At 72.9% G+C, this 55,654-nt stretch carries 48 protein-coding genes, 2 pseudogenes and 1 riboswitch (1 of these 51 only partly in view); of the genes and pseudogenes, 30 read left to right on the top strand and 20 right to left on the bottom strand.

Annotated elements, in window-relative coordinates; translation table 11 throughout:
• The 4 genes from IF28_RS38285 to IF28_RS0131105 form a co-directional block, all read left to right on the top strand.
• Positions 1 to 109, top strand: a 109-nt coding sequence (locus IF28_RS38285) for an RICIN domain-containing protein (protein WP_158713730.1), incomplete at its 5' end; no start/stop codon positions are given.
• A 206-nt stretch (positions 110 to 315) separates the two neighbouring features.
• Positions 316 to 870 carry a tellurite resistance TerB family protein gene (locus IF28_RS0131115; RefSeq protein ID WP_030227312.1) on the top strand — a complete coding sequence of 185 codons (555 nt, stop codon included), beginning with the start codon at positions 316 to 318 and terminating at the stop codon, positions 868 to 870.
• A gap of 110 nt (positions 871 to 980) precedes the next feature.
• Positions 981 to 2,432 (top strand): WGR domain-containing protein, encoded by a 1,452-nt coding sequence (locus IF28_RS0131110; protein WP_030227309.1) that lies wholly within the window; start codon positions 981 to 983, stop codon positions 2,430 to 2,432.
• 138 nt (positions 2,433 to 2,570) lie between these two features.
• Positions 2,571 to 3,293, top strand: coding sequence for an FAD binding domain-containing protein (locus IF28_RS0131105; protein WP_030227307.1), 723 nt, complete (start codon positions 2,571 to 2,573; stop codon positions 3,291 to 3,293).
• 63 nt (positions 3,294 to 3,356) lie between these two features.
• On the opposite strand, the gene IF28_RS0131100 is transcribed toward IF28_RS0131105, so the two are convergent.
• Together IF28_RS0131100 and IF28_RS0131095 are read right to left on the bottom strand one after the other, a co-directional pair.
• Positions 3,357 to 4,835, bottom strand: coding sequence for a glutamate-cysteine ligase family protein (locus IF28_RS0131100; protein WP_030227306.1), 1,479 nt, complete (start codon positions 4,833 to 4,835; stop codon positions 3,357 to 3,359).
• Between the two features lie 83 nt (positions 4,836 to 4,918).
• Positions 4,919 to 5,353 (bottom strand): SRPBCC family protein, encoded by a 435-nt coding sequence (locus IF28_RS0131095; protein ID WP_030227301.1) that lies wholly within the window; start codon positions 5,351 to 5,353, stop codon positions 4,919 to 4,921.
• 129 nt (positions 5,354 to 5,482) lie between these two features.
• Here IF28_RS0131095 and IF28_RS0131090 point away from each other — a divergent pair, with 129 nt between their 5' ends.
• Positions 5,483 to 5,920: a hypothetical protein gene (locus IF28_RS0131090; RefSeq protein WP_030227300.1), complete on the top strand. Its 438-nt coding sequence runs from the start codon at positions 5,483 to 5,485 to the stop codon at positions 5,918 to 5,920.
• 7 nt (positions 5,921 to 5,927) lie between these two features.
• Here the strand turns inward: IF28_RS0131090 and IF28_RS0131085 are convergent, their stop codons facing one another.
• The gene (locus tag IF28_RS0131085) at positions 5,928 to 6,587 is read right to left on the bottom strand and encodes a lysophospholipid acyltransferase family protein (protein WP_030227299.1); all 660 of its coding nucleotides are present in this window, start codon (positions 6,585 to 6,587) and stop codon (positions 5,928 to 5,930) included.
• Positions 6,588 to 6,896: 309 nt separating this feature from the next.
• Here IF28_RS0131085 and IF28_RS0131080 point away from each other — a divergent pair, with 309 nt between their 5' ends.
• The 4 genes from IF28_RS0131080 to IF28_RS0131065 are packed head-to-tail and all read left to right on the top strand — an operon-like array spanning position 6,897 to position 10,960.
• A complete protein-coding gene (locus tag IF28_RS0131080; protein WP_030227296.1) occupies positions 6,897 to 7,310 on the top strand; it encodes an SRPBCC family protein in 414 nt (137 codons plus the stop codon).
• A 24-nt stretch (positions 7,311 to 7,334) separates the two neighbouring features.
• On the top strand, positions 7,335 to 7,850 hold the full coding sequence (locus tag IF28_RS0131075; RefSeq protein ID WP_234325386.1) for a (2Fe-2S)-binding protein: 516 nt from the start codon (positions 7,335 to 7,337) through the stop codon (positions 7,848 to 7,850).
• Positions 7,851 to 8,858, top strand: a complete 1,008-nt coding sequence (locus IF28_RS0131070) for an FAD binding domain-containing protein (protein WP_030227294.1) — start codon at positions 7,851 to 7,853, stop codon at positions 8,856 to 8,858.
• Positions 8,855 to 10,960 carry a xanthine dehydrogenase family protein molybdopterin-binding subunit gene (locus tag IF28_RS0131065; RefSeq protein ID WP_030227293.1) on the top strand — a complete coding sequence of 702 codons (2,106 nt, stop codon included), beginning with the start codon at positions 8,855 to 8,857 and terminating at the stop codon, positions 10,958 to 10,960. The genes IF28_RS0131070 and IF28_RS0131065 overlap by 4 nt, the downstream gene beginning before the upstream one ends.
• On the opposite strand, the gene IF28_RS0131060 is transcribed toward IF28_RS0131065, so the two are convergent.
• Entirely contained in the window at positions 10,938 to 11,771 is an 834-nt protein-coding gene (locus IF28_RS0131060; protein WP_030227292.1) for a pentapeptide repeat-containing protein, read from the bottom strand. The two genes, IF28_RS0131065 and IF28_RS0131060, sit on opposite strands and share 23 nt — an antisense overlap.
• A gap of 164 nt (positions 11,772 to 11,935) precedes the next feature.
• On the opposite strand from IF28_RS0131060, the gene IF28_RS0131055 reads away from it, so the two are divergent.
• Positions 11,936 to 12,907: a pirin family protein gene (locus tag IF28_RS0131055; RefSeq protein ID WP_030227291.1), complete on the top strand. Its 972-nt coding sequence runs from the start codon at positions 11,936 to 11,938 to the stop codon at positions 12,905 to 12,907.
• A gap of 303 nt (positions 12,908 to 13,210) precedes the next feature.
• A complete protein-coding gene (locus IF28_RS0131050; protein WP_030227285.1) occupies positions 13,211 to 13,819 on the top strand; it encodes a hypothetical protein in 609 nt (202 codons plus the stop codon).
• A gap of 299 nt (positions 13,820 to 14,118) precedes the next feature.
• Here the strand turns inward: IF28_RS0131050 and metE are convergent, their stop codons facing one another.
• Positions 14,119 to 16,437, bottom strand: coding sequence for a 5-methyltetrahydropteroyltriglutamate--homocysteine S-methyltransferase (metE, locus tag IF28_RS0131045; RefSeq protein WP_030227284.1), 2,319 nt, complete (start codon positions 16,435 to 16,437; stop codon positions 14,119 to 14,121).
• Positions 16,438 to 16,626: 189 nt separating this feature from the next.
• Positions 16,627 to 16,779: riboswitch (cobalamin riboswitch) on the bottom strand.
• A gap of 173 nt (positions 16,780 to 16,952) precedes the next feature.
• Here metE and IF28_RS0131040 point away from each other — a divergent pair.
• The 3 genes and pseudogenes from IF28_RS0131040 to IF28_RS0131025 form a co-directional block, all read left to right on the top strand.
• A pseudogene (locus IF28_RS0131040) lies at positions 16,953 to 17,255 on the top strand (Fe-Mn family superoxide dismutase); the annotation flags it as partial.
• A 367-nt stretch (positions 17,256 to 17,622) separates the two neighbouring features.
• Entirely contained in the window at positions 17,623 to 18,234 is a 612-nt protein-coding gene (locus IF28_RS0131030; protein ID WP_030227279.1) for a dihydrofolate reductase family protein, read from the top strand.
• 68 nt (positions 18,235 to 18,302) lie between these two features.
• Positions 18,303 to 18,896, top strand: a complete 594-nt coding sequence (locus IF28_RS0131025; protein ID WP_030227276.1) for a helix-turn-helix domain-containing protein — start codon at positions 18,303 to 18,305, stop codon at positions 18,894 to 18,896.
• 15 nt (positions 18,897 to 18,911) lie between these two features.
• Here IF28_RS0131025 and IF28_RS0131020 read toward each other — a convergent pair whose 3' ends face one another.
• Positions 18,912 to 19,940 (bottom strand): SMP-30/gluconolactonase/LRE family protein, encoded by a 1,029-nt coding sequence (locus tag IF28_RS0131020; RefSeq protein ID WP_030227273.1) that lies wholly within the window; start codon positions 19,938 to 19,940, stop codon positions 18,912 to 18,914.
• Positions 19,941 to 20,122: 182 nt separating this feature from the next.
• Between IF28_RS0131020 and IF28_RS0131015 the strand changes: the two genes are divergently transcribed.
• Positions 20,123 to 21,949, top strand: coding sequence for a flavin-containing monooxygenase (locus IF28_RS0131015; RefSeq protein ID WP_030227272.1), 1,827 nt, complete (start codon positions 20,123 to 20,125; stop codon positions 21,947 to 21,949).
• Between the two features lie 228 nt (positions 21,950 to 22,177).
• Here IF28_RS0131015 and ppdK read toward each other — a convergent pair whose 3' ends face one another.
• The gene (ppdK, locus tag IF28_RS0131010; protein ID WP_030227271.1) at positions 22,178 to 24,862 is read right to left on the bottom strand and encodes a pyruvate, phosphate dikinase; all 2,685 of its coding nucleotides are present in this window, start codon (positions 24,860 to 24,862) and stop codon (positions 22,178 to 22,180) included.
• A gap of 794 nt (positions 24,863 to 25,656) precedes the next feature.
• Between ppdK and IF28_RS0131005 the strand changes: the two genes are divergently transcribed.
• The gene (locus tag IF28_RS0131005; protein WP_030227270.1) at positions 25,657 to 27,357 is read left to right on the top strand and encodes an NAD(P)H-dependent oxidoreductase subunit E; all 1,701 of its coding nucleotides are present in this window, start codon (positions 25,657 to 25,659) and stop codon (positions 27,355 to 27,357) included.
• Positions 27,354 to 30,035, top strand: coding sequence for a formate dehydrogenase subunit alpha (gene fdhF / locus IF28_RS0131000; protein WP_037894374.1), 2,682 nt, complete (start codon positions 27,354 to 27,356; stop codon positions 30,033 to 30,035). Before IF28_RS0131005 ends, fdhF begins: the two co-directional genes overlap by 4 nt.
• A gap of 141 nt (positions 30,036 to 30,176) precedes the next feature.
• On the opposite strand, the gene IF28_RS0130990 is transcribed toward fdhF, so the two are convergent.
• The 5 genes from IF28_RS0130990 to IF28_RS0130970 all read right to left on the bottom strand — a co-directional run bounded on the left by IF28_RS0130990 (position 30,177) and on the right by IF28_RS0130970 (position 34,494).
• Positions 30,177 to 31,172: an Acg family FMN-binding oxidoreductase gene (locus IF28_RS0130990; RefSeq protein ID WP_420713799.1), complete on the bottom strand. Its 996-nt coding sequence runs from the start codon at positions 31,170 to 31,172 to the stop codon at positions 30,177 to 30,179.
• A gap of 15 nt (positions 31,173 to 31,187) precedes the next feature.
• Positions 31,188 to 32,063, bottom strand: a complete 876-nt coding sequence (locus tag IF28_RS0130985) for a pyridoxamine 5'-phosphate oxidase family protein (RefSeq protein WP_030227266.1) — start codon at positions 32,061 to 32,063, stop codon at positions 31,188 to 31,190.
• 100 nt (positions 32,064 to 32,163) lie between these two features.
• Positions 32,164 to 32,448: a DUF1876 domain-containing protein gene (locus IF28_RS0130980; RefSeq protein ID WP_030227263.1), complete on the bottom strand. Its 285-nt coding sequence runs from the start codon at positions 32,446 to 32,448 to the stop codon at positions 32,164 to 32,166.
• Positions 32,449 to 32,459: 11 nt separating this feature from the next.
• On the bottom strand, positions 32,460 to 33,851 hold the full coding sequence (locus tag IF28_RS0130975; protein WP_030227259.1) for a nicotinate phosphoribosyltransferase: 1,392 nt from the start codon (positions 33,849 to 33,851) through the stop codon (positions 32,460 to 32,462).
• A 37-nt stretch (positions 33,852 to 33,888) separates the two neighbouring features.
• Positions 33,889 to 34,494, bottom strand: coding sequence for a hypothetical protein (locus tag IF28_RS0130970; RefSeq protein ID WP_030227256.1), 606 nt, complete (start codon positions 34,492 to 34,494; stop codon positions 33,889 to 33,891).
• A gap of 322 nt (positions 34,495 to 34,816) precedes the next feature.
• Between IF28_RS0130970 and IF28_RS0130965 the strand changes: the two genes are divergently transcribed.
• The 3 genes from IF28_RS0130965 (at position 34,817) to IF28_RS0130955 (ending at position 38,390) form a co-directional block, all read left to right on the top strand.
• Positions 34,817 to 35,680 (top strand): universal stress protein, encoded by an 864-nt coding sequence (locus IF28_RS0130965; RefSeq protein ID WP_030227253.1) that lies wholly within the window; start codon positions 34,817 to 34,819, stop codon positions 35,678 to 35,680.
• Positions 35,681 to 35,783: 103 nt separating this feature from the next.
• The gene (locus tag IF28_RS0130960) at positions 35,784 to 37,256 is read left to right on the top strand and encodes an AAA family ATPase (RefSeq protein WP_030227250.1); all 1,473 of its coding nucleotides are present in this window, start codon (positions 35,784 to 35,786) and stop codon (positions 37,254 to 37,256) included.
• 87 nt (positions 37,257 to 37,343) lie between these two features.
• Positions 37,344 to 38,390 carry an alcohol dehydrogenase catalytic domain-containing protein gene (locus IF28_RS0130955; protein WP_030227247.1) on the top strand — a complete coding sequence of 349 codons (1,047 nt, stop codon included), beginning with the start codon at positions 37,344 to 37,346 and terminating at the stop codon, positions 38,388 to 38,390.
• A gap of 597 nt (positions 38,391 to 38,987) precedes the next feature.
• On the opposite strand, the gene IF28_RS0130950 is transcribed toward IF28_RS0130955, so the two are convergent.
• From IF28_RS0130950 to IF28_RS39555, 3 genes are read right to left on the bottom strand one after another with little or no spacing between them, the layout of a single operon-like run.
• Positions 38,988 to 39,866 carry a universal stress protein gene (locus tag IF28_RS0130950; RefSeq protein ID WP_030227244.1) on the bottom strand — a complete coding sequence of 293 codons (879 nt, stop codon included), beginning with the start codon at positions 39,864 to 39,866 and terminating at the stop codon, positions 38,988 to 38,990.
• Positions 39,867 to 39,889: 23 nt separating this feature from the next.
• The gene (locus IF28_RS38275) at positions 39,890 to 39,973 is read right to left on the bottom strand and encodes a universal stress protein (RefSeq protein ID WP_420713800.1); all 84 of its coding nucleotides are present in this window, start codon (positions 39,971 to 39,973) and stop codon (positions 39,890 to 39,892) included.
• The gene (locus tag IF28_RS39555; RefSeq protein ID WP_199809062.1) at positions 39,955 to 40,329 is read right to left on the bottom strand and encodes a hypothetical protein; all 375 of its coding nucleotides are present in this window, start codon (positions 40,327 to 40,329) and stop codon (positions 39,955 to 39,957) included. Before IF28_RS39555 ends, IF28_RS38275 begins: the two co-directional genes overlap by 19 nt.
• Before the next feature lie 349 nt (positions 40,330 to 40,678).
• On the opposite strand from IF28_RS39555, the gene IF28_RS0130940 reads away from it, so the two are divergent.
• The 3 genes from IF28_RS0130940 to IF28_RS0130930 all read left to right on the top strand — a co-directional run bounded on the left by IF28_RS0130940 (position 40,679) and on the right by IF28_RS0130930 (position 44,952).
• Positions 40,679 to 41,500: a universal stress protein gene (locus tag IF28_RS0130940; protein WP_030227237.1), complete on the top strand. Its 822-nt coding sequence runs from the start codon at positions 40,679 to 40,681 to the stop codon at positions 41,498 to 41,500.
• Between the two features lie 130 nt (positions 41,501 to 41,630).
• Entirely contained in the window at positions 41,631 to 42,503 is an 873-nt protein-coding gene (locus tag IF28_RS0130935; protein WP_030227234.1) for a universal stress protein, read from the top strand.
• Positions 42,504 to 42,552: 49 nt separating this feature from the next.
• Complete coding sequence (locus tag IF28_RS0130930) at positions 42,553 to 44,952, top strand: glycoside hydrolase family 65 protein (protein ID WP_030227232.1); 2,400 nt, start codon at positions 42,553 to 42,555, stop codon at positions 44,950 to 44,952.
• Between the two features lie 99 nt (positions 44,953 to 45,051).
• On the opposite strand, the pseudogene IF28_RS36635 reads toward IF28_RS0130930, so the two are convergent.
• Together IF28_RS36635 and IF28_RS0130920 are read right to left on the bottom strand one after the other, a co-directional pair.
• Positions 45,052 to 47,184: pseudogene (locus IF28_RS36635) on the bottom strand (heavy metal translocating P-type ATPase).
• Between the two features lie 331 nt (positions 47,185 to 47,515).
• Positions 47,516 to 48,403 (bottom strand): universal stress protein, encoded by an 888-nt coding sequence (locus tag IF28_RS0130920; RefSeq protein WP_030227228.1) that lies wholly within the window; start codon positions 48,401 to 48,403, stop codon positions 47,516 to 47,518.
• 168 nt (positions 48,404 to 48,571) lie between these two features.
• Here IF28_RS0130920 and IF28_RS0130915 point away from each other — a divergent pair, with 168 nt between their 5' ends.
• The 3 genes from IF28_RS0130915 (at position 48,572) to IF28_RS0130905 (ending at position 50,137) form a co-directional block, all read left to right on the top strand.
• Positions 48,572 to 48,841, top strand: coding sequence for a YgaP family membrane protein (locus IF28_RS0130915; RefSeq protein ID WP_234325385.1), 270 nt, complete (start codon positions 48,572 to 48,574; stop codon positions 48,839 to 48,841).
• Positions 48,842 to 48,846: 5 nt separating this feature from the next.
• The gene (locus tag IF28_RS0130910; RefSeq protein ID WP_030227225.1) at positions 48,847 to 49,707 is read left to right on the top strand and encodes a sulfite exporter TauE/SafE family protein; all 861 of its coding nucleotides are present in this window, start codon (positions 48,847 to 48,849) and stop codon (positions 49,705 to 49,707) included.
• Positions 49,708 to 49,870: 163 nt separating this feature from the next.
• Positions 49,871 to 50,137, top strand: a complete 267-nt coding sequence (locus IF28_RS0130905) for a metal-sensitive transcriptional regulator (RefSeq protein ID WP_030227224.1) — start codon at positions 49,871 to 49,873, stop codon at positions 50,135 to 50,137.
• Between the two features lie 39 nt (positions 50,138 to 50,176).
• Here IF28_RS0130905 and IF28_RS0130900 read toward each other — a convergent pair whose 3' ends face one another.
• Positions 50,177 to 50,455, bottom strand: a complete 279-nt coding sequence (locus IF28_RS0130900; protein ID WP_030227223.1) for a metal-sensitive transcriptional regulator — start codon at positions 50,453 to 50,455, stop codon at positions 50,177 to 50,179.
• A 234-nt stretch (positions 50,456 to 50,689) separates the two neighbouring features.
• Between IF28_RS0130900 and IF28_RS0130895 the strand changes: the two genes are divergently transcribed.
• Positions 50,690 to 51,307: a DoxX family membrane protein gene (locus tag IF28_RS0130895; RefSeq protein ID WP_030227220.1), complete on the top strand. Its 618-nt coding sequence runs from the start codon at positions 50,690 to 50,692 to the stop codon at positions 51,305 to 51,307.
• Between the two features lie 63 nt (positions 51,308 to 51,370).
• Here the strand turns inward: IF28_RS0130895 and IF28_RS38270 are convergent, their stop codons facing one another.
• Positions 51,371 to 53,323: a PAS domain S-box protein gene (locus IF28_RS38270; protein ID WP_199809058.1), complete on the bottom strand. Its 1,953-nt coding sequence runs from the start codon at positions 53,321 to 53,323 to the stop codon at positions 51,371 to 51,373.
• Positions 53,324 to 53,599: 276 nt separating this feature from the next.
• On the opposite strand from IF28_RS38270, the gene IF28_RS38265 reads away from it, so the two are divergent.
• Positions 53,600 to 53,770: a hypothetical protein gene (locus IF28_RS38265; RefSeq protein WP_199809057.1), complete on the top strand. Its 171-nt coding sequence runs from the start codon at positions 53,600 to 53,602 to the stop codon at positions 53,768 to 53,770.
• 6 nt (positions 53,771 to 53,776) lie between these two features.
• On the opposite strand, the gene IF28_RS0130880 is transcribed toward IF28_RS38265, so the two are convergent.
• Entirely contained in the window at positions 53,777 to 54,031 is a 255-nt protein-coding gene (locus tag IF28_RS0130880) for a lipopolysaccharide assembly protein LapA domain-containing protein (RefSeq protein ID WP_030227214.1), read from the bottom strand.
• 148 nt (positions 54,032 to 54,179) lie between these two features.
• On the opposite strand from IF28_RS0130880, the gene IF28_RS0130875 reads away from it, so the two are divergent.
• A complete protein-coding gene (locus tag IF28_RS0130875; protein ID WP_030227210.1) occupies positions 54,180 to 54,980 on the top strand; it encodes a MerR family transcriptional regulator in 801 nt (266 codons plus the stop codon).
• On the top strand, positions 54,977 to 55,654 hold the 5' portion of the coding sequence (locus IF28_RS0130870) for a glycosyltransferase (RefSeq protein ID WP_030227208.1). The gene runs 537 nt beyond the window's last position; the window shows 678 of its 1,215 coding nt (coding positions 1–678); the start codon lies at positions 54,977 to 54,979; its stop codon lies beyond the right edge, outside the window. Before IF28_RS0130875 ends, IF28_RS0130870 begins: the two co-directional genes overlap by 4 nt.

Raw genomic sequence — 55,654 nt, 5'->3', positions numbered from 1 at the left:
GCAGGCCGACAAGTGCCTGGACGTGACCGGCAACAGCTCCGCCAACGCCACCCGCCTGCAGATCTGGACCTGCACCGGCGCCGCCAACCAGAAGTGGACGGTCGGCTGACCGCTGACCGCGGTGACCGCGCACACGGCGGCCCCGGACCGGACGGTCCGGGGCCGCCGCACGTTCCGGCCGTTCACCGTCACGCCCCGGCTCCCGCGGCGCGGTCCCCGGAGGGACTTTGCATTTCTTTTGCCGTCCGGGAACATGCGCGTGGCCGCGTCCGTTTGACCGGACGACCGAGACAGCGACAGACGAGGTGGCACCCAGTGGCGATGTTCGACCGGCTCAAGGAACAGGCCAAGGCTCTCCAGCAGTCCCAGGGCGGACGGACGGGGAGCGGCGCACACCAGCAGGGACACGGCTCCTCCTCGCGCGGCGGCTCCAAGGCCCAGCTGATGGGGCTGTTCAAGACCCAGCTCGCGTCGGCCAAGGCGGAGCTCAAGAGCGGCGCCTACCGCGACGCCAGCATGGCGATGTGCGCCCTGGTCGCCGCGGCGGACGGGCGCGTCGACCCGTCCGAGCGGCAGCGCGTGGAGGAACTCATCGTCTCCAACGAGGTGCTGCAGAACTTCCCCCCGGACCAGCTCCGCAAGCGGTTCAACGAGCACGTGGACCGGCTCACCGCCAACTTCGAACTCGGCAAGGCCAGGGCGCTGGAGGACATCGCCAAGGCGGCGAAGAAGCCCGTCGAGGCCCGCGCCGTCGTCCAGACCGGCATGGTCGTCGCCGGAGCCGACGGCAGCTTCGAGGCGTCCGAGCAGTACGCCATCCGTGACGCCTGCGCCGCCCTCAACCTCTCCCCGGCGGAGTTCGGCGTCTGACGGCGGCCCGGCACGACCCGCGCCCGCCCCCGTTGTCAGTGACGGGGCCTACGGTGTGATCAGTGGAACCGGCGGATCGGCCGCGGGTTCCGTCCGGGGAGGGTTTTGCCATGTCTGCGGGTTCCGCGGTGTCGACGACGTATCTGGAGCTGTCGCAGGAGGACGGCGCCGCGCACAAGTTCTACGAGGTCACGGTCGACGGCACGACCGTGACGGTGCGCTACGGCCGGATCGGCGCCGCGGGACAGACCCAGATCACGACGTTCCCCACGGCGGCCAAGGCACAGGCCGCCGCCGCCAAGAAGGTGGGGGAGAAGGTCCGCAAGGGGTACGAGCCGGCGGTGCGGGGGCAGCGCGCCCCGCGCGCGGTGACCCGCCGTCAGGTGACCTCCGCCCCGTCCACCGCGCGTGCCGTCGCCCCGGTGCTGTGGCGGTTCGGCACCGGCTCCTCGGCGTTCGGCATCCACGTCGACGACGAGCACTGCTGGGTCGGCAATCAGTCCGGCGACGTCTTCACCCTGGACCACGAGGGCAACACACTGGCCCGGTTCAGCCTGCCCGACGGGGTGAAGTGCCTGGTCGCCGACGACTTCTGGATCTACGCGGGCTGCGACGACGGCCGGGTCTACGACCTCTCCTCGAAACTGCCGTTCGCCGCCTACGACATCTCCGCGGACGTCGACATCTTCTGGCTGGACATCCACGAGGGCGTGCTGAACGTGTCGGACCGCTCCGGCGGCCTCACCGTCATCGACCACGAGGACGAGCACCAGTGGTCCCGCCGCAGCCGGGGCGCCCACGCCTGGATGGTCCGTGCCGACGACCGGGCCGTCTACCACGGCCACTTCGAGGGCGTCACCGCCTACGCGCCCGACGGCGGCGGCGAACTGTGGCACACCCCCACCCGCGGCGGAGTGCTGTTCGGCTGGCAGGAGGACGACACCGTCTACGCCGGCACGGCCCACCGTGTGGTGCAGCGGCTGTCGAAGGCGACCGGCACCATCGAGGCCACCTACGCCTGCGACAGCGCCGTCTACTCCTGCGCCGCCTCCCCCGGCGGGCGGTACGTGTTCGCCGGGGACTCCTCGTCGTCCGTCTACTGCTTCGACCGGGACGGCACCCGGCTGTGGAAGCTCGGCACGGGAGGCGGCTCGGCCCTGTCCATGCAGTACCGCGACGAGCGGCTGTACCTGGTGACCACCGACGGCTCCCTGGTGTGCGTGGACGCGAGCGAGACCGCCGTCGCCGCGGCACAGCAGGGCACGGTGCCGGTCGCGCGGGACGTCAAGCTCGCCGCGGCCCTGCCGACCTACGCTCCGGCCACGACCGCCACCGCGGTGACGACCGTCGCCCAGGCCCCCTCCGGCTCCGTCGTCGTCGAATGCGTCCAGCAGAACGGGCGGCTGCGCGTCCACGTCCTCTCCGACGGCTACGACGACTCCTGGAACGTGCAGTTCCCGCGCGCGATACGCGTGCCCGGCGCACGCTACGTCGTGGACGCGCTGCACCCGGCGGCGGGCGGCTTCTACCGGGTGCGCGGGGAGATCCGCCGGCTCCAGTGACCGCGGGCGCGCGCACCCGGCGAGACCGTGAGCCCTGGATGCGCCCCCGCGTGGGTATGGACAATGCAGTGCCCGTGATCATCGGCTGCGTGAAGTGCCGTGCTCCCCGCTCCTGTTCAGGAAAGCAGGTCGACCGTCGTGCTGCTGCGTCTGCCCACCACCCTGTCCGAAGCTCAGCGGTATCTGGCCGACGGAGCGGTGCCCGTCGGCGGAGCCACCCTCGTGTGGGCCCTGTGGCAACGCGACGGCTTTCCCGAGCAGGCCATGTCCCTGCGCAGGCTCCCCGAGGCCAACCACATAGCACGCGAGGCGCTGGGCGCCGCCGTGCTGCTGCACCAGGTGGACGACCGGGTGCCGGACGTCCTGCGCCGGGCCGCCTCCACCGTGGGCACCGGCGCCGTACGCCGGACGGCGACCGTCGGCGGGAACATCGTGGGCAGCACCCTGCGCTGTCTGCTGCCCGCCGCGCTGGTCCTGGACGCACGGGCGACCGTACTGGACCCGGACGGCGCCTACGAGACCGATCTGTCCGAGGCGGTGGCCAAGCGCCCGCTGCTGCTCGGCATCCGCTGGCGCGACCCCGTGGCCAGCGGCTACTACAAGGCGGCCGGTGAGGCGGGCGGCCCGCCGCCCTTCGTCGTCGCCACCGCCGTACACACCGGTGACGACGGCGGCCACCGCCTCTTCATAGCCGTCCGGGACGGCTACGAGGTGATCAGCGAGACCACGCCCCGCGGCACCGGGACCGACGAGGTGCTCGCGGCCCTGGAGGGCACGGACCTCGGATCGCTGCCCGCCGAGGCCCGGGAGGAGGTACGCCGCGAGGTGACGGCGATCCTGGACCGCACCGCCGCCCACTGACACCGGCGCCCACCGACACCGGCGCGGACGCCACCGGCGCCCCGGTCCGGGCACCCGCCCCGATCAGTCGACGGGCCAGGTGTGGACCGGGGCGTTGAGGTGCATGTAGTCGATGTACTGCCGTGTCATGAGCCGCAGCGCCTCGTGACGGCCGCAGTGCGCGGACGCCTCGATGTGATGGAACATCTCCTTCTGCCACACCGCCCCGTTGCGGCCGGTGACGCAGCGCTGCTCGATGACACCGAGCAGCGGCTCCCGCCAGGCGTCGTCCATACCGGACCGCTCCAGCCCCCGGTGGGCGAGCGGCAGCAGCCGCCGCAGCACCAGTTCGGACGCCGGCACCTCGCCCATTCCCGGCCAGTACAGCCGGGCGTCGATGCCGTACCGGGCCGCCGTCCGCAGATTGTCCTCGGCGGCCGAGAACGACATCCGCGACCACACCGGACGGTCCTCCTCCACCAGGGCGCGGGTGAGCCCGTAGTAGAAGGCGCCGTTGGCGAGCGTGTCGGCGACGGTCGGCCCGGCGGGCAGCACCCGGTTCTCCACCCGCACATGCGGTCTGTCCTGGGCGACGGCGTAGACCGGGCGGTTCCAGCGGTAGATGGTGCCGTTGTGCAGGGTCAGCTCCCCGAGTTCGGGGATGTCGCCGCGCTCCAGGGTCTGCGCGGGGTTCTGCTCGTCGCACAGGGGGAGCAGGGCGGGGAAGTAGCGCAGGTTCTCCTCGAAGAGGTCGAAGACGCTGGTGATCCAGCGCTCCCCGAACCACACCCGGGGCCGTACGCCCTGCACCTTGATCTCCTCCGGGCGGGTGTCGGTGGCCTGCTCGAACAGCGGGATCCGGGTCTCGTGCCACAGCTCCTTGCCGAACAGGAAGGGGGAGTTGGCGGCGAGCGCGACCTGGACCCCGGCGATCGCCTGCGCCGCGTTCCAGTAGCCGGCGAACTGCTCCGGTGACACCTGGAGGTGGAACTGCGTGCTGGTGCAGGCGGCCTCCGGAGTGATCGAGTCCGCGTAGGTCCGCAGCCGGTCGATGCCGGTGACCTCGATGCGCAGATCCTCCCCGCGGGCGGCGAAGATCTGGTCGTTGAGCAGCCGGTAGCGGGGGTTCTCCGACAGCGCCCCCGCGCCCACGTCCTCCTGCCGCAGGGTGGGCAGGATGCCCGTCATGATCAGCCGGGCGCCGATCGGCCGGGCACGCTCCTCCGCGTGGTTCAGCGCCGCGCGGATCTCGGACTCCCAGGAGTCGGGACCGCCCGCGGTGAGCCGGCGCGCCGGGACGTTGATCTCGAGGTTGAACCGGCCCAGCTCGGTGTCCCAGGCCGGGTCCGCGATCGCCTCCAGCACATCGGTGTTGCGCATCGCGGGCTCGGCCCGGTCGTCCACCAGGTTCAGTTCGATCTCCAGCCCCACCTGGGGCCGCTCGGCCTCGAACCGTGACTCGCGCAGCATCTGCGCGAACGTGTCGAGGCATTCCTGCATCTTGATCCGGTAGCGGCGGCGGTCCTCGCGGGTGAAGGTGAGCGCCGGGACGTCACGTCCCATCGGTCTCCCTCCAGGGCTCTGATCCTCGGAACCTCTCCACCCCAGCGTCGCACCGGCGGCCGACTCCGACCACGCGAGCCCGGTCAGGCGCCGGCGCCCTCGGCGAGGAAGGCGGTCAGGCTGTCGAGGAGCATGGTGCTGCCCTGCTCGGCCATGTCCCGCTCCTCCACCGTGTCGCAGGTCTGGTGGAGCGCGATGCGCGTCCGCGGGCCGTCCTCGTCGAGTTCCACGGTCATCGCCGTCTGCGCGTCCTTGCCGGGCACGTCCATGCCCACCACCAGCCGGCGGTTCTCCTCGACCTCGAGGTAGGACCCGGTCAGCGGGAACTGCCCGCCGTCCGGCGTGACCATGGTGGCCTTCCAGGCGCCGCCCGGCCGTACGTCCTGCTCGACGGAGCCGGGGGCGGCGTAGGACCAGCGGGCGTACCGGTCGGGGGTGGTCCACGCCTGCCACACCCTGCTCACGGGGGCGTCCAGCGTGCGGGTCAGGTGGTAGGAGAAGGCGGTCTCGGTGCTCATGGTGTCGTCCCTCTGTCCGGGTGGGTGAGTCTGTCGCACAGGTAGACGTGCCGCCGTGGGCGAAGTCATCGGTCATCCCGAGACAATTTTCCGTTGACAACAAAATGTTTCCCCTGGGAGGCTCGGCGCATGACTCCGACCACTCCCGCACAGCCCGACGACCCCTTCACCCCGCCGAGTTCCGACGCGGCGCGCGTGCAGCGGGTGTACACCTCGCTGTTCCGCATCGCCGAACGGCACGCGGCCACGGACGCACAGCGCCGCCGGCAGATCCACCCCGGCGTGCTCGGCCCGCACGAGGCGGTCCGGCTCGTGGCGTTCCTGCTCAGCGGCGCCGCGCTGCCCGAGGACGGCGAGCCCGAGGTGGACCACGCGGACATCACCGCCGCGCTGACCCTCGTACCGCGTGCCCGCGCGGAGATGGACGAACTGGAGCTGGGCCTCCTGCAGATGGCGCGCGGACGCGGCATGACCTGGCCGGAGATCGCCTTCGGCCTCGGACTGCGCAGCCCGCAGGCCGCCCGTCAGCGCTACGCACGCCTGACCGACCGCACCGACGACCAGTAGCGCCCGGTCAGCCGCCCCGGACCGGCTCGCCCGCGGCCCGGGCGGCCCGCCGCCAGGCGGCGTCCACCATGCGGTGCGCCGTCTTGGTGCCGCTCTCCGTACCGGGCGGAAGGCGCACGGGGCTGCCGATGTGCACATGGAGACGGGGCCGGCGCAGCGGGGCGGTGAGCACACCGGCCACCTGCTTCGCGGCCGTACCGGAGGCCAGCCGCCGCGCCCCCGCCTGCCCCACGGGCACGACCGCCGCCCCGGTGGCCGCCGAGAGCCGGGCCAGCCCGGTACGGAACGGCAGGGGCGCGGCGCACCCCGCGTCCCGGCGCGACGGCAGCCCCCCTTCCGCGTAGATGAGCACATGCCGCCCCGACCGCACCGCCCGCGCCGCCGCCTCCAGCGCGTCCGCGGCCCGGGCCGACCCCCGGTGCACCGGGACATGCCCGCCCCGCGCCAGGGCACGCCCCAGCACGGGTACGCGCCACAGCCCCGCCGTCGCCAGCACGGCCGGTGTCACGCCCACCCGGCGCAGGGCGGCCAGCACGAGCGCCGGATCGGCCATCGAGTCATGGTTGGCGACGAAGACACTGCCCGTGGGGAACGGCCCGTCGGTCTCACGGGTCACGGTGAGCCGCCCGAACAGCGGCAGCAGGACGGCGGCGGTACGGCTGAGCAAGGGACGTCCTTCCGGCAGACGGATTTCCTGCCGGTCAGCCTCGTACGCGCCCGCCCTGCCGCGCCTGAGTACGCGTACTCGGTACGGCCGTACCGCCTACTCGATCCGGCCGCATCACCCGGGTCCGCGCGGGGTACCCGTAGCCGCCACACCCCGCCGGCCGTGGCGAGCCCGTCTCGGTGGCGGACAGCGACGGCGCGGACGACACTCGCGTCAGGAAGCCGGCGCACACCCGAACGAGGTGCACCGGGCGGTCTTCGGCAAGCCACCCCGTACCGCCGGGCACCCGAACCCACGGACGGTACCGCGATGACCGAGTACGAGCGTTCCCACACGATGCCCGCCGACCCCGAGCACGTCTTCGACCAGGCGGCGAACGTCGACCAGATGGGCGACTGGCTGCCCGAAGCCCTGCACGTGCACGCGGAGGAGCTCCCCGCCGTCACCGTGCACGAGGACCGCCTGGACGAGGACACCTCCGCCCTGTTCCGCGCCCGGCCGGACCAGATGCGGCTCGAATGGGGCACGCGCGAGCAGGGCGGCTACGCCGGCTGGCTCCAGGTCGCCGGCATCGACAGCGGGGCCAGCCAGGTCACCGTGCACCTCTCCTTCTTCGACGCCGGCCACGACCCGGGCGAGAAGGCCGTCACCGACGCCCTGGACAGCAGCCTCCGGCGCCTGGAGGAACAGATCCGGCTGCGCGTCGACAACGCCGCCGGCTGACACCCCTTCGGAAAGGCGATCCCCGTGCACCGCTCGGAAACGACCCTCACGGTCAACGGCAAGCCGCACACCCTCCACCTCGACCACCGGCGGGTCCTGCTGGACCTCCTGCGCGAGGACCTCGGCCTCACCGGCGCCAAGAAGGGCTGCGACCACGGCCAGTGCGGGGCCTGCACCGCCCTCGTCGACGGCCGCCGCGTCAACACCTGTCTGCTCCTCGCCGTCACCCTCGACGGCCGCGAGGTCACCACGGTCGAGGGCCTCACCGACGGCGGCGAGACCCCGCACCCCCTGCAGCGGGCCTTCCTCGACCGGGACGCCTTCCAGTGCGGCTACTGCACACCGGGCCAGATCTGTTCCGCCGTCGGCGCCCTCGCCGAGGCCGCGGCGGGACACCCGTCCCACGTGACCGACCCGGCCGCCCCCTCGGGACGGCCCGTCCCGCTGGACGCCGCCGAGATCCGCGAGCGGCTCAGCGGCAACCTCTGCCGCTGCGGCGCCTACCCGCACATCGTCGAGGCCGTCGAGGACGTGAGCTGAGTGAAACCCTTCGCATACGTGCGGGCCGGCACCGTCGAGGAGGCCACCGGGGCGCTCGCCGCGCATCCGGGCGCCCGCTGCCTCGGCGGCGGCACCAACCTCGTCGACCTGATGAAACTCGGCGTGGAACGCCCCGACGTCCTCGTCGACGTCACCCGGCTGCCCCTGGACACCGTCGAGGAACTCCCCGACGGCTCGCTGCGCGTCGGCGCCACCGTCCGCAACAGCGACCTCGCGGCCCACCCCCTGGTGCGCGACCGCTACCCCGCCCTGTCCCAGGCCCTCCTCGCGGGCGCCTCCGGACAGCTGCGCAACGCCGCCACCACCGGCGGCAACCTGCTCCAGCGCACCCGCTGCCCCTACTTCCAGGACCTGTCCAAACCGTGCAACAAACGCGAGCCCGGCAGCGGCTGCGGCGCCCGCGAGGGCACCCACCGCGACCACGCGGTGCTCGGCCACTCCGCACACTGCGTCGCCACCCACCCCTCGGACATGTCCGTCGCCCTCGCCGCCCTGGGCGCCCGCGTGGAACTCCTCGGCGACGACGGCGCCCGGGAGATCCCGGCGGACCGCTTCCACCGGCTGCCCGGCGACCACCCGGAGCGGGACACCGAGATCCGCCCCGGTGAACTGATCACCGGCGTGCTGCTCCCCGCCGCCACCGCGTCACTGCCGTCCGCCTACCGCAAGGCCCGCGACCGCGCCTCGTACGCGTTCGCCCTGGCCTCCGTCGCCGCGGTCCTCGGCACGGCGGACGACGGCACCGTCACGCACGTCGGACTCGCCTTCGGCGCGCTCGCCCACAAGCCGTGGCGGGCCGAACGCGCCGAGGCCGCCCTGCGCGGCGCCCCGGCCACCGCCGACGCCTTCGCCCACGCCGTCGGCCTGGAACTCGAGGCCGCCCGGCCGCTGCGGGACAACGGCTACAAGGTCCCCCTCGCCCGCAATCTCGCCGTCGACGTCCTGACCCGGCTCGCGCGGACCGCCCGTACCCAGGAGGACCGATGACCGGCACCGCACTCGGCGCCGCCGCCGAACGCCGCGAAGGACACCTGAAGGTCACCGGGGGAGCCCGCTACGCCGCCGAGCACCCCCTCCCCGGCCGCGCCCACGCCTGGCCCGTACCGGCCACCGTCGCCCGCGGCCGGGTCACGGCCGTCGACACCACGGCCGCCCTGGACCTGCCCGGCGTCCTCACCGTCCTCACCCACGAGAACGCCCCCCGGCTCACCGAACCCGGCGACCCCACCCTCGCCGTGCTCCAGGACCCGGGGGTGCCGCACCGGGGATGGTTCGTCGCCCTCGTCGTCGCCCGGACCCTCGAGGAGGCCCGCGCCGCCGCCGGGGCCGTACGGGTCGAGTACGCCGTGGAGGACCACGACGTGACCCTCACCGCCGATCACCCCGAGGCGTACGAACCGGAGACCGCCAACGCCGGCCACCCCGCCCGCCGCGAGTACGGCGACCCCGACGGGGCCGTCGACTCCGCGCCCGTCCGCGTCGACGTCTCCTACCGGGTGCCGCCGCTGCACAACCACCCCATGGAGCCCCACACGAGCACGGCGCACTGGGAGGGGGACCGGCTCGTCGTGCACACCTCCAGCCAGGGCGGCAACGCCGTACGCGCCACACTCGCCGCCCTGTTCGAACTGCCCGAGGACCGGATCACCGTCGACACCCGCCATGTGGGCGGCGGCTTCGGTTCCAAGGGCACCCCGCGACCCGACGTCGTCCTCGCCGCCATGGCCGCCCGCGAGACCGGCCGCCCCGTGACCGTGGCCCTGCCCCGCCGGCAGCTGGCCGCCGTCGTCGGCCACCGGGCCCCCACCCTGCACCGGCTCCGCCTCGGCGCGGGCCCCGACGGCCGGCTGACCGGTCTGACCCACGACATCGTCACCCACAGCTCCCGTATCAAGGAGTTCGTGGAACAGGCCGCGGTCCCCGCACGCGTCATGTACGCCACCCCGAGCAGCCGTACGCTCCACCGCGTGGTCCGGCTCGACGTACCGAGCCCCTCGTGGATGCGCGCCCCCGGCGAAAGCCCCGGCATGTACGCCCTGGAGTCCGCGATGGACGAACTCGCCACCGCCCTCGGCATGGACCCCGTACAACTGCGTCTGCGCAACGAACCCGACCGGGAACCGGACAGCGGGAAACCCTTCAGCAGCAGGAACCTCGCCGCATGCCTGCGCGAGGGCGCCCGCCGCTTCGGCTGGGACCGCAGGGACCCCCGCCCCGGTGCGCGGACGGAGGGCCCGCTGCTCGTCGGCACCGGCGTCGCCGCGGCCACCTACCCCGTCCTCGTCCAGCCGTCCACCGCCGAGGCACGGGCACTGCCGGACGGCACCTTCACCGTACGGATCAACGCCACCGACATCGGCACGGGAGCCCGTACCGTCCTCGCCCAGGTCGCGGCCGACACCCTCGGCGTGCCCCTGGAGCGGGTACGGACCGAGATCGGGGACAGCGAGCTGCCGTCGGCCTCCCTCGCCGGAGGATCCTCCGGCACCGCCTCCTGGGGCTGGGCCGTGCACGACGCCTGCACCAGGCTCGGCGGCCTGCTCGGCGGACTCACCGGCAGGCTGCCCGCCGAGGGCGTCACCGCCCGCGCCGACACCGACGGCCGGGCGAACGCCGAGAGCCCCTACGCCCGGCACGCCTTCGGGGCGCACTTCGCCGAGGTCACCGTCGACACCGTCACCGGCGAGGTACGGGTGCGCCGGATGCTCGGGGTCTTCGCCGCCGGACGCGTCCTCAACGCCCGCACCGCACGCTCCCAGTTCATCGGCGGCATGGTGATGGGGCTGGGCATGGCGCTGACCGAGGGCAGCACCATGGACGCCGCGTTCGGTGACTTCACCGAGTCCGACCTCGCGTCGTACCACGTGCCCGCCCACGCCGACGTACCCGCCGTGGAAGCGCACTGGATCGACGAGGACGACGCCCACCTCAACCCCATGGGCAGCAAGGGGATCGGCGAGATCGGCAACGTGGGCAGCGCGGCCGCCGTCGGCAACGCCGTCCACCACGCCACGGGCGTCCGCTACCGAGAACTCCCGCTCACCCCGGACAAGGTGCTCGCCGGACTCACCAGTGCGCGGGGCGGCTGAGCCCGGCGGGCAGCACGGTGGCCGCGTCGCCCCGGGCCGCGTTCAGCTGCGCCTGGGTGAGGAACAGGGCGCCGGTGAGGTCGGCGCCCCGCACGTCCGCGTCGCGCAGGTCGGCCCCGATCAAATCGGCCTCGCGCAGATCCGCCCCGCCGAGGTCGGCGGCCACGAGCAGCGCGCCGCGCAGGCTCGCGCCCCTGAGATCGGCGCCGGACAGCCTCGCGCCCATCAGATCGGCCCCGCGGTGATTCCTGCGGCGGCCCGGGACCCGCGCCCGGGTGAGTTCGCTCGCCCGCAGCAGCAGCGGGTTGACCTCACCCCGCAGCGCGTTCACGTCCAGCCCGGTGACCGACTCGGCACTGCCCCGGGTCAGACCGTCGATCCGGGCCCGTGCCCGCCCCAGCTCCTCGTGGACGGGCCGGGCCGCCGCGAGACCGAGCGCCTCGGTGACGTAGTAGAGCAGCTCGTGCAGCTGCCGCATCACCGGGAAGACCTCGAACATGGCGCGCGCCGACCCCGGCGCCCGGCGCCAGTCGGTGCCGCCGAAGGTCACCTGCGACACCTTCTGCCCGGCGCCGAAGCAGTCGAAGACGGTACAGCCGGAGTAGCCCTCGTCGCGCAGCCGCTCATGGATGCCGCAGCCGAAATCCGTCCGGAGGTTGCCGCAGGCCCGCCCGGCGGCCTTGTCGGCGGCGAAGTCCGCGGAGCGGGCGAACGGCAGGGCCACACAGCACAGCCCGAAGCAGTCGGCGCAGTCGGCCCGCAGTTCCTCGCGGGACCCGGCGGGGGCGGGGGTTTCGTGCTGTGGCGACACCGTGCGTGCTCCAGTCGTACGACGAGCGATCGGCCCATTCTCGCAGACGTGCCCCGCGTGCCGCCGGTGTCTCCCGGCCGCCGGCGCGCGATCCTGGGGCACCGGTCCTATGATCGACCATGAAGTTGAATTCCGGACTTTGCAGGGTGGCGGAGGGGCAGGGCATGAGCAACACGGAGACGCACCCGGTGGAGAAGGTCTGCGGCGCGGACGTCGACGGACCGCCCCCGCCCGGCATCGAGATCCTCACCCCCAGGGACGTACCCCTCGGCGGGCCCCGGGCCATGCGGGTACGGCGGACCCTGCCCCAGCGGGCCCGGAGCCTGATCGGCGCCTGGTGCTTCGCCGACCACTACGGCCCCGACGACGTCACCGACTCCGGCGGCATGGTCGTACCACCGCATCCGCACACCGGACTGCAGACGGTGAGCTGGCTGTTCAGCGGCGAGATCGAACACCGCGACAGCCTCGGCAGCCATGCCTTCGTCCGCCCCGGCGAACTCAACCTCATGACGGGCGGACACGGCATCAGCCACTCCGAGGTCTCCACCCGGAACACCACGGTCCTGCACGGCGCGCAGCTGTGGGTGGCACTGCCCGGCGAACACCGCGACGCCCCCAGGGACTTCCAGCACCACGTCCCCGCCCCGGTGCCGCTCGACGGCGGCGAGGCACGCGTCTTCCTGGGCACCCTGGCCGGTGACACCTCACCGGTGCCCACCTTCACCCCGCTGCTCGGCGCCGAGATCACCCTGGACCCGGGCGCCACCGTGACCCTGGCCGCGGACCCCGCCTTCGAACACGGAGTCCTGGTCGACACCGGCGACATCCTCCTCGCCGGCACACCCCTGCAACCGGCGGAGCTCGGCTACACACCCCCCGGCCGCACCACCCTCACCCTGGCCAACCGCGCGACGGGCCCGTCCCGCCTGCTCCTCCTGGGCGGCCCGCCGTTCGCGGAGGAGATCGTCATGTGGTGGAACTTCATCGGCCGCACCCACGACGACATCGTCCAGGCCCGCGAGGACTGGACGAACGGAACCCGCTTCGGCGAGGTCCATGGCTACGACGGTGCCCCGCTGCCCGCGCCCGAGCTGCCGAACGTTCCTCTGAAACCGCGGAGAAGGATGCGCTGACCGCGAGTGGGGTGCCCCTTTACCCTGCCGCCCCCGAAGGGGCTATGGGTGATATCTGCCGTAAACTCTCTTTGGTTCCCCGGTGTTACTCAATGCGCCGAAATGCAACCGCCAGTTGATCTCCGGCGTCATGACGAGAGACACTACCCGGCGGATGCGTGCTAACGCCGACCGGCACTCGCTTCGATATCCTCCTGTGCAGGTCATCGGAGGCCATTTACCCAAGGATTACTGGGCAGTTGACCTCACGGTTTCGTGATAGCGTCCTCGCTCGGAGGGATAGTGCAACCTGAGAGGGAAATCGTGAACAAGGAGAAGATTGCCGCTCGCCGCCTCTCGCTGGAGGAGGTGACGAAACTCGGCGTGAAAGACAGGATATTCGTTTCCGCCGACACGGCAGAACTCAAACTTCCCGACTGCTATGTCCCTGCTTTTCTGACCGCGTCCGGCGGGGATTTCGAAGGCGGCTCGATCACGGCGAGGACCGTATTCCAGGAAGAGGTGTCCTGTCTTCCCGACGACGAGAATGATGCCGGAATCTACCTGGCCGACGAGAACGGCCCGGTGACCATCGAGGTTCTCCAGTCCGCCGGTGTCGTGCTGGACCTGGCACTGTTCGTCCCCGGTGGGGACAAGGGTGCCCTCACGGCCCTCTACGCCGCGGCCCGGCAGGCGTTCGGCGCCGACGTCGTGCAGATCTGGCGCCAGGGCCTCAAGGAGGTTCCCGACGTGAAGGTCGACATCTTCGAGGAGCAGATTCCCCGGGGCCGCAAGGGGGGCGACAGCCCCAAGCGTGACCGGCGCGCGATCGACACCTACCCCACCCGTGCGGACTTCATCGAGTTCTCCGCGGGATGGAAGCCGGTCGTCGAGGTTCACAGGCCGGTCGTCGACGACACCCCGACCATCTGAGACGGCGTCATTTCGCGTCCCGGCCCGGGAGAACGCCGGGAACGCATACGGCGGACCCGGTCGGCCCCTGAGCGGGTCGGGGAGCCGTCGGGCGACAACTCGCGGACGGCGAAAAGCCGTTCCGCTCGATGACCTCGCGAGACAGCCCGCCCGGCCGAGATGAATTCCCGAGGTTGTTCCGCGGCGGTCCCGCGACGGCCGGGGGCGGTGTCCTCGCGCCGTTCGCGGCCGGCCGCGGGGACTTTGGCGCCGGATGGGGCCGGGACGCGTGTGGCGTCCCGGCCCACTGCCTTCTTCGGTCAGGAGACGGGCAGTTCGCCCCGGACGGTGCGGGCGGCGGCGACCAGGTTCTCCAGGGAGGCCCGGGTCTCCGGCCAGGCGCGGGTCTTCAGACCGCAGTCGGGGTTGACCCAGAGCCGCTCGGCGGGGATCGCCTCGAGGCCGGTCCGCAGCAGGCCCGCGGTCTCGCCGGCGCTGGGGACGCGGGGGGAGTGGATGTCGTACACGCCCGGTCCGGCCTCACGCGGGTAGCCGTGGGCGGCGAGTTCGCGGGCGACCTGCATGTGCGAGCGGGCGGCCTCCAGGCTGATGACGTCGGCGTCGAGGTCGTCGATGGCCCGGACGATGTCGCCGAACTCGGCGTAGCACATGTGGGTGTGGATCTGTGTGTCCGGGCGGATGCCGGCGGTGGTGAGCCGGAACGCCTCGGTCGCCCACAGCAGGTATCCCGCCCGGTCGGCGGCGCGCAGCGGCAGGGCCTCCCGGAGGGCGGGTTCGTCCACCTGGATGACCGAAGTGCCCGCGGCCTCCAGGTCGTTCACCTCGTCGCGCAGGGCGAGCGCGACCTGCCGGGCGGTGTCGCCGAGCGGCTGGTCGTCGCGGACGAAGGACCAGGCGAGCATGGTGACCGGCCCGGTGAGCATGCCCTTGACCGGGCGGCCGGTGAGGGACTGCGCGTACGTGGTCCAGCGCACGGTCATCGGCCCGGGGCGGGAGATGTCGCCGGCCAGGATCGGCGGGCGGACGTAGCGGGTGCCGTAGGACTGGACCCAGCCGTGCTGCGTGGCGAGGTAACCGGTGAGCTGCTCGGCGAAGTACTGCACCATGTCGTTGCGTTCGGGCTCGCCGTGCACCAGGACGTCGATTCCGGTCTTCTCCTGGAAGGAGATCACCTCCTGGATCTCCACCTCGATGCGCTCCTCGTAGCCGGCGGTGCCGATACGGCCGGCGCGCAGGTCGGCGCGGGCGGCGCGCAGTTCGCCGGTCTGCGGGAACGAGCCGATGGTCGTGGTCGGCAGCAGGGGCAGTCGGAGGTGGGCCCGTTGGGCCGCGGAGCGTTCGGCGTACGGCTGGGAGCGGCGGGTGTCCGCGTCCGTCACGGCTTCGGTGCGGGCGCGTACGGCGCGGTCACGCGTGATCGGTGATCCAGCCCTGGACGCCAGGTCGGCGCGGTTGGCGGCGAGTTCACCGGAGACGGTGTGGATTCCCCGGGCGAGGCCCTTGGCGAGGGTGACGATCTCGGCGGTCTTCTGCTTCGAGAAGGCCAGCCAGCGCAGGATCTGCGGGTCGATGTCCCGCTCGGTGTTCGTGTCCAGCGGGACGTGCAGCAGAGAGCAGGAGGCGGCCACGTCGACACGGTCGGCGAGCCCGAGGAGGGTGCCGAGAGTGGACAGCGACTTCTGCAGGTCGTTGATCCAGATGTTGCGGCCGTTGACGACCCCGGCGACCAGGCGCTTGCCGGGCAGTCCGCCGACGGCCGCCAGCGCGTCCAGGTTGGCCGCGGCGGTCTCGGTGAAGTCCAGCGCGAGGCCCTCGACCGGGGCCTTGGCCAGCACCGGCAGGGCGTCGCCCAGCCGGTCGAAGTAGGAGGCGATCAGGACCTTCGGCCGGTCGGTGAGGGCGCCGAGGGCACGGTAGGCGCGCTCGGCGGCGTTCAGTTCGGCCGGGGTACGGTCCTGCACCAGCGCTGGCTCGTCGAGCTGGACCCATTCGGCGCCGGCCGCGCGCAGGTCGGCGAGCACCTCGGCGTACACGGGCAGAAGCCGGTCCAGGAGAGTCAGCGGTTCGAAGTCCGCGGCCACCCCCGGGGCGGGCTTGGCGAGCAGGAGGTACGTGACGGGCCCGATCAGTACGGGCCGCGCGGTGAGCCTCTGCGCGAGGGCTTCCGTCAGCTCGGCGACCTGTTTGCCGGAGTCGGCCGTGAAGACGGTGCCGGGACCGAGCTCGGGCACGAGGTAGTGGTAGTTGGTGTCGAACCACTTGGTCATCTCCAGCGGAGCGACCTCCTGGGTACCACGGGCCATGGCGAAGTAGCCGTCGAGAGGGTCCGCGGTGACGGCGGCGCGGTGGCGCTCGGGAATCGCGCCCACCATGACGGTGGTGTCGAGGACATGGTCGTAGTACGAGAAGTCGCCGGTCGGCACCTCGTGGACGCCGGCGTCGTCGAGCTGTCGCCAGTTGCTCCGCCGGAGTTCGGCGGCGGTCGCCCGGAGGGTGTCGGCCGTGACGCGGCCCTTCCAGTAGCCCTCGATCGCCTTCTTCAGTTCCCGGTTTTGGCCCTGGCGGGGGTAGCCGTACACGGTGGCCCGTGCTTTCGCGGCTGCGGACTTCGGTGTCACGGAGATCTCCTTCGCGAGATGAATCCCTGAGATCCCGGGACGGGACGAGAGCGCGAAGGACGTGACGAACCGGACGGCCACGGTCCCGTGCGGCACAGGCACGGTCGTTCCGTCCGGTGTGTACGCCGACCCGCCCTCGAGGTCACCGGGATGTCCGCGCACGGAACGGTCCGCGCGCGGGCAGTTGGCAGGTCTTCGGACTCGCGGGCACGTCCTCCTTGCCGGAGGACACCTACTGGCCGTCGCTTCCCGGGCCCGGTACGTCGGACCCAGTGCTCATGACGGCGGTCGTTCCCGCTCACCGCTGCGGGGCAGTCCCGGATTCCCACCGGGTTCCCTCTTGCGACTCCCCGCCTGGCGGACGGGGCGAACCAGCTGCTGCGGGCAGCTTACGGGGTGGCACCGCGAAAGGAAGAGCACCGTCCGGCATCCGGGAAGCGCGGCCGAGCGTGTCGTGAACGGTACGGCGAGCGAGGTCCGGCGTCACCGGCGCCGATGACACGCCGGAGCAGCTCGCCGAGGCGTTCGGCTCCTTCGCCGGTTTCGAGGCCCAGCTCACCAAGGCCGCCGCGATTACGCGGGGTTCGGGCCGGGGTGTCCTCGCCTACGAGCCGCTGAGCGGCCGGCTGATCGTGGAGCAGGTCCACGGCCACCAGGGCGACGTCGGCCGGGGTTCGGTGCCGGTCCTGGTCTTCGACGCCTGGGAGCACGCCTTCTACCCGCAGTACAAGAACGAGAAGGTCGGCTGCACCGAGGCCATGTGGGCGGTCGTCAACCGGCAGGACGTGGCCGAGCGCGCACCGGCGTACTGCTGCTGAAGCCCTGAGCGTCCGAAGCGTCCTGCCTCGTGATCGTCTTCCCAACCTTCACCGGCAGGCGGCACAAGGGAGGACCTTCGGCCGGGACGACTCGGCCGAAGGCCCTCCCGCCGTGTCCCGGCCCGTCCCGCACGCATGTCCTGGACGTCCGTCCGGCGCGGGCGCTGGGGCGCTCGGCGTCGACGAGGGACACACCGGTGTCCCTGGGCGTCGTGGCCTCCTTCGCATGGTCCTCCCACGCCCTCTTCCTCGGCGGCGCGGGTGACGGCGTCCTCGGCGATGAGTTCGGTGGCCTCTGACAGTCTGTGTGTCGTGGGGTCCGGTGACCTCACGACGACCCGCACCCGCCGCTTTGAGAGAGAAGCTGATGACCGACACCACCTGCCACATGTCGATCTCGCTCGACGGCTTCGCCGCAGGACCCGACCAGAGCCGGGACGATCCGCTGGGCAAGCGCGGACAGGAACTGCACGGCTGGCACATCGGCGACCCGCGCGCGACCGAGGCCGACAAAACGGCCGACAGCTGGCTGATGCGCCCGCGCGGCGCCTACGTCATGGGCCGGAACATGTTCGGACCCGTCCGGGGTGAGTGGAACGAGGCGTGGGACGGATGGTGGGGCCCCGAGCCTCCCTACCACGCCCCGGTTTTCGTGCTCACGCGCTACGCCCACGAACCGATCCGGATGGAAGGGGGGACCACCTTCCACTTCGTCACCGAAGGCTTCGACGCCGCTTACGCGCGGGCGCTCGAAGCCGCCGGCGGTTCAGGTGTGGACATCGCCGGCGGCGCCTCGACGGTTCGACAGGCACTCAACGCCGGTGTGATCGATGAACTCGTCCTCGACATCGCACCCGTCCTGCTCGGCGGTGGCGAGCGCCTGTTCGATGGCGTCGAGACCTTCGATTTCGATCCCGTCGAGGTGCTCCACTCGCCGCTGACCACTCATATCCGCTACCGCAGACGCGACGCCGGCTGAGCGGCAGCCGGGACTTCCGCCGGCCGGCTTCAGTCGTGCCTCGCGCGACGTCCGGATATTCTCCCGGTGTGACGCAGCGACCCCTCCCCGACGCGCGGCGGCCCGCCAACGCCGGGCCGAAGGCGGCGGCGCGCAACCGGGCCGCTCTCGTCTCGGCCGCCCGGGAGATCTACACCGAATCCGGCCTGGAGACACCGCTGTCCGCGATAGCGCGCCGGGCCGGGGTCGGTCAGGGCGTGCTGTACCGGCACTTCCCCGACCGGGCGGCCCTGGCGGTCGCCGTGCTGGAGGAGAACGTCCGGCAGATCGAGCGGGCGGCGGCGGTGCCGGGCGCGGACATCGCCGGGCTGCTCGGTGTACTGACCTGGCACCAGGCGGAGTCGACGGCGTTCGTCGGGGTCCTGCACGCGGACGGCGGGGGCAGCCACTTCGACCCTCCGGCGTACGCACTGACCTTGTCCCATCGGGTCGAACAGGCCCTACGGAAGCATCTGCCGGACGGTCATCGGCTCGCCGCGCGACCGGACGACCTGATGCTCGCCGTCGGCATGGTCTCCGGCGCCGTCGCCGGCCGCACCCGCGAGCAGCGGGAGAGCCGGGCGCTGGCGGCCTGGCGGCTGCTCGGTGTCGAGGTCGGACCGGTGCGGCCCTTCGAGGAGTGAGCGGCGGCAGGGGCTTCAGCCGCCGTTGGACTGACGAATTCCCTCCGCCAGCGCGTCGAAGCGGTACACGTAGCCCCCGGCGGGCCCGCTGACGGTCATGTACGCCGTGGTCCCGCCGGGTGTGATCGCCACGTTGGTGGCCGACTCCAGTCCTTCGGCGGCGCGGGCGGGCAGCTCCACCGTCGCCAGGCGCTCGCCGCTGTCGCTGTAGACCGCCATCGCCGGCCTGCCGTGCAGGGCCTGGTAGAGGTTGCCGTCCGCGTCCACGGCGATCGAGTCGGTCTGCGCGATCCCGCCGTCGACCTGGACTGCGGTGTGCAGCGAGGCCCTGCCGCCCTTGTCGTCCAGCCGAAGGTAGGAGATGCGGTTCCGCGTCAGTTCGCTGAACCACAGCCCGCGGTAACCGGCGTCGAAGGAGATGCCGTTCGGTGACGCCAGGCCGTCCGCCAGGACGGTGGCGTTCTCCCCCTCGCGGTCGATCCGCACCACGCGGCCCGTCGCCTCGCCCCGCGACATGCCGCGTGAGTCGCTGATGTACAGGTTGCCCTCCTGGTCGAAGGCGAGATCGTCCGGGTTCATCCGCGCCCCGTCGACTTCGCCGGAGAAGAAGGTCCGCGGGTCGCCGCCGTCCGGGGCCAGGCTCACGATGTCACCGTGGGAGAAGTCGGTGAGGTAGAGGCGCCCGTCGTACGGGCTGAACTGGGCCGAGGTGTAGGTGCCGCGGTCGTCCGTGTGCACCGGCCGTGAGGTCTTCTTCCGGACATCGACGCGCAGCACCTTCGGCTCACCGGAGGGCGCGGTGACGTCGACGACGAGCAGTCCACCGTTCCCGTCGAAGGTCGGCCCCTCCAGCAGCGTCATGCCGGTCAGCTCGTGCGCCTGCGTCAGCCGCATCACCTTCTGCGCGCGAATGGCCCGGTCTCCGCCGACGCCGGCCGCCGGCTCCGCGGAGGAACCACCGGCCTCCGCTCCGCATCCGGCGAGAGCGGCCAGCAGACCGGCCGCTGCGAGCCCGGCGAAGGGGCGGGCCGGGAGTCGTCGCATCTCCATCACTCTTCCTGTCCGAGGTACGCCCAGGTGTGCGGAAGCATCCTCACACCAACCGGACAGCACTGTCCGGTCCTTGTTACCGTAGTGCACGGCTGCTCAAGTCCCGTGACCTTCCGCTCAGTTCATGGGTGCGGTGGCCCGTTGACGGCACACCGGAAGGAATGAGGTCCCCCCACATGACCCATGCGCAAGAGCTGTCGGCCGAGGCACTCGCCGATCTTCGGGAGCGTTATCGGACCGAACGGGAGCGACGGGTACGTCCCGACGGAACCCGGCAGTACCTCGGCGCCGACGCCGAGTTCGGCTACTTCGCGGCCGATCCCCACGCGGGCGAGCCGGCCGGGCGGGAGCCGCTGCGGGACCGGGTGGACGTCGCGGTCGTCGGAGGCGGATTCGGCGGCATCCTCGCGGGGGCACGGCTGCGGCAGCGGGGAATCGGGCGGGTGCGTGTCGTCGAGACGGGCGGCGACTTCGGGGGAACCTGGTACTGGAACCGGTACCCCGGAATCCACTGCGACATCGAGTCGCACGTGTACCTGCCGCTGCTCGACGAGACGGGATACGTTCCGGAGTGGAAGTACGCGCCCGGTGAAGAGATCCGTCGTCACGCGGCGCGGATAGCGGAGGAGTTCGGCCTGTACGCGGACGCCCTGTTCTCCACCACGGTCGACTCCCTGGCGTGGGACGACACGTCCGAGGCGTGGATCGTCTCGACCGACCGCGGCGACAGGTTCCTGGCCACCTACGTCATCACGGCCACGGGAACCCTGTCCGAGCTCAAGCTTCCGGGGATCCCCGGCATCGAGGACTTCAGGGGCCACACCTTCCACACGTCACGCTGGGACTACGGCTACACGGGCGGCACCCCGGAAGGGGGCCTGACCGGGCTCGCGGACAAGCGTGTGGGCGTGGTCGGCACGGGAGCCACCGGCATCCAGGTCGTCCCGGAACTGGCCGAAAGCGCCGGGCACCTCTACGTCTTCCAGCGCACCCCCTCCACCGTGGACGTGCGCGCCAACCGCCGCACCACCGCCCGGGACGTCGGCGCGGACCAGGACGGCTGGGCGAGCCGGCGCCGCGACAACTTCCTGCGGATCGTCTCCGGCGAGAGCGCCGGGGAAGACCTCGTGGACGACCGGTGGACGTCATCGGCCGGCCTTCTGGAGAAACTTCTGCCGAGCTTCCGGCGGCAGGGCGATCGCGCCGCCTTCGAAACGGCGTACGAGTCGGCGGACGCCGCCAAGATGAACGAGCTCCGCGCCCGGGTGGAGCAGATCGTCACCGACCCGGAGACGGCGGAGAAGCTCAAGCCCTGGTACCGGTACGCCTGCAAGCGCCCGACCTTCTCCGACCTGTACCTCCAGGCGTTCAACCGTGACAACGTCACCCTGGTCGACACGGCGGACACCCACGGCATCGAGCGGATGACCGAGCACGGCGTCGTCGTCGGCGACCACGAGTACGCACTCGACTGCCTCGTCTTCGCCACCGGGTTCTCCGTCGGGGTGTCCGGTGTCCACTCGGGCCGGATGCCGGTCCTCGGCCGCCGGGGTGTCCGGCTGCGGGACGCGTGGCGGAAGCAGGGGCCGCGCACCCTGCACGGTTTCACCAGCAACGGCTTCCCGAACCTCATCCAACTGGGCGGCACACAGAGTGCCAGCAGCGTCAACTACACACACGTGCTGGACGAACACGCCGTCCACGCCGCGGCCCTCGTCGCCGCCGCCGAGTCCCGGGCAGCACTGATCGAGCCCTCCCGCGCGTCCGAGGACGCCTGGATCGCCGCCCTGTCCCGAGGCGCCGCCGACCACGAGTGGTTCCACGCCGAATGCACCCCCGGCTACTACAACGCGGAAGGGCGCGGCCGGCCGAACGGCCCGACCGCCTACCCGCACGGCGCGGTCGCGTTCCACGACCTTTTGAGGCGGTGGCGGGCGGAGTCCATCGACGAGGTCCTCCGCGACAGGACCGTCACCCCCGGCCACCAGTCCGCTTCCTTGTGATCACCGGATCGTTGATCGGGCCGGCGACCCCGTCAACGAGAACCTTCCCGGGGTCGTGGTGTGCCGGTCCGGTGCGGCGACCGGGGTCTCCTTGGTTCGTGCTTCCGTCTCGACGGGTGGGGCCGTACGGCCCGCGGGAAGCGGTGCGGCGGGCGGCCGGTCCCGCTTCCCTCCGGCGGGGCGCCGCCGCGGGGTCCGCCCGGTCCCCGTCGACGTCCGTCCGGCCCGTCACCGGCTGTCGCTGCCCTCGGTGCCGGACAGCTCGGCCCGGCCCGCCTCCAGGCGGGCCACCGGGATGCGGAACGGGGAGCAGGAGACGTAGTCCAGGCCGGCGGCGTGGAAGAAGTGCACCGAGTCGGGGTCGCCGCCGTGCTCACCGCAGACACCGATCTTCAGTTCCGGCCGTGCGGCCCGGCCCTCGGCGACCGCGATCTCGACCAGGCGTCCTACGCCGTCCCGGTCGATCGTCTCGAACGGGGACACCTTGAAGATGCCCTTGTCGAGATAGGCGGAGAAGAACGCCGCCTCCACGTCGTCCCGCGAGAAGCCCCAGGTGGTCTGGGTCAGGTCGTTGGTGCCGAAGGAGAAGAACCGCGCCTCCTGGGCGATGCTGCCCGCGGTGAGGGCCGCCCTGGGCAGCTCGATCATCGTGCCGACCGGGCAGGTCACGGTGACGCCGGACTCCGCGGAGACGTCGGCGAGGACCTGGTCCACCTCCTCGCGCACCAGCCGCAGTTCCTCCACGGTGTCGATCAGCGGCACCATGATCTCCGCCCGCGGGTGCCCGCCCGCCCGCGTGCGCTCCACGACGGCCTCGGCGATCGCCCGTACCTGCATGGCGACCAGTCCCGGCGCCACCAGGCCCAGGCGTACTCCGCGCAGGCCCAGCATCGGGTTCTCCTCGTGCATGCGGTTGACGGCGTCGAGGAGTTCGGCGTCGTGCGGGGTCGGCGGGGCGCCCTGGGCCTCGGCCGCGGCCAGCCGTACGGCGAGCTCGGTGCGGTCGGGCAGGAACTCGTGCAGCGGCGGGTCGAGGAGGCGGATGGTGACCGGGAGGCCGTCCATCGCCTCCAGGATCCCGGCGAAGTCCCGCCGCTGCAGCGGCAGCAGCGCGTCCAGGGCGCGTTCGCGTTCGGCGTCGGTGCCGGCCAGGATCATCGCCTCGACGAGCTGACGGCGGTCGCCGAGGAACATGTGCTCGGTACGGCACAGACCGATCCCCTCGGCCCCGAAACGGCGGGCGCGGGCGGCGTCCTCGGGCGTGTCCGCGTTCGCGCGCACCCCCAGCCGGCGTACCGCGTCGGCGTGTTCCATGGCGCGGGCCACGGCGCCCACCAGCCCGTCCGCGTGCTCGCCGGTGTCGAAGTACCGCATCACGGCGGAGTCGATCAGGGGAGCCGCACCGGTGTGGACGGTGCCCTCGGAACCGTCCACCGAGAGGACCGTGCCCTCCTCGACGACCGTGTCCCCCACGGTGAAACGCCGTCCGCGCACATCGACGGTGATCGTCTCGGCGCCGCACACGCACACCTTGCCCATCCCGCGGGCGACCACGGCCGCGTGGCTGGTCTTGCCGCCGCGGCCGGTCAGTACGGCCTGCGCCGCGATCATGCCTGGCAGGTCGTCGGGCGTGGTCTCCTCCCGCACCAGGACGACCTTCTCCCCGGCGGCGGCCCGCCGTACCGCCTCGGCCGAGTCGAACACCGCGGCGCCGACGGCGGCTCCGGGCGAGGCCGGGATGCCGTGCGCGAGCGGGGCGCCCACCGCGGAGGTGTCGAAGCGTGGGAACATCAGCCGGGCCAGTCCGTCGCCGCTCACCCGTACCAGCCCTTCGTCGGCGCTGATGAGCCCCTCGCCGGCCAGTTCGGCGGCAAGGGTGAACGCGGCTTCGGCGGTGCGTTTGCCCACCCGGGTCTGCAGCATCCACAGCTTGCCCCGCTCGACGGTGAACTCGATGTCGCACAGGTCCCGGTAGTGGCTTTCCAGCCTGGCCATGTGCGCGCACAGTTCGTCGAACGCCTCCGGGTTCAGCCGGCCCAGTTCCTCCAGCGGCACGGTGTCGCGGATGCCCGCGACGACGTCCTCGCCCTGCGCGTTGGGCAGATAGTCGCCGTACAGGCCACTGCGGCCGGTGGAGGGGTCGCGGGTGAAGGCGACGCCGCTGCCGGAGCCGGGACCGAGGTTGCCGAAGACCATCGTCTGCACGGTGACCGCGGTGCCGAGGTCGTCGGGGATGTGCTCACGGCGACGGTAGACGCGGGCCCGCTCCATGTTCCAGGACCGGAAGACGGCCAGCACCGCCCGCCGCAGCTGCTCGGCGGGGGACTGCGGGAACGACTCGCCCGTCTCCCGGCGGATCAGCTCCTTGTACATCTCGACGAGCCCGGCCAGATCCGCCGCGTCCAGCCCCAGATCGTCGGCCGCGCCGCGGTCCCGCTTCAGGCCCGTGATGGTCTCCTCGAACAGGGCGCCGTCGACCCCCATGACCGTGCTGCCGAACATCTGCACGAGCCGGCGGTAGGAGTCCCAGGCGAAGCGCTCGTTCCCCGAGGACTTCGCCAGCCCCAGCACCGAGTCGTCGTTGAGTCCGACGTCGAGGATCGTCTCCATCATGCCGGGCATGGAGAAACGGGCCCCGGAGCGGACCGACAGCAGCAGCGGGTCGTCGGGCTGTCCGAGCCGCCGCCCGGAGGCCCGCTCCAGACCCTTCAGGTGATCGGAGATCTCGCGCGCGAGACCGGCCGGCTCACCTCCGCCGGCGAGGAACACACGGCACGCCTCGGTGGTGACGGTGAACCCGGGTGGCACCGGCAGGCCCAGACGGGTCATCTCGGCGAGGTTGGCGCCCTTGCCGCCGAGGAGTCCGGCCATGTCCCGGCCGCCCTCGGTGAACGCGTACACGTAACGGGTCATGACGGAACCCTTCCTTCCGGGTGGTCGGGGCGGCTGGGACGGGGCACTCCCGCAGACGACGCGGGCCTCGATCCGCCCGTCCAGGATCCCGGCGACAGACCGCCCGACGCTCTCCGGGGGCAGGTCCCGTAGACCACCCGGGTACGTCCGGCGGCGTGCGGCGGGGTCGCCCCGCCCTCCGGGGTCCACGACGGCGCCGGCACTCGAGTGCCCCGGCACGAACGGCGGGGCGGGTCCGACTCGCCGTGCGGCGTGGATGCCGGTGTGGCCCGGCCCGGTCCGGGGCCGGGCGGTCCCCGGACACCGGTGGTCCGGCGGACGGCCGGACGAGCGTGGCCTCCATGGGATACCCCCTGCCTGCCGTCGATGCCCCGCCCCGGGTACCAGCGTCCGTCCCGCGCCGGCGCGGCGGCAGGTGCCGGCCGGCCCCTCGGGGGAGGTCCAAGGGCCCCGTCCTCGCCGCGCACCCGCCCCACCGGCCCGGCACCGGCGGACGAGCCGAGCCGAACGTCCTGGCAGCTCGGCCCCGCACGGCCCGAGGGCAGCCCACGCATCGGCCGGAAGGCGGACAGCGACACGGAAAGCACGAGGACCGGAAGGGCGATGGACGAGCGTGCGCGTGGGCATCAACGGCGCGGCCGCATCGGAGGCAACGTCCGGCGCTGCGCGCCAAAACGCGCGGCAAACGCGGCCGGCCCACCCGTGGTGCGGGCCGGCCCGGCTGTGCGCGGGACGCACGCGATCGGACCACGGCCCGGATTGTGGTGTCGTTTCACTGCCGCCACGATGAAGACATGGCTGTTGCGCGTCCCGCCCGGTTCGACGCTTTCCGGGCTCTTTCGGAGCGGCGTGGGAGAGCCGGTGAGCGGCTGGTCGAGCGTCTGGTTCACGCCAGGGAGGGCAGGGCGGACGGCCCCGGGAGCTGGGCTCCGGGCGTCGCTGCCGGTCTTGGTCTCCCCGCAGCCGCCGCACTCGGACCTGCTGCCTACTACGCGGACCTCGTCTCGCCCCACGGCCGTCGCCATGTGCGGATCTGCGCGGCGACGGCGTGCTTCGCCGCGCAGGCAGGACGGCACGTCACCCAGGTGGAGCGGGAAGTGGGTGTCGACGCGGGCACCGCTTCACCCGACGGAGCAACCTCGCTGCAGGCCGTCCGCTGCCTGGGGTACTGCTACGCCGGTCCCGCCGCGCTCGACGGGGCCATACCCTGCACGGGGCCCGCGCTCGCCGAACAGCTGGCAGGGCGCGAGCCACCGTCCGCTCCACAAATCCCGGCGGCCGACGACACCGGTGCCCCCGTGCTGCTGGCGGGGGTGGTCGCCGGTGAACCGGCGTGGCAGGTGTGGCCGGAGATCGTGACGGCCGGCGATCCCGACCGGGTCAGGCGGGAGGTGGCCGCCTCCGGGTTGCGCGGACGCGGGGGAGCGGGCTTCCAGGTGGCGGCGAAGTGGGAGGCGGCCGGCCGGGCGCCCGGCACCGTGGTGGTGGCCAACGGCGACGAGGGGGATCCGGGATCGTACGCCGACCGGCTGCTGATGGAGGCCGACCCGCGGCGGGTGCTGGAGGGTCTGGCACTGGCCTGCTTCGCCTGCGGCGCCCGCCGGGCGGTGGTGCTGGTCCGCTCGGAGTATCCGACGGCGCTGGCACGCATGCGGGAAGCGGCCGGGGAAGCCCGGGCCGAGGGGCACTTCGGCACCTCCGTGCACGGCACGGGCACTGCCCTGACCGTGGAGGTGGTCGAGGGCGCCGGATCATACGTGGCCGGCGAGGAGACCGCGTTGATCGCCAGTCTGGAAGGGGACCGGGGCTGCGCCCGGCCGCGCCCGCCGTACCCGACCGCGCGCGGACTGTGGGACGCGCCGACCGTGGTGAACAACGTGGAGACCTTGGCGGCCGTCCCCTGGATCGTGGCCCGGGGCGGCGACGCCTACGCCCGGCGCGGAACACCGGAGGAGACCGGTACGAAACTGGTCTGCCTCTCGGAGCGGTTTGCCCGGCCGGGAGTGTACGAGGTCGAGCTGGGTACCTCGCTGCAGCGCGTCGTCACCGAACTGGGTGGTGGCCTCAAGGACGGCAGCGAGCTGACCGCCCTCCAGGTGGGCGGCCCCTTGGGTGGTTTTCTCGCCCCCGGCGCACTCGATGTGCCGCTCACCACGGCCGGCCTGGCGGCCCGCGGTGCCGCGTTGGGCCATGCCGGACTGGTCGCCATCGATCAGCACGTGACGCCGCGGGACGTACTCCGGCATGTGTGGGAGTTCTCGGAGGCGGAGAGCTGCGGCGCGTGCTCCCCCTGCCGGGTGGGCTCGCGCCGCGGCCGGGAACTTGCCAACGCCGACGCCGACGCCGACGCCGGCACCGGCCCCGGTGACGAGTGGAAGCGTCTCGCGCATGTTCTGGCCGAGGCGAGCCTGTGCGCGTTCGGACGGCGCATTCCGCCCGCCGTGCACAGCCTCGCCCACGTCTACGGCGACCGACTGGCGGGATGGGAACCATGAGCGGAGTCGAGATCCGCGTCGACGGCACGGGCGTCACCGTGCCCGAGGGGGCCTCCCTGCTCGCCGCGGTGCGGGCGGCCGGGACCGACCTGCCCTCGCTGTGCTCGGACGAGCGGACCGGCCCGGCGGGGTCCTGCCGTACCTGCCTCGTGAGCGCCGACGGGCTGACCGTGGCGGCCTGCGTGACCCCGGCCGGCCCCGGTGTACACGTCGAGACCGGCACCGACGATCTCCGGCGGCTGCGCCGGGAGGCGGTGGAGGTGATCGTCTCGGCCCTGCCGCCACGTGCCCTCGCCGACGACAACCCTAGTGAACTCGCCGAACTCTGCCGGTCGTTGGGCATCGGCGCCGACACGGCGCAGGGTGCCGGAGGCCGGGGCGGGGACGACTCCCACCCCTACGTCCGGCTGGACCGGGACCTGTGCATCGCCTGCGGCCGGTGCGTCCGCATGTGCGCCGACGTGCAGGGCACCTTCGCCCTGACCCTGGCCGGCCGGGGCGCCGGCACCGTGGTCGCGCCCGGCACCGGCGGGGCCTGGGCCGAGTCCGACTGTGTGGCGTGCGGCGGCTGCGTCGACACCTGCCCCACCGGTGCGCTCGCCGAACCCGGCCCGGCGCGCGGGCTCACCTCCGCCCGCCGGCCGCCCGCGACCCGCACGACCTGCGGATACTGCGGTGTCGGCTGCACCCTGGACGTCGTCACGGCGGGCGGCGAGGTCACGGCCGTACTGCCGGCCCGCGACGGCCCGGTCAACCAGGGCCACGCCTGCGTCAAGGGCCGCTTCGCCCATGGTTACCTGACCTCCCCCGAACGGCTCACCCGGCCCCTGCTGAGGAGTTCCGGCCGCCTGGAGCCCGTCAGCTGGGACGAGGCGCTCGGCCACGTAGCACGCGGCCTGCGTGCGGCTCTCGCGGACGGCGGCCCGGACGCGGTGGCGATGATCTCCTCGGCACGAGCCACCAACGAGGAGAACTACCTGATCCAGAAGTTCCTGCGGACCGTCATCGGCACCAACAACGTCGACAACTGCTCCCGCCTGTGCCACTCCCCGTCCGCGGCCGGCCTGACCGCCTCCTTCGGCCTCTCCGGCGGCACCGACACCTTCGACGACGTCGAACGGTCCGACTGCCTGCTGGTGGTGGGGGCCAACCCCGTCGAGGCCCACCCGGTGGTCGGGGCACGGCTGCTGCAAAGCGTGCTGCGCGGGGCCCGGCTGGTGGTCGCCGATCCGCGTGCCGTGGGCCTCGCCGCACACGCCGACGTGCACCTGCGGCCCCGCCCCGGCACCAACGTGGCACTGTTCCACGGACTCGCCCACGTCCTGCTCGCCGAAGGGCTCGCCGACGAGGCGTTCCTGCGTGAGCGGGCCACCGGACTGGACCGGCTCACCGAGCTGCTGGCCGACTATCCGCCGGACCGGGTCGCGGACATCACCGGGGTGCCCGCCACCGACCTGATCGCCGCAGCCCGGCTGTACGGCGAGGCCGGGTTCCCCGCGATCGTCTACGGCCTGGGGGTCACCGAGCACCTGCACGGCACCGACGGGGTGCGGTCCATGGCCAACCTGGCGATCCTGCGCGGCGCCGTCGGCACCGGTCGCGGGTACGGGGTCAACCCGCTGCGCGGTCAGAACAACGTCCAGGGCGCCTCGGACATGGGCGCGCTGCCCGACCTGCTGCCCGGCTACGGCGGAGTGCTCGACCCGGCGGCGCGGGCCCGTGCCGAGGCGGTGTGGGGCGTTCCGGTACCCGAGCGGCCCGGTCTGCGCATCCCGGACATGTTCGCCGCCGCGCGGGCGGGGAAGCTGCGGGCGCTGTGGGTCGTCGGGGAGGACGTGTGCGCGACCGACCCGGATGCGAACCGGGTGGCCGCGGCCCTGGAGGCGTGCCCGCTCGTGGTGTGCAGCGAACTGTTCCTGTCCGAGACCGCCCGCCGTGCCGACGTGGTGCTGCCCGTCGCGTCCTGGCTGGAGAAGGACGGCACCTTCGTCAACTTCGACCGCCGGTTCCAGCGGGTCCGCCCCGCCGTGCCCCCACCGGGAGAGGCACGCAGTGACTTCGACGTCGTGCACGCCGTCGCGTCGGCCATGGGCGCCGACCTCGGCTGCCCCACCCCGGCCGCCGCCCTGGCCGAGTGCGGTCGCCTCGCCCCCGTCTTCGCCGGGGTGTCCCACGACCGGCTGGACCGGGAGGGCGCCGTTCCGTGGCCCTGCCGGGATCCCGGCCGCCCCGGCGAGGCGAAGCTCTACCGGGAGCGGTTCGCCACCGCCGACGGCCGCGCCCACCTGGCCGCAGCCCCCTATCTGCCGCCCGGTGAAGACCCCGACGACGACTACCCCCTCGTCCTGGTCACCGGACGACGCTGGGCGCACTACAACTCCGGCAGCATGACCCGGCGCGGCGCGAACCTCGCCCTCGACCCCGTCGACTTCCTCGACCTCCACCCCGGCGACGCGCACCGGTACGCCGTGCGCGACGGCGAGCCGGTCACCCTGGAGAGCCGGCACGGCAGGGCCCGGCTCGTCGCCCGTATCGGCGAACAGACCGCGCCCGGCCAGGTCTTCTGTTCCTTCCACTTCCCGGCGAGCGGGGTCAACCGCCTCACCTCCGGCCATGCGGACACCGTCACCTCCTGCCCCGAGTACAAGATCACGGCGGTCCGCGTGATCGCCTCGTGACGGTTCGGCAAGATCTTCCGTCTCAAGGCCGCCGCGCCGCTGTTCCTGGTGCGCCTGCTGCCCGGTGACGAACTCCTCGTCGTCTCCCACGCCGCCACCGAGCAGGAGATCCACGCTGCCTTCCAGTAACCGGGAACCCGGTCATGGCTTGATGTCGAGGATGTCCGGCACGGGGCGCCGCGGGGTGCCCGGACCCTCGGGCCCGTATCCGAGGCGCAGCACGATCTGCGCGTGTCCGATACCGGAGACGGGGTCCCGGAGCGGCCAGCGCAGGTCGCTCCACTCGAGGGCTTGGCTGGCGAACGAGGTCGACAGGCCTTCCAGGGTCGCGAGCAGCAGCACGCGTTCCATGGCCTGGCCGGCGCGCAGCCAGTCCTCCGGGCGGTCGTGCGCGGTGCTGAGGATCGCGAGTTGCGGGGTCCGTTCGAACCGGGCGGAGGCGCGACCGGCCACCGGTCTGTTCCCGGCGAAGTCCCGCATGGGGGCCTTGCCGCCCAGTTTGCTGGGCCCGAAGGCGTATCCGGGCACTCCGTCGGGCGCGGTGCCGGGGGAGGAGGTGTCGTCGAGGTGGGTCCATTCCGCCAGGTCCTGGCTGCTGCCGGGGTCCGTGAGGTTGCGTGCTTCGGCCTCCTCCAGCAGGTCGAGCACTTCCTCCAGGTGCCAGGGGGACGGGAAGGTGAGCATGGCCTCCTCGCGGTCGGCGGCGTCGGACAGGGCTGTGCGGATACGGTCGGGGATCCGCGTCTCGTCGAAGGGGTGGCGGCTGCTGTGCCGGCGGTGGATCGCCGGATACAGCGCCGCGAGCCCGCTGCCGGCGGTGCCGAGCGCGGCCGGCCGTACGGTGGCGAGCAGGCCGGGCTCGGCCGGGTCGGGCCGTAGCCGGGCCTGCGGGTACCACCCCTCGTGGACCAGTGCGACGCGCAGATTCAGCAGGGCGGCGCCGCAGCCCAGGTGGAGGGCGCGCTGCCGCGGGTCGGAGTGCGGCAGGACGCGGCCGGGGGCTGCGCGCATCTCGAGGACGCGGCCTCCACGCAGGTAGCGGAACCGCCACGGCTGGGTGTTGTGCATGGACGGGGCGGCGGCCGCGTCGCGCACGAGGCGCGTCACATGGCCGTCGGACAGAGTTCGCCGGTTCACAGGAGGACCTCCCGCTCACTCTCCGGCCGGGGTGATGCGGCGTCCCGTGAGCCGTGCGGGCCGGATCGACACCCACATCTCGCGTTCGCCCCCGGCCCACGGGGTGGTGTGGGCGTGTTCGGTCAGACGGCGTACCTCGCCGGGTGCGGTGACCGCCTGCGCGGGGCCGACGGCGAGCACGCTCCACCCCTGGCCCATGGCCTCGTCCAGATGATCGACCTCGAAGGCGACCTCCGCCCCGACGGCGGCCGCGGGCACGGAACCGGGAGCGGTCCGGAAGGCGATCGCGTCGTCGACGACCTCGTAGTTGACCGGTACGACCGCGGGGCCTTCGGGTGTCGCGACCGCGATGCGTCCGACACCGTGCGTGGAGAGCAGGGTCCGGCAGTCCTCCGGCCCGAGGTCCCGGAGCTGAGGGTGCAGCAGCGCCATGCCCCGGCCGGGCGGCAGGTCGGCGCCACCACCGCGCAGTGCCTGGACGCTGGTGTTCAGCGCCGCGGCCAGCCGGACCAGGGTGGCGAGGCTGGGGTCGCCGGGGCGTTCCTCGAGGTAGGCGAGATAGTCCGGCGCCATCCGGGCCCGGCGGGCCGTCTCCTCCCGGGTCAGGCCCTGCCGTTCGCGTTCGGCGGCGACCCGCCGGCCGATGTCGCCGGGGTCCGGCCGGCCGGCGGGCGGAGGCGCGCCGGCATCGGTCCCGGGCCCGTGTCCGAGGTGATTGACGTGGGCGTCGGGACCGGGGAAGACGAGCGTCACGTCGAGCGTGTCCGACCAGCGCACGTCGTAAGGGGGTGTGCCGTCCTCGTGGTGCAGTCCGACGATCTCGCCGTCGCGCCGCGTGCCGCCGGTCGCCGGGCTCCCGACGACGAGTTGATCGCCCAGATGAGCTCGCATGATCGCTGCTCCTTACTCACGTACCGGTGTGTGTGCGCCCCCTGACATGCCCCTCAGCCGGTGATCCCGGCGCGGTGCGGCTCGGCCTTCCCGGCCGTGGTCACATCGGCCACCCGACGGCCGGGCGGGGGCCCGGCCGCCTCGTGCCCGCACCCCGGACGTCGCGTTCGGCGATGTCCAGCAGTTGCCGGCCGAGATCCAGTACGGCCCTGCCCGCGGCCAGCTCGTCACCGATCTCCGGCACATCCGCGTCGACCGGGTTCCGGCGTGCGGTGCCGTGGCCGGTGAGCACCGTGGTCCCGGTGTCGATCACCGCCCGGGCCTTCGTCGTCCCCTCCTCCTCGAAGAGGTAGACGCGAGCCTTCCATTCCAGGGTGTGCGACATTGCTGTCCTCCTCAGCTCGGGACGGACCTGCTGGACCCCGCACCGGGGCGACCGGACACCGACTGCCGCGCGTCCGACGACCCCGGCCGTCCGGTGATACGCCGCCGGACCCGTTCCGTGAGTGCGCCGAGCTGCTCGGAGGTCGTCGCACGAGGGGGGACGGGGACACGGATCCGCCGGGCGGCCGACGGCAGGGCGGCCAGGTCGGCGGCGAACCTCTCCCGGCACTCTCGAAGCGTCGGCCCGCTTCCGGTGCGCTGCCCGTCCCGCATGACCGTTTCCAGCAGCGGTGCGCCGCCGCGGGGTGGCGGCTCGTCGGCGAGACCGATCACGTCGGTACCACCGGGCGGACGGAACACCTGCTTGCGCCCGGGCGCCGTCACCTTCGCCGACGAGAGTTTCATGACCGGTCGCCCTTCGTACTCCACCATTTTGTACGCCGAGTCCAGGTACGGCGCGTCGGCCGAGACGCCGACGCGGGTGCCGACCGCGTAGACGTCGACCGGCGCCCCGGAGCGGACCAGGTCGTCCACGGCGTACTCGTCGAGCCCGCCGCTGACGGTGATCCGCACATCGGCCAGGCCCGCTTCGTCGAGCAGGGACCGGGTGCGCACCGCCAGGGCTCCCAGATCGCCGCTGTCCAGGCGTACGGCACAGCCCGGTCCGCGGTCCAGGTCCCGCAGCACACGTGCCGCGACGCGCACACCCTCCTCGGTGTCGTAGGTGTCCACGAGGAAGGTCACGGGGCCGGGGTGGGTCCGGGCGAACGCGCGGAACGCCTCCTCCTCGTCCTCGAACGCCTCCACGTACGAATGGGCCATCGTGCCGACGGCGGGCAGGCCGAGTGCGGTGGCCGCGGCCACGTTGCTGGTGCCCGCGAAACCGGTCATCGCGCCGAGCCGGGCGGCCTGGAAGCCGGCCTGCGGGCCGTGGGTCCGCCGCAGGGAGAAGTCCACGACCGGACGTCCGGCCGCCGCGAGCACACAGCGCGCGGCCTTCGAGGCGATCAGCGTCTGATGACTCACCTGGTTGAGCACGTACGTCTCGGCCAGCTGTGCCTGCGGAAGCGAAGCGGTCACCTCGAGCAGGGGCTCGCCCGCGAGGACGATCCGTCCCTCCGGCACCGCCCGTACGCTGCCGGTGAACCGCAGTCCGAGCAGGGGCTCCAGATCACGTGGTGGCCGGTGGAGAGCCGCGGCGAAGGCGCTGACGTCCTCCGGGCCGACACACAGGCCGGACAGATGGTCCAGGGCCGATTCCAGCCCCGCCGCGACCAGGAAGCCGCGCTCCGCCGGCAGATCGCGGACGAAAAGGCTGAACGTCGCCGGACCGGTCATCCCCTCCCGCACATAGGACAGGGCCATCGTCACCTCGTACAGATCGGTGGTCGTCGCCTCGGACATCGGCGCCGCCTCCTTCTTCCGTTCCGCCTGCCCGGTGTCACCGGCGGAACCGGCCGGCCCAGGCGGGCTCCACTCGCTCCCACTCGGCGTCCCACCGCGCGTACCTTCCATGGTCCAGCAGGAGGCGTGCTCCCGACCGGGTCAGGAAGACACCGGCCGTCACACCGACGACCGTGAACCCTCCGGCGAACCAGCCGTTCCCCAGGGCCTGGCGCCTGGTCAGCGGGGCGGCGGTGACGGTCCCGTCCCGGTCCACCCAGACGCGCACCGTGGCGCCCTCCGTCATGCCCGGCTTCAGGAGGGCGGTGGACGTCCGCGCGGCGCCGCTGTCGTCGGTCCAGCGGACCTGGGCCTGTTCCTTCGCCGCCCGGCCGACGTTCTCGGTGATCGACACCACCCGTGCACCGACCTGCTGCCGCTCCGCCGACTGGGTCTGCGCCGTCCGTAGCGACGACTCGTACGTCGTCCTGCCGACGACGAGTCCCGCCACCGGCAGTCCGACGAGCAGGACGGCCATCAGCACGCGACGCAGCCAGAACTCGACCAGGTCCGACGTACGGATCAGCGGATTGTGCCCCTTGGTCGTCTCGCGCCCGCCTGGTGGCGGCGGAACGGACGCGTGCGGTGAGCTTCGGGTACTCATGGCCGGGCCTCCAGCACATGACGCTGGTCGCTTCCCTCACCACCATGGAACGACGGCGGGTTCCGGTCACTGGGCCGAAGGTCCCTGGTGGGGTGGCCCTTCGGACTCCGCCGCCGGTCCTTGGGACAGCTTTTCCGCCGCGCGGATCCCTCTGCTCGATCTCATCCTCCGGGTCCCGGCGGACGTCCGGTCCGCGTGCGCAACCGAAGGGTTTGCGGTAATCGTCGAATGAGTGGTGGCGGGCATGGTGTGGTGTACCGCGCTCGCGAGACGCCTACCCGGTCACCACCGTCCAGCTTCTTGCGAGACGGAGGCAGGCGCCATGGAACCAGTGATCACCGTTGGTCTCGACGGTTCACCCGAGAGTCTTTCCGCCGCCCGGTGGGCCGCGGACGAGGCCGGGCGCCGCGGGTGCGCGCTGCGCCTGCTGCACGCGTGGCCCACGCTCGTGCCGGAACCGGTCAAGGTCCCTTCCGAGGCCGACCAGAACTACTGGGCGAAGCGCATGGTGGACAGCGCGCGGGCCGAGTTGCGGGGTCTGCATCCGGATCTGGCCGTCGCCGGCGACCTGGTGGCGGACGACGCTCAGGAGGCGCTGCTGCGCGCGGCGTCGGAGTCGGCCATGACCGTGCTCGGCTCACGCGGGCTGGAACTCGTCGAGAGCTACTTCCTCGGCGACATCAGCATGGCGGTTGCGGCACACGCCAGGGGGCCGGTCGTGCTGGTCCGGGCGGAGGGCCCGCGCAGCGAGCTCGTGGACACCGGCGACGTGGTCGTCGCGCTGAAGCTGCGCGGCCCCTGCGACGACCTGCTCGCGTTCGCCTTCGCCACGGCGGCGGCACGGAACGTGCCCCTGAGGGCTGTCCACGGACAGAGCCCGCCCCTCCACGCCTACCTCCCCTGGGGGGTGGACCACGAGGTCGCCGACGACATCACGCGGGACGCGCGCGAGCGATTGGACCACACGCTGCGCCCCTGGCGCGAGAAGTACCCCCGGGTGGAGGTGGCCGACGGCATCGGGCTGCGGAGCCCTGCCCGGGCGGTCCTGCGGTCCGCCGCCGGCGCGGGGCTGCTGGTCGTCGGCCGGCGCAGGCACCACCGTGTTCCGGCGCCCCGGCTGGGGCCCGTCGCCCAGGCCGCCATCCACCATGCGCGCTGCCCCGTCGCGGTCGTACCGCATGAGTGAGCCGGACGGCCCGAGGCGAGCGACGGCAGCCGCGCACCCGACCGACGAGTCCGTGCTCCGCCCGAGCAGCGGCCCCGGCGGTGCCACGTTCCCGCGCGCGGAGCTGCACGAGACGCACACCGCGATCGTGCTCCTTTTCGGCGACCACGCCTACAAGATCAAGAAGCCGGTCGATCTGACGTTCCTGGACTACACCGGGGTGGCGGCCCGTCGGGCCGCCTGCGAGCAGGAGGTCTCCCTCAACCGCCGCTTCGCCGCGGACGTGTACCTAGGCCTGGGAGAGATCCGGCTGCCCCACACGGACGAGGCCGAACCGCTCGTCGTGATGCGCCGTATGCCGGCGGACCGCCGCCTGTCCCGGCTGGTACGGGAAGGGGCCGACGTCGACGACGTCCTGCGGTCCGTGGCCCGGCAGCTCGCCGCACGCCACGCGGACGCGCCCCGGGGCCCGGACGTGGACGCGCAGGGAAGCCGAGACGCGCTGTCGTCGAGGTGGGAGTCGAGCTTCGCGCAGGTCCGTGCCCTGGCCGACGAGATCCCGCTGCCCGACGGCGTCGAGGAGGCGGAGCGGCTGGTGCGCCGGTACCTCGGCGGCCGTGAGCAGCTGTTCGACACGCGGATCCGGGAGGGCCGCATCGTCGACGGCCACGGCGACCTGTTGGCCGAGGACGTGTTCTGCCTCGACGACGGCCCCCGCATCCTGGACTGTCTGGAGTTCGACGACCGCCTTCGCCACGTCGACGGCCTCGACGACGCCGCCTTCCTCGCCATGGACCTGGAACAGCTCGGCGCCCCGGAATCGGCCGCGTACTTCCTCGCCCGGTACAGCGAGTACTCCGGAGACTTTGCGCCCCCCTCGCTGTGGCACCACTACGTGGCCTACCGGGCGTTCGTCCGCGCCAAGGTCTCCCTGATCCAGTCACGCCAGGGTGCGCCCGGTGCGGCGGCGGCCCGACGGCTCGTCACGGCGACGCTGCGGCACCTGCGCGCCTCCGCTGTCGGTATGACTTTGGTGGGCGGGCTGCCGGGCAGCGGGAAGTCCACCCTCGCCGGAGCGCTGGCCGACCGCCTGGGAGTGACCCTGCTCAGCAGCGACCGCCTCCGCAAGGAGTTGGCCGGCATCCCGGCGGAGCGGTCCGCGGCGGCAGACTACGGCGAGGGCCTGTACACCGCGGAGTGGACCGCGAGGACGTACACCGAACTGCTCGACCGCGCGGCCGCCCTGCTGTCCTCGGGGGAATCCGTCGTCCTGGACGCCACCTGGTCCGATGCGGGGCAGCGCGAAGCGGCCCTGCGCACGGCCGAGCGCACGGGTGCGGATCTGACGGCCCTGCACTGCCAGGTACCGGGGGAGGTGGCGGAGGCCCGTCTCGAGTCCCGGACCGCATCGGTGTCCGACGCGGACATCGTCGTGGCCGCTGCCCTGGCGGCCAGGGAACCGCCGTGGCCCGAGGCCGTCACGGTCGACACCGGCGGCCCTCTGGAAGCAGCGGTCGTCCAGGCGTTGGCGGCCGTGCACCCGAGGGGAACGGGTCCGGCGCCGGTTTTCCGCCGCCTCTGCGTGTGGCCGGACTGACGGACAGGGAGCAGCGCGGGCACCCGTGTTGCCCGGGAGGCACTGGAGGGTGACGGTGGAGAGGAGACGGCGAGCGAGGGAGCGGCCATGCGCGGACTCGTCTACCAAGGCCCCGGGCGGACCTCGTGGGACACGGTTCCCGATCCCGTGATCGAGGAGGACACCGACACGATCGTACGCGTCGACGCGACCACCGTCTGCGGGAGTGATCTGCACATCCGGCGCGGCGACCTCGCCGAGGTGAAGCCGGGAACGGTCCTCGGCCACGAGGCCGTCGGCGAGGTGGTGGAGGTCGGCCGGGGGGTGCACACCAGGCGCCCCGGACACCGGGTGATCGTTTCCTCGGTGTCGGCGTGCGGGCACTGCCCTTTCTGCCGCGACGCCATGTACGGACAGTGCCGGGGCGGCGGCGGATGGATCCTGGGCCGGGAGATCAACGGGACCCAGGCCGAATTCGTCCGCGTCCCCTTCGCCGACTCCTCCACGCACCGCCGGCCTCCGTACCTCCCGCTCGACGAGGCGGTCCTGCTCGCCGAACTCCTCCCGACCGCCTACGAGGTCGGGGTGCGCAACGGGCATGTGAGCCCGGGTGACACCGTCGTGGTGGTCGGCGCGGGCCCGGTGGGCCTCGCCGCGGTGGTTCTGGCGCGCCTGTACTCACCCCGGCGGGTCGTCGCGGTGGACCTGTCGCCGTCCCGGCTGGCATCCGCCACGCGCCTGGGCGCCCATGCCGCCGAACTGCCCGGGCGAATGGTCTCAGAACTGTCCGAGGGGCCCGGCGCCGACGTCGTCATCGAGGCCGCGGGCGATCCGGACGGCTTCGTCCTGGCGACCCGCGTGGTGCGGGCCGGAGGCCACATCGCCAACATCGGCATGCACGGCGAACCCGCCACCCTCCATCTCGAGGCGCTGTGGCGCAAGAACGTCACGATCAGCACCGGCCAGGTCGACACCTCCTCCACGCCGTGGCTGCTCGACCTGCTGTCCTACGGACGACTCACGGTCTTCCCGCTCGTCACCCACCGGTTCCCCCTGGAGCGCATGGAGGACGCCTACGAGGTCTTCGCGCACGGACCGGACACCGGCGCCCTCAAGGTCGTGCTCCACCACGAGCTGCCGGAACCGTCCCCCTAGCCGGTCACCCGTCCACGACCGGCTGACCGCTCACGGCACACACGGGCGACGAGCGCCGGCACCGCCGGCCGGCGTGCTGTGTCCGCGCCGTCGAGACGCACCCCGGTACGTTCGCCGAGCGTCGACGACCACGCGGCCGACACCGAGCCTCCTCGGCACATGCGTGACGCGGGAGATGCGCTCCGCCGACGGCAGCCGCAGTCGGGAGGGGAGGGAACCGAGGGCCACCCGCTTCTTGCGGATCCTCATTGCACGGTGCGCGGTCTCACTCCGCTTCTCCGTGCCGCTCGACCCTCGGTTCCCCTCCATGAAACCTCCGCCGGCTTGCCGTCTCCAGGGCCGAACGGGCCGGTCACGGTGCCGACGGGCCCTTCGGAGGAGAATCCTCGGTGCGAGCCGTGGCGGATGCGGCTCCACCGGTTTCGGGGTGGCCCCGACGGGCCACGGTCGCCGGACCGTGCGCGCACGTGTGGCGTTCCGGACCGTACGTACGGCCCGTTGCCGGGCCACCTGTCCGTATCGGCGACGCGGGAATCCGGGGCCCGGAACAGGCCCTCCGCCCGTCCGCCGGAGCCGCACGCGCGCTGCCGGGAGTCACTACGGGCCGTTTTGGACGACCGCGACGGGACACTGCGCATGGCGCAGGACGGCCTGACTCACCGACCCCAGGAGCAGACCCGTGACCCCGCCCCTGCCCCTCGCACCGACCACGAGAAGCCCCGCGTCGGCGCTCGCCCCGATGAGGGTGTGGCGTACTCGGCCGATGACGGGTCGGTGCCGCACCTCGACGTCCGGGTGGTTCCGTTCGTCCTCGGCCAGCGCCGCCCCGAGCACCTGTTCCGCGTGGTCGCGCAGATGGCCTCTGTCGTACGTCACGAAGGGCGGATCGGCAGGGCCGTCGTAGGCGTCCGCGCTGCCGGGCCGGCAGACGTGCACCGCGGTGAGCCCCGCACCGCGAAGACGTGCCTCGGTGAAGGCGAAGCGGACCGCCGGCGCCGACGAGGGTGCGTCGTCGACCGCCAGGAGCACCGGACCGCCCGGGGACCGCCGCCCCCGCACGACGAGCACCGGGCAGCGGCCGTGGGCCGTGAGATGCCCGGCGGTCGAGCCGAGCAGCAGGCCGGCGACGGCGCCCCGGCCGTGGCTGCCGACCACGGCCAGCGCGGCCGTGCGTGATTCGATCACGAGCACGGTCGCCGGCTCGCCCAGGACGACGTCCCGGTCGATCTCGACTCCCGGAACCGAGTCGCGGGCCCGCCGCTCGGCCTCCGCCAGGGTGCCGTCGATCAGTTCGCGCACCCCTGCCTCTGCTGGACTCCACGGCGGGCCGGGGCGGGGAACGTGCGCGGACGGGCGTCCGAAGGCGTGCACCAGCCGCAGCCCCGTGCCCCGGAGCGCGGCCTCACGGGCAGCGGCCTCCACCGCGGCCAGGCTCGACGGCGACCCGTCCACACCCACCACCACCGGCTGATCCATGACAACGCTCCTGCCGGACCCCGCTACCGCTCCCGCTCGCGCGGCACCACGAAGACCGGGCAGCGCGCATGGTGGAGGAGACCCTGACTCACGGACCCGAGCAGCATGCCGCGGAAGCCGCCACGGCCGTTGCGGGACCGATGGACCCGGTCAGCCACGGCGGCGCGGCGTTGTGGCCGGGCGTGTTGTGCCCGGGTACGCGCCGACGCCAGGGGGCGGGCCGGAGCTTCCCGGCCGTGCCGGCCGCCCAGCCGTCGACGGCTCCCCAGTCCCGGAAGTCGCCGGAGCGTCCGCCCACCAGGCGGAAGAACACGCGTCCGGAGCGGGGAAGCTGATCGCGTCCGACGACCCCGGAGAACAGACGGTGACCGCGGAACCGCAGTCCTGGCGGCAGGCCGTGCTCGACGGCCGGCAGTTCCCGGCGTGCCAGACGGCGCCACGGCCCGCGCAGCGCGGCGGGCATCCAACTCGAAACGCGTGCTCATGGTGACCGGTCCCTTCGGATTCCGGTGACGATCACGAGCAGTGATCTGCTTCTGCCGCCGAACGGGTGGGGCACCGCACCGACCGGACGGCCGGCGAGGAGCGGCTCCACCGGCTCCCTGATCCCAGTATCCGTGCTGCCGCCCCAGGCGGCATGGGCCGAGCGGTGCACCGAACGGGGCCGGCCGTTCCGCGGCCACGTCGGCCACCGCATGCTCGTTCCGTCGTGTCCTCCACGGCATGGCGTCGGCCATCGCCCCGTACGAAGCTGGAAGTGACGGCGCGTGCGGGGAGCGGCTCGGGAACCGGCACGAGAGGAGGCGCGGGCGGTGACCATTCCGCTGGTGGTCGGGATCGACGGTTCCGAGGCGAGCCTGGAAGCAGTGGACTGGGCGGCGCGAGAAGCGGCCCTGCACACGGTGCCGCTCCATCTGCTGTATGCGGCGGGACGGGACCAGGAGGCGACCGACGTCCTCGGCGCCGCCACAGGGCGTGCGAGGGAAACCGCTCTCGGCGTGCCGCTGTCCACCGAGGTGCGGCACGAGGACGCCGCCCTCGCCCTGGTCGACACCGGCCGCAACGCCTTCGCGCTGGTGGTGGGGTCAAGAGGGCTCGGAGGTCTGTCCGGGATGCTTCTGGGCTCGGTCGGGCTGGCGGTGGCGGCACGGTCGGACTGTCCGGTGGTCGTGGTGCGCGGCACGGCGGAACACCGGGACGCCCGGTTCGGAAGCGTCGTCGTCGGCGTCGAGGAGGGGGAGGGGAGCGGCACGGCGCTCCGGTTCGCGCTCCGTGAGGCCCGGGCCAGGCGTTGCCGGCTGGTGGCCGTTCATGCCTGGAGCACCTCGGCCGGTGCTCCCGCCACGCCCCGCACCCCGGTGTGGTACGCCCCGGACTCCCGTCGGCGTTCGCCGGTACAGGTACTCGACGATGCCTTGCGCGGCCCCGCGGAGACGTATCGAGACGCATCCGTCAGCCGGCGGGTGGTCGAGGTACCGGCACGCCAGGCGCTGCTGGAGGCGGCGTCGGAGGCGGATTTCCTGGTGGTCGGGGCACGCCGGCGAAGGGGCCACATGGGTCTGCAACTGGGGCTGACCAATCATGCGATGCTGCACCACGCACCCTGCCCGGTCGCCGTCGTCCCCCAGATATGAACCGGCGTCGGCCCCGCCCGGCAGGGTCCGCGGGGCCGAGCCGTGCGGAGGTCGCGGTGGGCGGTGGGCAGTGCGACGGTGGTGTGCAGAGGGTCTCGCGCGCGGCAGGAGAGGAAGGCGGGTGGTGGTCATGGACCTTCCGTTGGTGGTGGGGGTCGACGGCTCCGATCCCAGCCTCGCGGCGCTGGACTGGGCGGTGGACGAGGCGGCGCGGCACGGGCTGCCCCTGCGGCTGGTCCATTCCTCGCTGTGGGAACGATACGAAGGCAGGGCCCCGTCCTTCGCGCGGGAGCGCCCCGCCGGCACTGTCCTCGCCCAGCACATCGTCGCCTCCGCGGCGGAGCGTGCCCGGCTGCGCCGGCCGGAGGTCAAGGCGACGGGCGACCTGATTCCCGAGGACCCGGTGTCGGCCCTGCTGTCGGCCGGGCAGGAGGCACGGTTGCTGGTCGTGGGTTCCCGCGGCCGGGGCGAACTCGCGGCGCTGACACTGGGGTCCGTCGGGCTCGCGGTGGCCGCCCGGGCGGTCTGCCCGGTCGTCGTGGTCCGCGGCGGGGAGCGGAACCGGGAGGGAGCCTACGGACGCGTGGTGGTGGGGGTCGGGAATCTGCCCCACTGCCTCGGGGCCGTCCGGTTCGCCTTTCACGAGGCCCGGGTACGCGGCGCGGCCCTGCACGCCGTGCGCGCCTGGCGCCGCCCGGCCTCCGAAGACGTGGCCCCCCGGACCGCGGACGACGGCATGTCCGCGCATCAGGAACGCGCGTCGGCCAATCTCGACGAGGCGCTGCTCCAGGCGGTGCGGGAACGGCCGGACGTCGACGTGATCCGCGCACCGGTCGAAGGCCCGCCTCATCAGGTCCTCCTGGAGGCGTCGGCCGACGCCGACCTGATCGTCGTAGGAGCCCTGCGGCGGCACGGCCACCCCGGCCTCCAACTCGGCAGAGTGGCGCACACCCTGCTGCACCACGCCCCGTGCCCGGTCGCCGTCGTTCCGCAACGGGTCTGAACCCCGGGGTCCCGCACGGATCGCAGGGGAGAAGGACAAGGGGCGTCCGATGCCGGAGTGGACGTGGGAGTACGAAGGGTACGACCCCGCCGCCGAGCGGCTGCGGGAATCGCTGTGCACGCTCGGCAACGGGTGCTTCGCCACCCGCGGTGCGTTCCCCGAATGCCGGACCGGCCTGGTGCACTGTCCGGGAACCTACCGGGCCGGCTGCTACAACCGCCTCGAGTCGACTGTCGCCGGGCGCCGGGTGGTCAACGAGGACATGGTCAACCTCCCGAACTGGCTGCCGCTGCGCTTCCGCGTACGGGCGCGGGGCGGAACATGGGGTCCGTGGCTCACCCCGGACTCCGCCGCCCTGCTCGACCACCGGCAGGTCCTGGACCTGCGCCGGGGCCTGCTCGTCCGGACCTCGCGGTACCGGGACCGCACCGCGGGAGTACTCGGAGTCGAACAGATCCGCCTGGTGCACATGGCGGACCCGCATCTGGCGGCACTGCGGACGGTGCTCACCGCCGAGAACTGGTCGGGGGACGTCGAGGTCCAGTCCGCCCTCGACGGCGATGTGACGAACACCAACGTGCACCGCTACCGGACTCTCGACCGGCATCACCTGGCAGGCGTACGCACCGGTGCGCGGGAGCCCGGGACGACCTGGCTGAGCTGCCGGACGAGTACGTCCCACATCGGGATCGCCCTGGCCGCCCGGACCGTCGTCGTGGGGCCCCCGCCCTCCTGGTCACAGCTGCGTCCCGGCCGGCGCCACGCGGTCCACCGCCTGGTGATCGCGATCGTCGCCGGCCGGCCCGTCGAGGTGGAGAAGACAGTGGTGCTGCACACCTCCCGCGACGCCGCGATCGGGGATCCGCTCGGCGCGGCCGTCGACCGGGTGACCACGGCCCCGGACTTCGCCGCCCTGCTGGACTCTCACACGGCCGCCTGGCGGCGCATGTGGCGGCGCGCGGACATCCGCGTCCCGGGCCGGGCGGGCCGCGTCCTGCGGCTGCACCTCTTCCACGTGCTGCAGACCCTGTCCCCGCACACGGCGGACCTCGACGTCGGGGTGCCGGCCAGGGGGCTGCACGGCGAGGCGTACCGGGGGCATGTGTTCTGGGACGAGCTGTTCGTCCTGCCGTATCTGAACCTGCACTTCCCCGACGTGTCGCGGGCCCTGCTGACCTACCGCCACCGGCGCCTGGACCGGGCCTGCCGGTCCGCCGCCGCCATCGGACGGGCCGGGGCGATGTATCCGTGGCAGAGCGGCAGCGACGGCCGTGAGGAGACCCAGGAACTGCATCTCAATCCGCACTCGGGCCGCTGGCTGCCGGACAACTCCCGGCTCCAGCACCATGTCGGCTCGGCGGTCGCCTACAACGTGTGGCAGTACGGCGAGGCCACCGGCGATACCGGGTTCCTCTACACCAAGGGTGCGGAGATGCTGGTACAGATCGCCCGCTTCTGGACGGACAGCGCGGTCTTCGACCCGGCGAGGGGCCGCTACCGTATCCGCGGGGTCGTCGGCCCCGACGAGTACCACGACGCCTACCCCGGCGCCGACCGGCCGGGACTGGACGACAACGCGTACACCAACGTCACCGCCGCATGGGTCATCGCCCGCGCCCTGGACCTGCTGCGCCGCCTTCCCGCCGGGCACCGGCGGGAACTGTTCGAGCGCGTACGTCTGGACGGCGAGGAACTCCCGAAGTGGGAGGAGGTCTCCCGGCGGCTGTACGTGCCGTTCCATCAGGGCGTCGTCAGTCAGTTCGAGGGGTACGGCGATCTGGCCGAGCTGGACTGGGACGCCTACCGGGCGCGCTACGACAGTATCCGGCGGCTGGACCGGATCCTGGAGGCCGAGGGCGACACGGTCAACCGCTACAAGGCGTCCAAGCAGGCAGATGTCCTCATGCTCGGCTACCTGTTCCCGCCGACGGAGCTGCGGAGTCTGTTCCACCGCCTCGGACACCACCTGGACGAGGAGATATGGAACAGGACCGTCGACTACTACCTGCGCCGCACCAGCCACGGCTCCACCCTCAGCGAGGTGGTGCACGGCTGGGTTCTCGCCAGGGTGAGGCGGGCCGAGGCCTGGCAGTACGTTCATGAAGCCCTGGAGGCGGACATCGCCGACATCCAGGGCGGTACGACGGGGGAGGGCGTCCATCTGGGGGCCATGGCCGGCACGCTCGATCTGGTCCAGCGAGGCCTGACGGGGCTGGCACCCCATGGGGACGCCCTGTCGCTGGACCCGGTGCCGCTCCCCGCTCTGTCGGAGTACGGGTTCTCCCTGAGCCACCGCGGCCACTGGGGGATCGGTCTGCGCCTCCACACCGGGCGACTGGAACTCGCGGTACCGGATTCGGAGGAGTCGCCGCTCCGCGTGGTCCTGGCCGACCGGGCGGTCACCGTCGCTCCCGGAGAGACCTGCGTGCTCCGGCTCCCGGCGAACTGACGGCACCCCACGACGAGGGCAGGAGCTACGCGACGCCGGCCGGACCGAGGCGTGGGCGGCGGGCATCGCCCGTGGGCCGGCGAGCAGGTGACGGCGCGATCAGGGAGCGAGGGAGAAGTAGCTCTCCTCCTCCTGAGTGAAGTGCAGCCGCAGCACGGTGTGCAGACCGTAGAGGCAGGCCCGCAGGTCCTCGAGCTGCCCGGGTTCCAGTGCGCCCCGCGGCTCGGCGAGCGCCAGGTGGGTGGCCACCCGCCCGGCGAGCCGTTCGATCTCGGCGTGGGCGCGGCTCATGGTCGCCGTCGCCTCGGGGCCGCCGAGAGTCGGCTCGAGCGCTGGATAGAGCTCGTGTTCCTCCGCGTACTCGTGCGGCAGCAGCCGCTCGGTGAGCAGCCGGTCGACCTCGCGCACCGAGTCCAGGGCCTGCCCGTCCGTGCCCGGAGCCGAGAGCCGGGCCGCGGCGTCCCGCACGGCCTGCAGCACGACCTGCAGCTCCTCGTGCTCGGCCGCGAAGCGGTGGATCAGGGCCTCGGCGGCGGGTTCGAGGGCCGGCCGGCACCCTGGTCCATCCGCAGGGCGCGCAGCGCGTTGAGGATGACCGCCACGTCGATGCCCTCCTGCAGCAGCGCGCCGACGGCCGGGGGCAGCAGCCCCACGGCGGCCGCGCCCATGGCCGCCAGCGACAGGAGCATGCCCCCCGAGGGCGCTCTGTACGGCGATACGCCGCGCCCGTACGGCGATCGACGTGGCGTCGGCCAGCCGGTCCACGCGGTCCGTGGTGAGGACGATGCCGGCCGCCTCGGAGGAGGCGGTGGAACCCCGTGCCCCCATCGCCACGCCGACGTCCGCGGCGGCGAGCGCCGGCGCGTCGTTCACGCCGTCGCCGACCATGACGGTGACGGCGCGCTCGCGCTCCGCGCGGACCGCGGCCACCTTGTCGGCCGGAGTCAGTTCGGCCCGTACGCCGTCGAGCCCGAGGACGGAGGCGATCTCGCGGGCGGGTTCGGGCCGGTCGCCGGTCAGCATCACGATGCGGCGGATACCGGCCGTACGCAGCCGCCGCACGGCGCGGGGCGCGTCGTGGCGCAGCGGATCGCGCAGCATGACCGCCCCCACGGGAACACCGTCCACGGTGATCCAGGCGACGGCGGAGCCGTCCAGCAGTGCCCGATTCTCCGCGGCCCGCGCCCAGTCCGGGAGCACCACCGAGGGCTCCAGCCGTCCCACGGTCGTCCTGCGGCCCTCGACCACGCCGTACGCGCCACGGCCGGCCTCCTCCGACACCTCCGTCGCCGTCGACGGCTCGAGACCGCGCTCACGGGCCGCGTCGACGATCGCGTGGGCCAGGACGTGTGGCGAGTACTGATCCACCGTGGCCGCCAGCCGCAGCACCTCGGCGGGCTGCCTGCCGGGTGCCGCGGTCACGTCGACCACGCGCGGGCGGCCGCCGGTAAGGGTGCCGGTCTTGTCGAGCAGCAGCGTGCGGGCCCGCCCGAGGCGCTCCAGCGCGCCACCGTCCCGGACCACCACACCCAGCCGGGAGGCCCGGGACAGGCCGGAGACGATCGCCACCGGGGCGGCGAGCAGCAGTGGGCAGGGGGTGGCGACCACCAGCACCGCCACGGCCCGCACCGGGGAGCCGCTCAGCAGCCAGGCCAGCCCCGCGACCGCCACCGACAGGGGCAGGAACCAGGCCGCATAGCGGTCGGCCAGGCGGACGACGGGGGCCGCCTCCGCGCCCGCCTGCCGGGCCAGCCGTACGATCCCGGCGTAGGTGCTGTCCTGCTCGGTCGCCGTGGCCCGCAGCTCGAAGACCCCGCCCGCGTTCACGACTCCGCTGCGCACCGTCTGCCCGGTCTCCCGTTCCACCGGCGCCGCCTCACCCGTGAGCGCCGACTCGTCGAGGACGGCCGCCGGTCCCGCGACCTGCCCGTCGACGGGGACCACCTCGCCCGCGCCGACGACGAGAAGGTCCCCCACGGCGACCTCCGAGACGGGAATCGGGCGGACCTCGGTGCCGGTGCGCCGACGCGCGGTGCGGGGCGTGTGCGCGAGCAGCGCACGCAGATCGTGGGAGGCGCGCCGCTGCGCGGCGGCCTCCAGCGCGCGCCCGGTGGCCAGCATCAGACCGATCAGAGCCCCGGCAAGATATTCGCCGACGGCCAGGGTGCCGCCGAGGGCCAGGACCGCGATGAGGTCCACACCGGCGTGACCGCGACGCAGCGCGGCCACCACCCAGCCGACCGCGGGCACGACGGCGAAGGTTGTGCCCAGCGCCCAGCACAGGCCGGCGCCATCGCTGCGGCCCAGCAGCCACAGGACACCCCCTGCCGTGAGCGACGAGGCCGTGACGGCCAGGAGGACGGGTTCGAGCCAGGACGCACCCGCCGGTGCCGCGGCAGGGCCCGGCACCGGTTTGCGTGAGCCGGTCCGGCGGGTGTCGCCGGACTTGGTGCGGAGCATGGAGTTCCTCACCGGTCGGCGATTCGCGACGGGGCAGCCAGGGGGCAATCGGCCGGCACCGGTGCCCGACGGTGAGACGACGGATCCGTCCGGGGCGGCCGCCTCACTGTCGCGCGCCCGCTCCGCGCACCACGGCGACCGGGCAGTGCGCGTGATGCAGCAGGGCCTGGCTGACGGACCCCAGCAGCAGGCCGGTGAAACCGCCGCGTCCCCGTGCCCCGACGACCAGCAGCCCGGCGGTCCGGCTCGCCTCGATCAGGGCCTCGCGGGTGGGTCCGTGGATCATCCTGTGCTCCACGGCCACGTCCGGATGCCGCTCCTGATGCCCGGCCAGCGCTGCCGACAGCAGACGTTCCTCCTCCTGGCCCAGCGCTTCGGCCGGGTTCGCGTAGGGCTCCGAGGGATCCTGCGGGGCGGGCAGCGGTGCGTTCCACGTGGTCCAGGCGTGCAACGCGACAAGGCCGGTCCCGTGCAGCTCGGCCTGCCGGAAGGCGAATTCCACCGCCTCGTCCCCGGCGGGGGAGCCGTCGACGCCCACCACGACCGGACCGTCGCGGTGGGCCTCCCCGCGCACGACCAGCACGGGGCAGCGCGCGTGCGCCGCGAGATGCACCGCCGTCGAGCCCACCATCAGCCCGACGAACCCTCCCATCCCACGGGATCCGACGACCACCAGCTCGGCGGCACGTGACTGCGCCTCCAGCACCGTCAACGGCTCCCCCGTCACCACCGCGTGGGACACCTCCACCTCCGGCGCCGCGGCCCTGGCATGCTCGACCGCTTCCGCCACCAGACGCTCGACCATGTTCCGTAGCCCGCCCTCGGGCGGACCCAGAGGTGACGGACCCAGGGGGGCGGGCACTGCGGGCCAGAGGAACGCGTGCACCACTCTCAGCGCGGCCGTCCGGAGCCGGGCCTCCCGCGCGGCGGCCTCGACGGCGACGAGACTCGACGTCGACCCGTCCACACCGACGATCACCAGACCACCCACTGTTCCTCCCGAGTCCCGAGTGTTCCCGCTCCCTCCAGGCTCGCCCCGTCGACGTCCTGGTGCCATGGGGCTCACGTCCCGCCCGAAGGGCCGTTCGGGCCCTCGGACGTTCCGGGTACGCCATTCGGTGCCCGCGCCCCGCGTCTGCCGTGCGGCAGCGCCGCGGGTATGGGACTCCTCACTTCCGGATACCCCCCGGGGCATAAAGCGGAGCGCCAGGTCCGCCTGGTCGCCGGCTCCCTGGTCCTGGCCGGCGCCCTCGGCAGCTTCGCCGTCCCCGGCCTGCAGGCGCTGTCCGCGTTCGTCGGTGGCGGACTGGCCTTCGCCGCCCTCAGCAACACCTGCGCCATGGGAGTGCTGCTGTCGAGGATGCCGTGGAACCGCACACCGTCCTTCGACCCGCGCAAGGCCGTCGCCCAGCTCGCCGACGGCAGGTGACCCTCATGACGCTGACGCTCGTCCTGGTCCTCGCGCTGCTGGTCGGCGTCTCCCTCGGGCTGCTCGGGGGAGGCGGGTCGATCCTGACCGTACCGCTGCTGGTCTACGTCGCGGGCATGGACGCCAAGGAGGCCATCGCCACCTCCCTGTTCGTCGTCGGTGTCACCTCAGCCGTGGGCGTGATCAACCACGCCCGCGGCGGACGGGTCCGCTGGCGCACCGGCGTCCTGTTCGGTGCGGCCGGCATGGCCGGCGCCTACACCGGCGGGCTCATCGGCGGCCGCATCCCCGATGTCGTCCTGCTGATCGCCTTCGCGGTCATGATGATCGTCACCGCCGCCGCGATGCTCCGCGGCCGCCGGGACGCCGCCCCCGACCGCGCCCACGAGCAACTGCCGGTGGGGCGGGTGCTGCTCGACGGCGCGGCCGTCGGCCTGGCCACCGGCCTGGTCGGCGCCGGCGGCGGCTTCCTCGTCGTCCCCGCCCTGGCCCTGCTGGGCGGCCTGCCCATGCCGGTGGCCATCGGCACCTCACTGCTGGTCATCGCGATGAAGTCCGCCGCGGGCTTCGCCGGTTACCTCTCGAGCGTCCGGATCGACTGGGGCCTGACCCTGGCCGTCACCGGAATCGCGGTCGTCGGCAGCCTCGCCGGAGCCCGGCTGGCCGGGCGCGTCCCCGCCCACGTCCTCTCCCGGCTCTTCGCCTGGTTCGTGCTGGCGATGGGCACCTTCGTCCTGATCCAGCAGGCCCCCGCCCCGGTGGCGGTCCCGATCCTGGCGGCCATCGCCGCGCTGGGCGCCGGAGCGGGCGTCTGCTACGGCTTCGTCGCCCGCTGTCCGCTGCGACGCGCCGTCCACCGGACCTAGGTGTGCCGCCCCGGGACGTTGTCGACGCGGGGCAGTACACGCACGCCCTTCGGCCCGCCGGGGCAGCGGCATGCCGTGCGGTTCGGGGAATGGCCCGCCCCGTTCCGGTGTTACCCCTGGGGGTATCGAAGTCACCGATCCGGAGAGACGGAAGGAAGGACCCATGGTCCAGCTCCCCGCCGACCAGGTGCGGTCGGCCGCCAACCGGCTCAAGCGCGCACAGGGCCAGCTCGCCGGTGTCGTACGCATGCTGGAGGAAGGGCGTGACTGCGAGGAGGTCGTGACCCAGCTCGCCGCGGTCAACCGCGCGCTGGACCGGGCCGGCTTCGCCATCGTCGCCGGCGGTCTCAAGGAGTGCCTGAGCCAGGAGGGCGGCGCCGACAGCCTCGATGTCCAGAAGATGGAGAAACTGTTCCTCTCCCTCTCCTGACTCTCCGGCCCCCGCCGGTGCGGTGAGGTGAGCCGGTGCTCAGGCCAGCGACAGGAACAGCTTCTCCAGACGGGCGCGCATCCGGTCCCGGTCACCGTCCACCTGTCCCTCCTCGGCCATGCAGTGCTGCAGCCCCGTCGCGATGATCGCGAAGCCGGCCCGGTCGAGCGCCCGGGAGACCGCTGCGAGCTGGGTGATCACGTCCTCGCAGTCGCGCCCCTCCTCGATCATCCTGATGATCCCCGCGATCTGGCCCTGCGCCCGCCGCAGCCGGTTCAGCACGCTCTTCAGCTCGTCGGCCGCCATGTCCAGTTCCACGCATCCTCCTTCATTGATACCCCTTGGGGTATTCTAATCGGTTTGGTCCTCGTCTTGGACGAAAGGACGAAAGCCGCCCCCGGAACTCCCGAACGGCCATGCGGCGAGGGGACGTTCGGACCATGGAACGGGCCTCCCGGCCCCTCCGGGCGGCGCCCACGGACGCGGGACATTGACAGCGCAACGACAACCGGGGAGACCTCAGGAGCAGCACCCTCGAAGGGGATGACCATCATGGCAGTGCACGACCACCCGCACCGTTCTCCGGGACTCCGCTCGCCCTTCCGGCACAGGTCCGGGGCGGCAGCGCCGGCGGCCGGCACCGAGGCCGCGACCGCGACGAGCGCGTACGTCTTCGCCGGGCTGCGGCTGCTCACCGGGTTCGTCTTCCTGTGGGCGTTCCTGGACAAGACCTTCGGTCTCGGCTACGCCACCGGGTCGGGCAAGGGCTGGATCGACGGCGGTTCGCCCACCGAGGGGTTCCTCGGCGGTGTGGCCGCCGGGCCGATGGAGTCGGCGTTCCACGCGTGGGCCGGGGCGGCCTGGGCGGACTGGCTGTTCATGCTGGGACTGCTCGGCATCGGCGTCGCGCTGATCGCGGGTGTGGCACTGCGGCTCGCCGCGGTCGCCGGCACGGTGATGATGGCGCTCATGTGGATCGCGGAGTGGCCGCCCGCGCGGCATCTGTCCGACGGCTCGCCCAGCATGTCGACGAACCCGTTCGCCGACTACCACCTCGTCTACGCCGTCGTCCTCATCGCCCTCGCGGCCGCCGGCGCCGGAGCCACCTGGGGACTCGGCAAGGCGTGGGCGCGACTGCCCTTCGTCAGCCGCAACGCCTGGCTCCGCTGACCCCGCGACACCGCCACCGCCCCGGGTGCCACCGTGACGACACGGTGGCACCCGGGGCGCTCCTCACAGCCGCAGCGTGAACCAGATCGTCTTTCCCTCGTCGGTGGGGCGCACGCCCCAGCTGTCGGCCAGGACCCGGACGAGGTTGAGCCCGCGGCCGGACTCCTCGTCCTCGCCGGCCCGCCGGGGCTCCGGAAGGTGCGGACTGCCGTCCCCCACCTCGACGGTGAGCTCGGCGGCCGTACGGCACAGGTGCAGGGTCACCGGGCCCTGGGCGTGCTGTACGGCGTTGGCCAGCAGCTCGGACACCAGAAGCCGCGCGTCGTCGGCCTGCGCGTCACAGTCCCAGGCGGTCAGCGCCGTACTGAGGAACGCGCGTCCCTCGGGCACGGACTCGGGGCGGGTGGACAGAGTGGTCGTGACGGACGCCAGCGGCGCGGCGGGCCGCTGGGCCAGCAGAAGGGTCACGTCGTCGTCGTGCCCGTCGGCGTCCGGCCGCAGAGCGGACAGGATGCGGTCGGCCATGGCGTCCAGACCCGGCGGTTCGGGGGCGGACAGCGCGCCGCAGGCGGCCGCGAGGGCGGCGAGACTGTCCTCGATGTCACAGCCGGGCGACTCGATCAGACCGTCGGTGTACAGCACCAGGGTGGCGCCCGGCGGCACCGCCGCCGACGACTGCTCGTACAGCACGTCCCCCACGCCGAGCGGCGCGTTCACCGGAGCGGGCAGCGGCCGTACCTCGTCACCGGGTGCGGCGACCAGGACGGGGAGGTGACCGGCGGAGCACAGCGTCACCTCCGCCTCGTCCGCGGCGACGACGAGATAGCAGCAGGTGACCAGCTGATCGGGCACGTCCAGATCCGCCACACACGCGTCCAGGGCCTGCATCAGCCGCCGGGGCTGCATCCCCGTCTTGGCCAACGCGTGTGCCGCCGAACGCAGTTGGCCCATGACGGCGGCGGCCTCCAGGCCGCGTCCCATCACATCGCCGATCAGCACGCCGACCCGGCCCGCCCCGAGCGGTATCAGGTCGAACCAGTCGCCTCCCACACCGGCACCCTGCGTGGCGGGACGGTACCGGCTCGCGGTCACGAGGCCGGGTACGGCGGGCGGGGTGCCCATCAGACTGCGCTGCAGGGTGAGCGCGACATGACGCTGCTGCTCGTACAGCGCCGTCAGTTCCGCCTCGGCCCGCTTGCGGTCGCCGATGTCACGGACGATGGCGCACGCCCCTATCACCGTGCCGTCCGGCGCCCGCCTCGGCCACATGGTCACGTCGACGTCCAGCAGCGCCCCGTCCCTGGTGACGCGCAGCGTCTCGAAGTGCTCCACCTTCTCGCCCGTCCGGAGCCGGGTGAGGAGTACGGCGATCTCGTCCCGGTGATCGCTCGGCGCGAGGAGGGAGATGTGCCGGCCCATGACCTCGCCGGCCGTGTAGCCGTACAGCCGCTGGGCGGCGGTGTTCCAGTAGGTGATGTGCCCGTCCAGCGTCTTGGCGAGGATGGCGTCCTGCGACGACTCCACCAGGGCGGCCAGCTCGCTGATGCGCTCCTCTGCGGCCTTGCGGTCGCTGACGTCGCGGACCGCGGCGGAGATCAGCAGCCCGTCGGCGGTCTCCAGGGGGCTGAGGCTGATCTCGACCGGGAACTCGGTGCCGTCCCGGCGCAGCCCGTACAGGTCGAGACCGGCTCCCATCGGGCGTACCTGCCGGTTCGCCGCGTAGGCGTCGCGGTGCAGGGTGTGGTGGCCGCGCAGGCGTTGCGGGACGAGCAGATCGACGGGCCGGCCCAGGAGCTCCTCACGCCGGTGGCCGAACAGCGCCTCCGTCTGGGCGTTGACCAGGGCGATGGTTCCGGTGTCATCGACGATGACCATGGCGTCCGGTGCGCTTTCCAGCAGCCCGCGGAAGCGCTCCTCGGCCGCGCCCCGCTCGCCGGTCCGGGTGGGGACCGGGTACGTGCCCGGTTCGAGGGCCGTGACGGGACAGGTGCCCGTCGTACCGGTGTCGTGGTTCATGTCCCGCCCCGCGGTCAGTGGTTTCCGGCCATCCCAGCGCAACCGGGCGGGGCACACCCCTGTTTGTCCCCAACTGTCGTTATCGGGCCGTGCCCGCTCCTGGGATGTGCGGCTTGTGACAGCTTTTCAGGGCACGGTCCTGCCGCCGGCACGACGCTTCACGGGGCGCCCGCTCGGGGCGGCGGCGGACTCGCCGGCCGCCCTCCTCGCGGGCATCGCCGTCGTGGCCGTCGGCCGGGACGTGCGGACCGGCACGGGTCTGATGGCCCTCCGACGGTGGTGGAGGGAAGGCCCTCCGGCGCCCTGCTGACGGCGGCGTCCGGCGCGGAACTGCCGGTCGTCGGACACCGGCTCACCGACCGCCCCAGGATCGTGCGTACCGGCCCGGTGCCCCATGCCGTGCTCCGGCGGACGGCGTGCCCCGTGGCCGTCGTGCCCCACTACTGACCAGCCCTAACGGCGGGCGCGCCGGTGGGCGACGAGCAGGCCGAGGGCCAGGCCGACGAGGAGCGTGACCGTGAGGACGCTCCACAGGGGAAGCGTCACGTCCGACACCCACAGCCTGATGGTGACCGACTTCGTGTTCGCGGCGATGAACCAGATGGCCAGGCCGGCGAGCAGCAGGAAGCCGAGGGTGCGCAGCCTGACGTCCCGCCCCTTGACGGTCACGGTCGGCGGACCGTACGGGTGTGCTGTGTTGCGGGCCATACGACCCATTGTCGGCTCGCCCGTCCGGGTCGGCGACCCGGGGATCCCCGCCCCCGCACCCGGCGCCCGCCGGCTTGCCCGGCCGGCCGTGAGTTGACCCTCCCCCTACGTCAGGCTTGAGGCTGGGTGCCGACGAAAGGGCGGGTGGATGAGCTACTCCGTGGGGCAGGTCGCGGCCTTCGCCGGGGTGACGGTGCGGACACTGCATCACTACGACAAGGCGGGACTGCTTCCGCCCAGTGACCGCAGCCACGCCGGATACCGGCTCTACAGCGAGGCCGACCTGGTCCGTCTCCAGCAGATCCTCTTCTACCGTGAGCTCGGCTTTCCGCTGGAGGAGATCGCCGTGATCTTCGAGGATCCGCAGGCCAACGCCCTGGAGCGGCTGCGGGCCCGGCAGTGCGAGCTGAACGAGGAGATCGCCAGACTGCGGCGGCTGGCCGAGGTGGCGGAACGGGCGATAGAGGTCCAGCGGACCGGGGTGCCCCTGACACCCGAGGAACGCTTCGAGGTGTTCGGCGAGGTCACCTTCGACCTGAGCTACGCCACCGAGGCGGAGCTGAAATGGGCGCACTCGGAAGGACAGCGCGAGGCGATGGCACGCGCGGACGCCCACACCAAGGAGGACTGGCGCCGCCTCATGGGCGAGGCCGCCGCCTGGCGGGCGGAGCTGCTCGCGGCCTTCGACGAGGGGGAGGCGAGCTGCGGCGAGCGGGCCATGGACCTCGCCGAGGAGCACCGCCTGCACATCGCACGCTGGTTCACCTCCTGCCCGCCCGACACGCACCGGCGTATCGCGGACGATTTCGCCGCCGACCCGCGCGCGTTCGCCCTGGTCGTGCCGCCCTCGCAGCAGCGCCCGGGCCTGGCCGCCTACACACGCGACGCCGTCCACGCCAACGCCGCCCGTCACGCGGGCAGCGTCACCGATGCCCGGGAGGGCCGATGAGGATCACGATCGCCGCGGCCGGATCACGCGGCGACGTCGCGCCGTACACGGGGCTGGGACGCGAACTGCGCCGGGCCGGGTACGACGTGGTCCTCGCCGCCACCGACACGTTCGCACCCCTCGCGCACGACGCGGGGCTGGAATTCCGCGGCCTGCCCGCCGACACACGCATGCGCGGCGGCGGCACGGGCGGACGTGAGCTGATGCGGACCGCTGCCGCGTTCGTCACCGAACTGGGCCAGGGCTTCGCGGACGCGGTGGACAAGGGCACGGACCTGCTCCTGCTGTCGACCACCACGGCCCCGCTCGGCTGGCACCTCACCGAGGCGATGGGCACACCGAGCCTCGGCGTCCACCTCCAGCCCACCGAGCCGACCGGCGACTTCCCGCCCGTCGTGACCGGCTCCCGCTCACTGGGCCGGCTCGCCAACCGGGCGACCGGACGCTTCGCCCTGCGGATGGCCGACCGCGTCTACGAACCGGCGGTCGCACAGCTGCGCCGGCGTCTCGGCCTTCCCCCTGCCTCCCCCTCCGAGACGCGCCGGCGACAGGAGCGGGCGAACTGGCCGATCCTGTACGGCTTCAGTACGGCCCTGGTGCCGCGTCCCTCCGACTGGCGCCCCGGCCTGGAGGTCGTGGGCAACTGGTGGCCCCACCACGACCCGGCCGAGCGG

Source organism: Streptomyces sp. NRRL WC-3626 (assembly GCF_000718785.1).
Taxonomy (GTDB): domain Bacteria; phylum Actinomycetota; class Actinomycetes; order Streptomycetales; family Streptomycetaceae; genus Streptomyces; species Streptomyces edwardsiae.
Note: the sequence above shows the minus strand (reverse complement) of the source record. Positions and strands in the feature narration are given on the sequence as shown.

Bases quoted from the DNA above. Each gene is read 5' to 3' on its own strand.
- IF28_RS0131110 (WP_030227309.1), top strand. From the start codon at position 981: ATGTCTGCGGGTTCCGCGGTGTCGACGACGTATCTGGAGCTGTCGCAG.
- IF28_RS0131100 (WP_030227306.1), bottom strand. From the start codon at position 4,835: ATGGGACGTGACGTCCCGGCGCTCACCTTCACCCGCGAGGACCGCCGC.
- IF28_RS0131095 (WP_030227301.1), bottom strand. From the start codon at position 5,353: ATGAGCACCGAGACCGCCTTCTCCTACCACCTGACCCGCACGCTGGAC.
- IF28_RS0131090 (WP_030227300.1), top strand. From the start codon at position 5,483: ATGACTCCGACCACTCCCGCACAGCCCGACGACCCCTTCACCCCGCCG.
- IF28_RS0131080 (WP_030227296.1), top strand. From the start codon at position 6,897: ATGACCGAGTACGAGCGTTCCCACACGATGCCCGCCGACCCCGAGCAC.
- IF28_RS0131065 (WP_030227293.1), top strand. From the start codon at position 8,855: ATGACCGGCACCGCACTCGGCGCCGCCGCCGAACGCCGCGAAGGACAC.
- IF28_RS0131055 (WP_030227291.1), top strand. From the start codon at position 11,936: ATGAGCAACACGGAGACGCACCCGGTGGAGAAGGTCTGCGGCGCGGAC.
- IF28_RS0131030 (WP_030227279.1), top strand. From the start codon at position 17,623: ATGACCGACACCACCTGCCACATGTCGATCTCGCTCGACGGCTTCGCC.
- IF28_RS0131020 (WP_030227273.1), bottom strand. From the start codon at position 19,940: ATGCGACGACTCCCGGCCCGCCCCTTCGCCGGGCTCGCAGCGGCCGGT.
- IF28_RS0131015 (WP_030227272.1), top strand. From the start codon at position 20,123: ATGACCCATGCGCAAGAGCTGTCGGCCGAGGCACTCGCCGATCTTCGG.
- ppdK (WP_030227271.1), bottom strand. From the start codon at position 24,862: ATGACCCGTTACGTGTACGCGTTCACCGAGGGCGGCCGGGACATGGCC.
- IF28_RS0131005 (WP_030227270.1), top strand. From the start codon at position 25,657: ATGGCTGTTGCGCGTCCCGCCCGGTTCGACGCTTTCCGGGCTCTTTCG.
- fdhF (WP_037894374.1), top strand. From the start codon at position 27,354: ATGAGCGGAGTCGAGATCCGCGTCGACGGCACGGGCGTCACCGTGCCC.
- IF28_RS0130985 (WP_030227266.1), bottom strand. From the start codon at position 32,063: ATGCGAGCTCATCTGGGCGATCAACTCGTCGTCGGGAGCCCGGCGACC.
- IF28_RS0130980 (WP_030227263.1), bottom strand. From the start codon at position 32,448: ATGTCGCACACCCTGGAATGGAAGGCTCGCGTCTACCTCTTCGAGGAG.
- IF28_RS0130975 (WP_030227259.1), bottom strand. From the start codon at position 33,851: ATGTCCGAGGCGACGACCACCGATCTGTACGAGGTGACGATGGCCCTG.
- IF28_RS0130970 (WP_030227256.1), bottom strand. From the start codon at position 34,494: ATGAGTACCCGAAGCTCACCGCACGCGTCCGTTCCGCCGCCACCAGGC.
- IF28_RS0130965 (WP_030227253.1), top strand. From the start codon at position 34,817: ATGGAACCAGTGATCACCGTTGGTCTCGACGGTTCACCCGAGAGTCTT.
- IF28_RS0130955 (WP_030227247.1), top strand. From the start codon at position 37,344: ATGCGCGGACTCGTCTACCAAGGCCCCGGGCGGACCTCGTGGGACACG.
- IF28_RS0130950 (WP_030227244.1), bottom strand. From the start codon at position 39,866: ATGGATCAGCCGGTGGTGGTGGGTGTGGACGGGTCGCCGTCGAGCCTG.
- IF28_RS38275 (WP_420713800.1), bottom strand. From the start codon at position 39,973: ATGCTGCTCGGGTCCGTGAGTCAGGGTCTCCTCCACCATGCGCGCTGC.
- IF28_RS39555 (WP_199809062.1), bottom strand. From the start codon at position 40,329: ATGCCCGCCGCGCTGCGCGGGCCGTGGCGCCGTCTGGCACGCCGGGAA.
- IF28_RS0130935 (WP_030227234.1), top strand. From the start codon at position 41,631: ATGGACCTTCCGTTGGTGGTGGGGGTCGACGGCTCCGATCCCAGCCTC.
- IF28_RS0130930 (WP_030227232.1), top strand. From the start codon at position 42,553: ATGCCGGAGTGGACGTGGGAGTACGAAGGGTACGACCCCGCCGCCGAG.
- IF28_RS0130915 (WP_234325385.1), top strand. From the start codon at position 48,572: ATGGGACTCCTCACTTCCGGATACCCCCCGGGGCATAAAGCGGAGCGC.
- IF28_RS0130910 (WP_030227225.1), top strand. From the start codon at position 48,847: ATGACGCTGACGCTCGTCCTGGTCCTCGCGCTGCTGGTCGGCGTCTCC.
- IF28_RS0130905 (WP_030227224.1), top strand. From the start codon at position 49,871: ATGGTCCAGCTCCCCGCCGACCAGGTGCGGTCGGCCGCCAACCGGCTC.
- IF28_RS0130895 (WP_030227220.1), top strand. From the start codon at position 50,690: ATGGCAGTGCACGACCACCCGCACCGTTCTCCGGGACTCCGCTCGCCC.
- IF28_RS38270 (WP_199809058.1), bottom strand. From the start codon at position 53,323: ATGAACCACGACACCGGTACGACGGGCACCTGTCCCGTCACGGCCCTC.
- IF28_RS0130880 (WP_030227214.1), bottom strand. From the start codon at position 54,031: ATGGCCCGCAACACAGCACACCCGTACGGTCCGCCGACCGTGACCGTC.
- IF28_RS0130875 (WP_030227210.1), top strand. From the start codon at position 54,180: ATGAGCTACTCCGTGGGGCAGGTCGCGGCCTTCGCCGGGGTGACGGTG.